Source organism: Nocardia aobensis NBRC 100429 (assembly GCF_000308375.1).
In the GTDB taxonomy this organism is placed as follows: Bacteria; Actinomycetota; Actinomycetes; order Mycobacteriales; family Mycobacteriaceae; genus Nocardia; species Nocardia aobensis.
In genome coordinates, this window is sequence record NZ_BAFQ01000290.1 from 1 (window position 1) to 54,209 (window position 54,209).

Sequence of the window (54,209 nt, forward strand, 5' to 3'; positions counted from 1 at the left end):
CACCGACCGCCGCGGCCGCCCCGAATGCCGCGACGCCGGAGGAGCCGGAGAACGCGAGCGAAGTCGCGCCATAACGCGCGACAAACCCGGCGAGTTACCCGAGCGGTGCCGGTCGGCGAGCGAATCGCCCACCGGCACCGCTTTTTCAGGGGCGTCCGGTCACATCGGGTGCGGAGGCGTCCGGAGCCGAGACCGCACCGGGCGGCGGCCCGCCGGCCGTCGGCGGTGCCGATACCGTGGGAGGCGCGACCTGCGCGACGGGGGCGGCAACCGAGCCGCTCGACGCCGCCGGGCGCGAAACCCGTTCGTCCACGCCGGTGGACACCGCGGCCGGGGCGGGGACGAAGCGCGGATGCTTCACGATCTGCTCGTGGGCATAGACCGCGTCGCGCAATTGCTGGCGCGAGGCCTCGCCGGCCAGCAGCAGAACCAGTTCGTTGCAGCGACGTTCGAACACGAGGGCGCGCAACGCCGCGGCCTCGTCGTCGACCCGCAATTCGCCGACGTCGACCCGTCCGACGTCGACCCGGTGCGGCAGCATGGCCGCGGTGAGCAGATCGTCGGCATCGCGCAGTTCTTCCCACCAGGAGGCTGGGATCGGGCGGCCGGACCCGAGCGCGGACAGGATCCGGTCCCGGATGCCGCGCGACTGCGCCGCGTCGGGGCCGCCGGGAGCACTGCCGGCGACCAACCGGTGGGCCTCGGCGGCCAGTTCCTCACAGTGCGCGCGGATCTGCGCATCCGGCACGGCCGCAACGTGTTCCAGGGCTTCGCCGGAGCCGGCGAGGGCCAGCCGGTCGGCGGTGTCGGGAGTGAACACGCGCAGATCGACATCGTAGGAGGGGCCGACCAGATCCTGCATGGCCACACTCGGGAACCGCTGCCGCAGTCCGTGGTCGATCGATCCGGACGAGACCAGCGCGGTCAGCTCCGCACCGGCCTTGCGGCCCCACGCCAGACCGAATTCCGCCAGCACCCGCGCCGGATCCGAGACGCCTTCCCACGGCGATGCCGGATCGCCGGAACCGTCTGCGAGCACGTCGTCCCAGATCCACGGCGAGGACACCTCGCGCGGCAGATACAGCCCGGCCGGGAACCAGCCGCGGCCCTCGTTGGAGGTGATGAACACGCCGGCGCCGGCGGGGCCTCGCAGCACCGCGACGGCCCAGTGCAGGCCCAGCACGGACGAATCCACCGCCGCCAGCACCGCACCCAGCAGGGTGCGGGCGATCAGCAGATCGTTGTCCACGGCGTCGCCGACGACATAGGCCGGTTCGGCCTCGGCGTCCTTGGCCTTGGCGACGGCGGCCGCGAACGGGGTCGGCACCGGAACCGGCGGCAGATCCCCGGCGGCGGTGGTGCCGTTCGGCCCCTGCCCGCGCTCGTCGGGGCCGAAACCGGACGGCGGGCCGGCCGGACCACCGGGAGGTACCACACCGGACGGCGGCGTCGTGCCCAGCGGGCCGGACGGCGGGCCGGCGGGACCACCGCCCGGTCCGGCCGGACCCCCGGCGGCGGACGGGCCGGTACCCGTGCCCGTGCCTGTGCCCGCACCCACCGGCGCCGTTCCGGGTGTGGCGCCGGTCGAATCCGGTGCGGCCGACGATGTTCCGGGTGCTGCGCCCGGCGCGACGCCCACCGGGGTGTCGGCACCGGTGTCACCGGGCGTGTGGGCGCCGGCATCGGCGGGCCCGGAGCCCGGCGCGCCGACCTGCGGTCCGGTGGGTGCCTGGGTGCCCGGACCGGGCAGGGAGGGCGATTGCTGGTAGGGCGTGCTGCCGGATCCGTTCGTGTCGTCGTACCGGCGGATGTTCGCCGCGCCGTCCTCGTCGCTGCGTTCGAAGGCAGCGGCGGCCGCACGCAATTTGGCCGCGGTATCCCGGTGTTCCTTGGCCAGTGCGATACCCGCGTTCTGTCGCGCCTGGTAGTAGTCCTGCAGGGCGCCGAGTACCGGGTCCGCGATATGGCCGTAGGTGTTGGGGAATTCCCGCAGCCAGTCGGTGGGAGGTTTGGCCCATTCCAAGGTGTCTTCGGCGACCCGGTCGTGCTGAAGGGCCAAATCGAGTAAGACCGCAGGGTCGACTTCCATGCTGCCCGACATGCCGAATCAGATCCTTCCCACCGGTGACGTCCTCATTGTCGAGCCTTCCCATTCGCGGGAAGGACGCGGCGGCGAGGCCCGGCACGCCATCGTGTGCACTACCGAGGCGGCGGCGCGGTGATCGTCGGGCGGCGCACCGGTTCGGGCGTGATCGTGCCGACCGGGACGGCCGCCAGATATTCCGCCACCTGCCCGTGTGCGTAGACGATGTCGCGCAGCCGCTGCCGGGACGGCTCCCCCGACATCAGCAGGACCATTTCGTTGCAGCGGCGTTGCGCGACCGACAGCCGCAGGGTGGCCGAATCGGTGGCGGATCGACCCGTGGAATGCTCGGAACGCAACTCCCCCAAAGGAACTCGCGAGACGTCCGCCAGCAGCGGCAGCATGGAGGCCGCCAGGAGTTGATCGGCGTCGAACAGTTGCTCCCACCACTGCGCCTGCACCGGACCGCCCTGCAGGATCGTCTGCATGATGCGCTGGCGGAGTTCGGCGGCGCCCAGGGAGGCGAACGGATCGGGACCCGACACCGCGAGCCGCTGATGCGCGTCGTAGGCGAAGTCCAGCCCCCGGCTGCCGATCCGGTCCGCGGGGATCGCGGCGACCCGTTCGAGGACCGGCGGCGCGGTCACCAACTCCAGGCGGTCGGCCAAACCCGGTGCGGGAGTGGAGAAATCCATGGTCACCCCGGGCTCGACCGACCCCTCGAGCGCGACCTCGCCCAACTGCCGGGCCAGCAACTCGTCGAAGGGCGCCGACGACACCAGCGCCGACAGCCGGGCCCCGGTGCGCCGCCCCCAGCTCAGCGCGAATTCGGCGAGTACCCGGGCCGGATCGGCCAGACCCTCCCAGGCCGGCCCCTCGGCCACCGACCACACCCACGGTGTCGACAGTTCGCGGGGCAGGAAGACACCGGGCGGCAACCAGCCCCGGCCGTCGTTGGACGTGACGAACGCGCTCACGCCACCGTCGTGGCGCATGATCGACACCGCCCACTCGATACCGACAGCGGGTGGGCCACCGGCGGCGAGCAGACTCGCGAGCAGGCTGCGTGCCAGGACCAGATCGCCGTCGACCCGTTTCCCCAGCATGAAGGTGGGTGCCGCCGCGGCCGCCATCGCGGCGCCGACCGCATCGCGAACCAGGTCGCCGCTGCCGGCGGTCGTCTCCTCCTTGCCGGAGCCCGGCTCGTGAGCACCGGGCGACTTGTGATCGCCGGTGGCCTTGTGGGCACCGGCGCCCGCCTCCCCGGTGTGGCGGCCCGGCGGATGGCCCTTCGCGGGCCCGGTGGCCGGCGGCGCCGTGACGCCGGGCGCGGATACACCGGGAACCGACCCGGTCGGCCCGCCGGGTGCTGGCGTAACCCGTGGCGCCGCAACCGAATTCCGGTAATCCGGCGCGGATGTCGCCCGCGGGTCCGCCGTCGGCCCCGCGGCGGCGGGCGCGTTCGCGCCCGGCGACCGGTCCGGCGCGAAGCCGGGTTGTTGTGGTGTGAACATCGACATCTGCGCCGCCACACCCGCCGCCACACCCCACGATGGCGGCCCGTCCGCTCCGGCCGTGTCATCGGTGCGGCGACCGGACCCGATCGCGACATCCGGCGCGCCCGATTCGCCGGTCCGCCGCTCATCACCGGAATCGCCGGTGCCGGCGCGACTGTCACCGGCCGGACTGTCGCCGCCGTCGCTGTCGTGGTGGGAAACAGTTTGTGCCGCACTGGTATCCGAATGCGCCGAGGGTGGCGCGTCCATCGCCGGATGCTCCGGCGCCACTACCTGGGCCGCCGGGGGCCCGCCGTCGGCCTGCGGCGCCGACATCGGCCCGATCGCGCGGCCGCCGCCCACCGGCGCGGCCTGCGGCGCCGGACCGGAGCCCGGCTGCACCTGTACGGCGGGCCCGGCAGGCGTCCCGTCATCCGGTGCGGGCGCGTGGCCGGCGCTCGGTTCCGCGTGATCGGGTGAGACGACGTCCCAGCCCGGAAGCCGCGACATCGGCAGTTGTCCGTTGGGCCGCAGGAGATCCCGCAGATCCTGCAGACTCGGCAGATGCGGGACGAACGGTCCGCCCGACGGCGGCAATCCCCGGGGCAGCGACCGAACGCCGTGCGTCCCGGGCCCACCCGGACCGTCGCTTCCCGCACGAGGCGAGCGGTATCTCGGCCCGCCACCCGGGCCGTCGGAGCCCTCCTGCCCGCCACGCCACGGCCCCGGCTGCCCCAGCGCCGCCGCGATCGCCGCCAATTCCGGCAGACCCTGCGGACCGACCTCGCGCAGCGCCGCCGCCGCGATATCGTCCACCTCGGCGCGAGCCTCGGCGAGGATCCTCCGGATATCGCGTTGGAGGCGTGCGTCCGCCTCGCTACCGTCCCCGCCGGCTTCCTCTTCCTTCTCCCGCGCCGCCGCCGCGGCTGCCCGCGCCGCGCGAATCTTGCGCAATGCGCCGTCGACGGCGTTGAGGATCCGGTCGCGGGTGCGGTCGACCAGACTCGACATCTGCCCGAAGGTATCGGCCGCGGCGACCAGCGCGTCGACGAACCCGCGCAGTGTGCCCTGCTGCGCCAGCAGCTCGTCCTTGATCGGCTGCAGGCTCGCGCTGGAGCGGACCCGATCGTCGAAGGCGCGCCGCATGCGATCGGCCTCCGCCGGATCCAGCGCCTCGGCTCCCTCGCGCGCCAGCGCCTCCAGTCGGCCCCAGGCGCGCGGAGAGATCTCCGGCCAGTTGTCCCTGACGATGGCCTTCCAGTACGGGCTTTCGCGCTCCGGGTTCATGCGGATCAGACCGATTCGGACCGTACGTGTCCGCCGCCGTCGATATCGGCGTTCTTCAGGCCCGTCGCGGTGCCGTGGGCGCGGGTATGGGTGGCGTGGGTCCGGCCGCGCAAGTCCGTGGCGGCGGTCTCGAACCAGCCGGTGACCTGATCGAAGACGCCCTTCAAGCGGAAGTCGAGCGGTGCTGCCGGGCGCTCGTCGACGGTCCAGCCGCCGGTGGTGGCGCCGACCTGGTCGGCGAACGATATTTTGGCCGCTGCGACCTGACCCGAGACGGCGATGACGTCATCGGGATCGTCGATATCCAACATGGCGGGGACCTGTCTCGAAAGTGACTGCGCTGGTCAGGAATTGGTGCCGAATTCGGCGATCTCCATGGCACGGTAGGAGGATTCGGTGGGCAGATCGAACGAGTCGATCGTGTACGGCCGGGTGCCGTTGTACTCCATCTCCGAACGCAGGCCCACCCGCGATTTCGTATGCGCGAGCCGGGCCAGTCGCAGGATCTCGGCGGCCAGCCAGGTATCGCCGTTCTCGCGCGCGTCGTCGGTGAGATGCAGTCCGACGACCTCACCGTCGCGATCGCACGCGACGCCGACGGTGTGATCGGGGTTGAACACCTCGTAGACGCGGTTCTGCCAATCCGGTGCGGGCGGAGCGAGTTCGTCCTCGTCGTAGTCGTCGTAATCGGACATGGTCGGACTCCTGTCGTTGATGCGAAGCTATGGACCTGTGACGATGCCCGGAGCGGACACCCGCCCGGGCGGCGCGGAAACGGCGGGGCCGGGCGGTTGCCCGGAGGCGACCGCATCGTCGGCCGTGCCCGACAGCCGGGCGGCGATGGCCGACCACGCCTCGTCGCCGACGGTCATGACCTGGTGCAGCTGCCAGAATCTCGTACCCAGATACATTTCCCCGGTGCCGTCCGGTCCGACATCCAAGTGGTCCGGGCCGTCGGTGGCCGGGTTCAGCGTGATCGTCGTCAGCGGCGGCTGCATATCGTCGACGTTGACGATCGTGGCGCTGCTGCCCGGTATGAAACTGGTGCGGCAGCGCGGGTCCGAGGCCGGTGTCAGCTCGGCGCTGTTGGTGGTGATGGTCACCTCCGGATTCAGCAGCAACTGCAGCACCCAGGAGCGCGCGGCCGGCTCGGGACGCGCGGCGGTGATCGAAATCGCCAGCGACGCCGCCAGATCCACCACCAGTACCGCCTGCGAGCTGGTGACGCCGACGACGACCAGCCGGCGCGCGGTGCCCACCGGATCGGGCAGATCGTCGGCGGCGAAGGTCATGGCGGCCGACCCCGCGCCGGCCCCGGTGACCGGATAGGCGTTGACCGTCCCCGTGGCCACGTCGATCGTGTAGGCGGCCAGCAGATCGGGTGTCCGCTCGGCCAGTCCGGCCAATCGCACCAGACCCTCACCGTGCAGCCAGCGCACGGTGTCGGCGACGGTCACACCTCCCGGATCGGTCACGAAACCTGCTCCGGCACAGCGGGTTCCGATGCGTCCGAGGCGTCTCCCCAGGGATCCTGCGACATCAGCAGCTCGTACTGGCGACCGGCGTCGGCACTGCTCTCCCGGATCGCGGCGATGATCTCCGCGACCAGCTCGTGCGACTCGAACCGGTCCACGGTGCCCGGTGCCAGATACAGATCGGTGAGCCGACCCATCGCGTCGACCTCGGGAATGACCGCGCCGCTCGGCGAGGGCCGGCGGGCGCGGATGGCATCGATCTTCTCGCGCAGGTCGGCGATCTTGTGCCGGAGGTCGCGCGCGGCGTCCAGGGCCGCCTGCACCTCGGGATGGATATCACTCATGCGGAACCTCCGGTTTGCGTCGGAGCCTGGTTGGCCGGTCCTGGTGTCGCCGGTGTCACGGTCGGCGCGATGGTGGGCTTCTCACCGATCACGGCGTCGGTATGCGGCGTGTCGTCGACGTACATCAGGCGATCGGGATGCCAGGCCACCACCCGATTGCGCTCGTTGTTCGCACCGCCGCCGCCCATGCCGGGAGACATCGGCATGTACGGCATCATCGGCGAACCGGTGCCGGCCGCGCGCGCCGCCGTCCCGGCCGAATTCTGCAGCGATTCGATGACCGGCGTCCGCGGCAGATTCGACGACGCACTGCTGACCGCTCCCGTGACCGATCCCACCGTGGGCATCGGCCCGACCGCGACGGGCGAGGACGTCGCCGAACCGATCGCGCTCGTGAGGTCGCCGATCGGAGTCACGTCCGCGCCGACGCCGCCGCCACCGCCGGAATACCCGTAATCGCCCCCGCCGGTGTCGTATCCGTAATCGCCGTAGCCGTAGTCGTCGAGGGAGCCGGTGCCGAGATCGTTCGATTGGTTCATGCCCATCATCGGCATGCCGGCGGCCATCATGCCACTCATCACCGTCGGCAGCATCGAGGCGAGCGTGCTCATCATCTGGCTGCTGTCGCCCGAACCGTTGGACTGCCCGGATGTCGATGCCGCCGTTCCGGTTTCGGAATCTCCGGCATTCTGGGCCTGCTCGACACCCACCGTCGAGTAGTAGGAGCCGATCGTCTCCGCCGACCGGGCGTTCTGCTCCTGGAATTTCGCCAGCGCGGCCTGGATTCCGAGTTGATTCTTCGAACGCATGGACCGCACCAGTTCCTTGCGAGCGGCAATGATCTCCTCCGGGGTGGGGTGTTTGGCTTTCGCGGTGTCGAAAGCCTTGGTGTACGTGTCGATTCCGTCGGCGAGTTTGCCGAGCGTGGAGCCGAGCGTATCCAGCCACGTGCGATGGCGGCCCAGCCGCGCGGCGGCGTCGGAGCCGACCGGTGTCCAGTGCTGCATGACGGAAGCGGCGCCGTCGACACCGGTCAGGGCCGCCGCATGCGTGGTGCCCAGATAGTTCCGGAGGTCGGAGACGAATTGGGTGGCCGGTCCGGTACCGGGTCCCGCCCGGAGCTGCTGGGCGAAGGTCAGCGGATCCACCGCACCCCCCGAGGTGGGCAGGCCGAAACTCGGCGGGCGGCGCAGCGCCGGCGGATCGATGTCGGACACCGGATTCGCCAGCACCTCCCCACCGGGGCCGCCGATGACGCGTGCGCCCTCGTCGTCGGCGTCGGTGTAGCGCTGCGCGGCCTCGCCGATCTTGTGCGCCGTCCGGTGCACCTCGTGCAGAATGCCCGCCATCCCGTTCATGAGGCTGGCAGCATGGGTGTTGAGCTGCGGAACCGCCTGTGCGGAAATGGGATCGCTACCCGCGGGCAGCACCCAGCCCGTGGGCATCGACGCACCGGTGCCTCGCGCCAGCTCGGCCAGTGCCGCCGCCGCGGCGGCGAGTTCGGTCGGATCGACCTGTAACGCCACACCTGCCTCCTCTCACCACAGCCTCAGGTCGGCGTCCCGACCGCGGCCGACAACACCCCACCCTGCTGATCTCCGGGCATCGGCATCCCCGGCGCCGCATCCGCTTGGTGGTCGGGGGCCGTGGCCTCGATACCGCGCGGATGCTGGAATTCGGTGAATGTGCCGAATTCCCCGGCCTTTCCGGACATCGTGTCCATCTTGTCGGAGTCCAGCTTCTGCAGTTCGCCGTCGATGATCGCTTCGATGGTGCCGTCGGTGCCGGACCCGAACACCACGAGCACGGCGGTGGTCTTCTCCCAGACACCGACGTCGCCGGTCATCAGCTGGTTGGGATCGATGTGATCGCCGATCTGCTTGTTGTCGCTCCACTTCGCGGTCGTCTTCTCGTACGCCTTCTGCGCGTCGGTACCGCCGTGATTGCCGAACGCCGCGTCGAGCGCCTGCGCCACGATGAGCGACACCTTCTGCGTGCGCCCGTCGGGGAACGGGTATTCGACGGTGCCGTCGGCCCCGGGGGTACGTCCCGGTGGCACCGCACCGGCCTGCTGGCTCTGCGAGGACGACGCTCCCTTCGGCGCCGCATCGGACTGCGCGGTCGCGGATGCGGGCGACGCGGCCGGCTGAGTCTGCTGCGGAGTCGCGGCCGCCGGTTGCGCCGAGACCACGGGCTGCTGCGGATACATCGGCTGCATTCCGCCGTTGCGACCGTTGAGCCCCTGATCCTGCATCTGGCGCATCATCTGCATCTGAGCGAGCATCGGCAGCATCTGACTCATCATGTCGCCCATACCACCCATGCCCGAGCCCATTCCCGAACCGAGAGAGCTCATTCCGGAATCCGGTGAGGTCATACTGGCCGGAGTGGCCGAGATCGGGCTCGTACCGCTCGACGAACCGGTGCCCAGCCCGCTGGGATCCGACGCCGAATTCGAGCCGGTGGACAATCCGTCGGTGAGCGAACCGCCGGTGCCGGTACCGGTTTGATCGGTGCCGGTGCCGTCGAGGCCGAAATCCGTAGGGGTGTAGGAACCGTCGCCGCCGGTGCTGCCCTGCTCACCGAGCAGGTTGGGATCGTAGGTGGTGCCCCCACCGCCACCACCGCCACCGCCGCCCTTGGCGGCCGCGAGCTGCTGTTGGAGCGACTTGTTCTGCTCCGTCAACGTTTTGACCTGCTCGGTCAGCTTTTTCAGCTTCTCCGCCTCGGTCTCGACGCCATCGCCGTTGGCGTCTTGTTTACTCTTCGCATCGTTCATGATCGTCTCACCTTCTTTCAAGCCGGTGGAGACGTAGGTCATGATGTATTCGTTTTCATTCTGATTGTCATCGGGCGGGCTGGCCGCGGCTGTATTGAATTTCTCGATCCATTGCGCGACCTTGTTCTGACTCGATTCTCGATCCTCGATGGTCTTCGTGACCTTCTCGAAGACCTTGTTGTGTGCATCGAGCATGGTTTCGAACGCAGTCCGGAGAGAGTAGGCCAGAAGTTGGTAATTACTCATCGCGTCGGATCGGAGATCGGACATATTGAGGCTGACCTGCGGGATGGCGTCGGCTTTCGGAAGCTGCTTGATATCGCCCGAACCGTACGCCTTCCATATCCCGACCACGACCGTGACGAGCTGCACATCCATGAGACTGATAGTCGCCGGCTGGAGCTTGAACCGGGCATCCTGAGGATACGGTTGCGGGCTCACACCGTAGTCGTCCGGAACCAACAGCGGCGGCATCTGTTTCGTAGAGGTTTCTGCCATCTATTGTCACACCTACACTGGGACCGCGCGCGGCGTAGCATCCGGGGCCGGCTGCTGCGTAATACCCGATGCGGCCGCCGGCTGTTGCGCCACGGTGCCGCCTTGGTAATTCAATGCGGCAGCGGCGCTGTCGCGGAAATTATTTCCGGATAGATCCGCACCCGCCGGACGGACCGGAATGGCCTTGATCTTCGGCGCCCCCGCATCGGCTTCCGGGTTGTAGATCGCGCTGCCGAGAGTTCCACCGGCGCCACGCAGCACCGCACGGCCCAGCGATCTCTGCAGACCCTTACCGCCACCGCGAGCGGCCACATTCTTGACGGTTTTCAACGGGATCTTGCCGATCAGCCCGACGCCCTTGCCCAGCAGACCCTTGGCGAGCAACTTCTCGCCGAACATGCTGCCGATCTTGCCCCCGGGAACCGCGGCGAGCGCACCGGTGATCGCCGCGGCCTTGAGTCCATCGGTCACACTGCCCGTTTCGATGCCCGTCCAGATCCCATCCGTCGCGGCGCCGGCGACCGCACCGACCACGGGTATCGCGGAGACCGCACCGACGACCACGTCCTTCAAGCTGAGCCCCAGAAAACTCATGAGATCACCTATCTGCGACGAGCACCCGGACTCGAACCGAACAGCCGCGACGTTGGGTTGTTGCGACACTCACGACGACTTCATTGTCGATGATTCCCAGGACTGGGAAGTGACCATCGCGGCCGCACCAGTCAGGATGATTCAGGAGGATCCTGACGGTCCGGGAGGAGGGCGCGCAGTGACGAATCTTCGCGGTGAACCGCCCTCGGCCGGGACTGTCGCGCAACGGGTTCCGATGCCCCGTGCGTCGAGGTGAGCCGAGATGACGAGCGCGGAGACATGGCAGGCCACCGTAGCCGACGACATGCCGGAGCCGGCCGAATCGGAATCCGGAACCGGCGACGGCCAATCCGCCAGACCGACGCCGTGGTCCAAGCCCGCGCGGCAGAGCTCGGGGCGTTCCGGTCCACCGATCTCCGGCAGTCCGGCGGCATCCGACACCGCGACGCCGGTCTCGGATTCGATTCGGCCCGAGCAGTCTTCCGGCCAGCGCACGGTACCGGCCGCATCGTCGGTTCCGGCGTCCTCCGCATCGACGTCACCGTGGGCGGCCGGCCGGGCGGCGCCCGCGGAATCGGCGGCTACGCCGGCGACCGTGACGAACTCCGCCGTTCCGGCGTCGGCGCCCACTGCCGGTTCGGGCCTCGTGACCCCCCGCTCCCCGGCTCGCGGGGCCGAGGACAGCGCGGCCGACGACGGCGGGATGGCCGATCCCAGTGCGCTCACCTCGGCGATGCTGCCCGCCATGAGCATGCTGCCCATGCTCGCCTCCGCCCTCGCCGGTCTCGGTAAGAACGGTTCGGGCGCACAGCAATCCGGCAACAGCGGCGGAACCGGCGGCAACGGAAGCGGTGGGCTGACGCCGGAGGCCCAGCAGGCCCTCGACGCACTCCGGAAACTCAAGGACACCTACGGCGACGAGGGCAAGGTGCCGACGAGTCCCGATTCCGGCGGCAGCGGAAAACAGCTCGACACCCGGACCGGTTCGGGCAGCAGTGCCGGCAGCGGGAGAACGGCCGCGCAGATCAAGGCGCATCAACTGTTCCAGCGCAATGCGGCCACGGCCTTCAACACCCTCGACAACGACCTCGTCGACTACATGCGCCGCCACGCGGGAAAGCACACCATCGACAAGAAGGCCGTCGCCCAGCTGCTGCGCGATGTGGATACCGCGCTCGCCCAGCTCGGATCGGCGGCCTACACCAAGACCGGGCAACTCCAGGTCCACCGGATTCTGACCAAGGCGCTCGAACAGGCCACTCGCATCGTCGGCGGCGGCAGCGCGAACTCCAAGGAGGCGGCATCCGAGATCAACCGCCTCACCAAGCAGTACATGTACAACCTGTCGGGCCAACGGTTTTCACGCTCGGGCGGATCGGGGACGAAGGTCGGCGGCACCGTCGGACAGTGGATCCAGCAGGCGCTGAGCGTGCTGGCCGCCGCCGGAGTCGATACGAGCCGCATAGATCCGCAGGCGATCGCGATCATCATCCAGTACGAATCGGGTGGTAATCCGTCGGCCACCAACAACTGGGACAGCAACGCCGCCAACGGAACTCCGTCGATCGGCCTGATGCAGACCATCGGCCCGACGTTCAATTCGTATGCGCTGCCCGGCCATCGCAACATCTACAACCCCGTCGACAATATCGTCGCCGGAGTCCGGTACGCGATCTCTCGTTACGGCTCAGTCAGCAATGTGCCGGGTGTGGTGGCCGTTCGCAACGGGCAAGCCTATCGGGGCTACTGATGGCCGGGACACGAGATTCGGCCGAACCGGCCGACGGCGCCGGACCCCAGACCGGAATCGCCACGTCCGAACCACGCTCGCGCGCGAGCCGATCTCCGGCATCGGCACCCGCAAGACCTCGCGGCGGTCTTCCCTCGACGCTGCCGGGCACCGGGGCCGCCACTGTCGCTCCACCGAGCTCACCGGCGCTCCCCGCCGCCGTTCCGTCCGCGAGCACCGCGGCGGCCGCGTCACTCGCCGGCGGTTCGGATATCGCGATGCTGGCCGGGGCGGCGGGCCCCCTGGCGATGGCCGCGATGAGCACGTTGAATTCGATGGCCGGCCATTTCGGTGAGGGTGTCCCGAGCGCGGAGACGGGCCGATCCGCAGCGCCGCCGACCCTCGCCGACACCGGTGCGCCGACCGGCCCCATCGCCTGGGACAGCGGCGCCGGAGCACAGTATTCCGCTGTGCGCCAGTCGAATTCGGCCGAGTCCGGCGTCTTGGGCGAGGTGAATACCGAACTGCGCCGCATTCTCGGAAGTACGGTCGAGGACACCATGGCGGGGCGGGCGGCGATGGCCGCGATCATCGCCGAGACCGATGCCGCGCTGACCGCGCTCGGCAAGGTCGGCACCGGCGCCGCCGCGCAGAGCCAGGTGGTCGCCGCGCTGGATGCCGCCCTGCAGCGCGCCGGTTCGGTCCTGCGCGGCGGGCAGGCGCAGTCGACGGTCAGCGCCGAGCAGATCAACGCGCTGGCCGCACGCTATATCCGGGACTCCGGTGGCGGCCGCCCGACCCGGGTATATCGGGCGGCCGGCGCGAGCGGCGGGCCTCCCGGGACGCGGCCGGCCGGGGCGGTCGGTCAATGGATCGACCAGGCGATGCAAATCCTGCGCCAGAACGGCTACGACACCAGCCGCATCGATCCGGCCGATATCGCCACCATCATCGCGCACGAATCCGCCGGAAATCCGCACGCGATCAACAACTGGGACAGCAATGCGGCGGCCGGAACGCCGTCCAAGGGCCTGATGCAGACCATCGACCCGACCTTCGACGCGTATGCCCTTCCGGGACACCGGGATATCTGGAATCCGGTCGACAACATCATCGCCGGTGTCCGGTACGCGATCCATCGCTACGGATCGGTCGATCGAGTACCGGGCATCGTGGGCATGCACCGAGGGACCGGTTACGTCGGCTACTGAATGCCGGGCCGCTCACTTCGCCCAGCGAGTGGCGTGATAACTGCTGGGCAGATTGACCACGCGCACCACGGCTCCGGTGTGCGGGGCCTCGACGCACTTGCCGTTGCCGATGTACATCATGACGTGACCGGGATTGCCGTTGTTGAACTCCGACTGCGGGAAGATCAGGTCGCCGGGCTGGATGGCGTTCGGGGCGACCTCCGGAAGCTGGCGGTACTGCGCCGAGGCGACTCGCGGAATCTGCACACCCGCTGCCCGGGCCGCGTACTGGGTCAAACCGGAGCAGTCGAACGAATTGGGCCCTTCCGCGCCCCAGACATAGGGATCGCCCTGCTGCTGCAGGGCCACCTGGACGGCCTTCTGCGCGGCCGACGATGCGGTCGTACCGGCCGGCTGGGTGTATTTCCGGCCGGCCAGGTTGTACATGTACTGCGTGGTGAGCCGGTTGATTTCGGCCGCGGCCTCCTTCGAGTTCGCGCTGCCGCCACTGACGATGCGAGTGGCCTTCTCGAGGGCCTTGGTGAGGATGTCGTGCACCTTCAGCTGCCCGGCCTTGGTATAGGCCGCCGAGCCCAGTTCGGCGAGTTCGGTGTCGACATCGCGCAGCAGTTGAGTGACGGCCTTCTTGTCGAGTTTGTGCTTGCCGGCCAGCCGGCGCATGTAGTTGACCAGGTCGTTGTCGAGGGTGTTGAAGGCCGTGGCCGCATTGCGCTGGAACAACTGGTGTGCCTTGATCTGCGCGGCGGTCTTCCCGCTGCCGGCGCTGCTGCCCGAACCGGTGCCGGTGTCGAGCTGTTTTCCGCTGCCGCCGGAGTTGGGACCGGTGGGGTCCTTCCCCTCGTCGCCGTAGGTCTTCTTGAGTTTCTGCAGTGCGTCGAGCGCCTGCTGCGCCTCGGGGGTCAACGTGCCGCCCGAGCCGGATTGCTGTGTACCGGAACCGTTTCCGCCGCCGCCCTTACCGAGGCCGGACAGCGCCGAGGCGAGCATGGGCAGCATGCTCATGCCCATCATCGCGGCCGGCAGGATCGACATCATGGCGTCCGGATCGAGTCCGCCGCCGTCGTGCCCGTCCGCGCCGCGTCCGGCCGCCGGTTGCGGTGGAACGGCGCCCGCACCGGTACCGGGCGTGGCCGCTTGTACCGGGCCACCGGTTCCCACCGTCGATGCGCCCACACCCGAGGGGATCGATCCGGACGACGCCGGCGGCGGGGCGGGCGGGGCCGGTGCGGCAGGTGCGGCGGCGGCCGGCGGAGCGGCAGCCGGCGGAGCGGCGGGCGTTCCCTCTCCCGGCGCCGCCTGCTTGCTCGGATCTGCTTGCGCCGCACCGGAACCGGGCGCCGGCGGTGCCGACGTACCCGATCCGCCCGGCTTCCGCTGCCCCGGCTTCGTCCACGGCGTCCCCGGACTCGGCGGATTCTCACCGTCGTGTTCGGGCTCGGCATTCGACTCCGGTTCCGGGACCGGGTCGAGGCCGGTATGCCACACTTCCGCACTGGTCATGATCCGCTCCCCAGGACCCGTTTCACTCGTACCCCGGCACCGCTGGGCATGCCGGTCTCCAGCACGCCGCCGGATATCGGGTCGGCGGTCACCACCGCGGCCGGGCCGACCGCGATACCCACCCTGGTCGGCATATGCGACCGGTAGTCCCAGAACACCAGATCCCCGGCCGACACGCGGTCCGTTTCGACCCGCTGCCCGCACAGCCCCTGTGCGGCAACGGTATCCGGCAAAACGACGACCGAGGAGACATCGGCGCCGGGGCTCTGCGCGGACCGCCCGCAACCGCCGGCCGACGGCGCGGATTCCGCACCCGCCCGCCCCGCGCTCGCGGCGGGATCACCGGGCGCCGCGCCCAGCAACCCGCATCGGCCGGTGGTCCACACCGCCGACGCCTGGTAGATCACGTTCTTCGCCAGCACGGCCGCCGTCATCGACTGCCCCACCTGCGCCAGCGCGACCTGACGAGCACAATCGACCGCGGCACCGGCATTGGTCGTTCGCAGCGCCGGCAATTGGTACGGCGCGGACTGCATCGCCGTCAGGCAATCGCGCTCCCACCCCGACACCTCGGAATCGTCGGGGGCGATGGTGAGTTCGGCGAAGGGGTTGGTGGTCGGAATATCCGACGGCTGAATCGTTTCGGTGGTTCCGATGCCCGTGCCGGTGTCGGGGGTGCTCTCCTCGTCCGGTCCCAGCGCACTGTCGCACTGGTACCGGAAATCCGCCGAGGCCGCCGAGCCGGAACTGTCGGTGGCGACCACCAGCACGGTGGCCAATCCGAACAGTGCCGCTACCGCGAGCAGCCCAATCCACACCCACGCCGGAATCAACGAAAGGAGTATGAACCGACCCAGCATTGCGTACCTTCCGACCTCGTCCTACGGCTGCAGATATCTCGCGACCTCGGCCATTCGGCTCTGCCAGTTGGGGTTGGCGTTGTTCTGGCCCTTCGGGGCCACCGAGTTCCAAGGAGTTCCCTGCGCACCGCTGGCCCAGTGGTCGGTATTCACCGCGTCGAAGACCAGCGTCCTGAGGTCCCTGATCCGATCGGCATCGGTCACATCCTCCATCAGATGTTCGGTCGATTTCTGGATGAGTTTGGCGTGCTCGTTGCCGATCCACTGGCTCATTCGAGCCGCACGTTCGCGAGACAGCCTGGTAGTTCCGTCGATTCCCACGCTCTGCAGGTGCTGAGCAGCTCTGTTGGTGGCGAGAGCCCCCGCACCGAGGTCGTCACCATCGATAACAGCCTGCAGTGCCACCATCTTTTCTTTCGTGGGGTTCAGCATGTAGTCGTTGACGAAATCCCGCTCGACGCCTGATGCCGCCCCGCCGTCCAAGGCGACACCGCCGCGCTTGATCCGCCGGAACGTGCGCGATGCCTGTTCCAAATTCGCGAAATCGGCCGCGGTTTCCACCGCATCGCCCTTCCCGTTGACGAGCAGACGCGCCGAGTTCTGGGTCCGGCGCAGCGCGGCGACCAGCAGGCTGAGGTCCTTGTCCGCCACACTCTCACTGCTGGCGTTGTCGGCGATTATCTTCCGGGACCGCCCGACGATGTGGCCCAGTCTGTCGTTCTTCAGCCCCGCACCGAGCATCGCGCCGTGCGAGTCGGCGATACCACCGTCCGCATCCAGTACACCCTGAATCGCGCCGGCCATCCCGCGAACGGATTCGATTCCCCGGGAACCCCCGTACGCGCGCGCGCCTTTGCGCGCCTCCCGGCTCAAGGCCTCCCACTTCGCCATGGACTGGACGTACCAGCCCCGCGAACCGCCGAATCGCTTCTCGTCCACCCACGCGCCGGCCTGCGCTTCGGCCATCAATTTCTTCATTCGCGACTGCGGGTGAAAGCCGCCCGGAAGGGCGCCGAGCAACCATTCGGTCAGAGGCGAGTTCGAGATGGTGCTCGCGCCGGCCATGACGGCCATCATCGTTCCGCTGCCCAACTTGTGGTGCGCGCCCATCTCGCCCATCCCCAGCGCATGGCCCCCGCCACCACCGCCGCCACCGCCGCCTCGGCCCGGGTTCTGGATGGCCAGCGCGAATCTGTTGGCCACCCATTCGTTTCCGCTGTCCAGGCTGGCGGTCAGCCGCTTGAACTGGAGGAAGCCCACGATCATCACGATGGCGCCGATGACGAACACCGACATCTCCTGCCCCTTGGCCTGCCGGAACAGATCTCCGAAGAACAGCAGATAGACCCCGAGCGCGATGATCTGCACGCACATGCGCACCGCGGACATCATGCCGTGCACGACCGCGCGCACGGTGAACGTCTGGGTCGGACCGTAAACCAGTCCGCCACCGGCGAATCCGAAGATCGTCATGATTCCCCAGTACACCGAGTCCAGGGCCGACCAGATGATCTTGAGCGACAGATAGGCGGCGAAGATGAGCAGGATCGTCGCGGTGATCAGCAGCAGCAGACCGGCGCCGATCTGCCCGAAGCTCGGGTTGTCGGCGGCGCGGGCGGCCGCCTGGTCCCCGCACGACTTCATCCCGTCCTTGATCTTGCCTTCGCTTCCCGACCGCACTCCGGCCGACCAGGCCGCCGCGCATCCGGGCCGATCGTCGACGACATGCCCGAAATTCCACACCTGCAACGGGCGGCGCGCGAAATTGTCGGCCATATCCTCCTGCAGGGTCGGCACCATGGCGGACGGATCGGGATTGCTGTTGCCGTTCAAACCCGCCGACACCGACAGTCCGACATTGCGACCCTCGGCCAGCAGCCCGTGGGAGGACAGCACCTCACCGAGCGGATCGGATAGATAGACCGGCCCGATCACCGCGACCACGAGCATCGTCAGTACCTGGACCACGGCCTTGGCGTGAAAACCGCGCTGGAGGAAGTAGGCGGCGATGAGGGCACCGATGGAGGCGAAGGTCGCCAGCATGATCGGCGTCGCCAGCTGCCCGGACAGGGCGTGCGCCACCCCGTTCAACGGCGCGCTGAACACATTCAACCAGCCGAAGTCGAGCACCCAGCCGACCATCCAGGTCGGCAGCGTGACCAGCACCATGAAGAAGGCGAACAGCAGGCCGAGCACGATCGCCAGCCCGGTGTTGCCGGGGTGCAGGATGCCGCCGTGGTTGGTCGCGTAGACGTAATCGGCGAGCGAAACACCATGGGAGTCACGGACTTTCGTCCAGCCCAGCGCGCTGTTGCCGCCCGGCCCCTCGGTCTCGGTCTCGACGGCCGCGGTGGCGACCGCCCCGACGACCATCGGGACGACCAGGAAGACCACCGCGACGATCGCCGACCAGGTGATCCACCGGCGCCGCCGGGTCGAGGTCAGCCGGCGCCAGCAGCGACGGGCGACCACGCGCGGTTGCCACTGTTCGGCGTCCCAGAACTCGAGTGCCCGGGAGGCGTCGAACAGGCGGGGACCGTTCTCGAATAGTCGCGGACCGCGACGGCGGTCGGAGGCGGTGCTAGAGGTACTCATCCGGACTTCCGCTCACACCGAGACCTGCCGGGCCACGGCCGACCGGCGCGCACCGGCTCCCGCGGTCTGCGGCGTACTGCCGATCGCCTCCGCGCGATCCGGCCGGGCGGGACCGAAGACCTTTCCGCGGCCGATGCGGTTGAGCGCATCGCGCATGAACATCTCACCGCGGCGTTCGTCCGGCACGGTGCGTCCCGGCCCGCTGGGCGGTGACGTCTCCTCCCGCAGCACCTGCAGCAGGAACGGAGTCTCGTCCAGGTCGACGCCCAGCCACTGCAAACTGTTGCGCGCCAGCGTTTCGTCGCGCTGCCGGAAGACGAAACGGTTCGGGATCAGATTGTGCGCCGCGCCCCGGAAGTCGGTGGCCGGATCGTGGGAGGCCAAACCGATGGCGGCCAGGTGCTTTCGGCCGTCACGGCTGAAATCGGACGTGACGGCCGATCCGACGTGGGTTTGGGTGAAGTGGTGGGCCTCATCGCCGACGAGGAGTCCGAACCGGCCGTTGTCGGACAGAAACGCCTCGCGCGCGGCGACTCCCACGAGTTCGTAGAGTGCGGTGCCGAGCCGCTTGGTCAGCGGCAGCCGGTTGTAGAGGTGCGGGGTGGTCAATTCCTCGGCGGTGGGCAGCGCCAGATTGTGGCTGCGCACCACGGTGGCGGCGGCATCGAGCCGCAGCACCGGCAGCGTCGGATCGAACAGCACCGGAACCCGATCGAGAATGGTGCCCAGGCGCGCGGCCAGATCCGCGAATTCGTCACCGGCGCCGCTGTCGCGCAACCGGCAGACCACATCGTGCAGGTCCAGCATGCTGCGAATGCCGTGTTCGGCGATGCCGCGAGGCGTGAGCAGACTGCTCATGGCCGCGCCGGCTCCACTGGTCGGCGACAGATCCAGCAGCGGCAGAATGGAATCCAGTGTCCGCTCGCCGGCGACCCGGGGCGCGAACAATCGCAGCGGGTCCAGGGAGACGGTCGGATTACTCAGATCGATGACGACGGCATTGTCGATGGAGGAGGCGAAGTATTCCCACTCCCCCACCTGACTGCGGTCGATAGCCAGGAACTGCCCGCCCATATCGTGGACGAGCACGGCCATCAGTTTCAGGAAATACGACTTGCCCGAACCCAATTCGCCAGTGACGGCGAACGAGGCGGACAGATCGTGCAGCGCCGCCTCCATGATCCCGAAATGGATCGGCTCGTAATTGCCCGAGAGCAGGTTCACCCCGATGACGGGCCCACTGTCGTCACCGATCTGACTGGTGGTGAACGGTACGAAACCCGCCCACATATCCGAGGGCAGGATGTGCGCGAAGTCGTCGTAGGCCCGGCGGTGCGGGCTGCCGGGAATCATCATCGACCACAGATCGACCTGGGCACCCAGCGGCGCGGTCATCTCGACCTGGAAACGCTTGTAGCGCCGCTTGAGCATGTTGACGGCGTCCATCGTGGTCTCGTGTGAGGAGCTGCCGACCGCGATCACCGTCGTGAACGACACCTCCGATTCACCGCTGTTGACCTCGAAGTGGTGGTTGTACTCGGCGAGCATCGCCGCCTTGGACATCAGGGTGTTCTGCGCGAACGAGATCTCCTGGTCGCGCTGATCCATCTGTTCGCCGAGGCGGCGCAGATTCAGTTCGTTGCTCTTGAGCACGGATTCGGCCGGTTTGGTCGACACCCGCATCGCCCAGTCGACCGTGACGTCGTCCATCCCTTCGAGCACACCGAGGAATTCGCTGCCACCGGGAAAAGGCATGCCGCCGTAGGGAAATGCGTGCGGGGTGAGCATGGCCTGATACGACGGGCGGAATTCGTAGTCGGGCTGCACCACCTTGATCACCGGTACGAACGACGGTCGGACGCGGCGGCTGCTGTCGGCCTGGGCCCCCTCGTCGAGGGCGGCGGAGCGGAATACCGCCGCGGTGGCGTCGTCGATCACTCCCGCGCGCGTGGGCGCGACCGGATCGCCCGCCGCGCCACGGGAGAGATAGTGCTCCCACAACCACTGGAATATCGCGGCCGGCACCGGAACCGGATCGAAGTCACCGCCGATGCGGGACAGGATCTCGTTGGCCTTCTCGTCGTATTGGTCGAGCGCTTCGCGCGAGATCGACGAGACGTCGACCGCGGTGGAACCACTGCGCCACATCCGCGAGAGCCCGGAGATCCCGGCGCCGGCATTACCCACCGGAATGCTCAGCAGGAATATCCGCGTCTGCGGCAGGATCGCCTGCACCCGCTCGTAGGAGGCGACCACCTCGAGGGCGTAGTCCTCGCATTCGTCGAGGTCCACGCCCTCGACCATTTTGCTCAGGACATCCAGCGTATTGAGCCGGGCCTGAATGCCCAGCAGCAGCGAACCGGCGGGCAGGCTGTTCACCAGCGCGTGGTGCGCCGATTTCACGTTGTGTTTGTCGCCCGACCGGCGCAGTCCGTAACCGAGGGGATTGATGAAATAGGTGGCGGTCACCAGTCCGGCGTGCGTGAACTGGAGATTTCCGCGCACCGCCGCGGTCGGTTGCAGATCGCGAACGAATGCCATCAGCCACGCTCCCCGGCGGGCACACTGTCGTTGTCGCTCACCTTCGCCAACGTCCTACTCCATCTGTCGAGCACATTCCCGGGCAGCACGCGGGTCCGCGGTGGTGGCGGCTCCACGGCGTCGGCCCGTCGATCGGGCAGGATCACCACGATGCTCTCCTCGACGTACATCGTGTGCCGCGCGGAGTCGGGGGTCACCGGAATTCCGGAGGCGGACACCGGCTTTCGAATCAGGATCAACCGTCCCACCCACATCACGCGGGACGTCAGCCGCACACCGGTATACGGAATCAGGCCGATGCCGAACACCACGGCGACGGTCAGGGCCACCCCGATCAAGAAGGTCACCGCCGGGTTGATCGGCAACGCCATCGCCAGAACCGAGGCGATCAGGATCACCACCACGCCGGAGATGATCTGCGGCAGGGTGTACGGCCCGAACGGAAGCTTCTGCCCGTTCTGGGCCTTGCCGATCATGATCGGGACACGTTTGATCGGCGTGTAGACCTTGATCAGCTCAGTGGCCATACACTCCGCCGACGGGCTGGTCCGGCACGATGCGGTTGGAGTCCACCCGGGCGTAGTTCACCACGGTCGGCAGGATCCAGAACAGGATCGCCGCCACGATGGCCGACGCCGCGACGCCGAGCACCTTTCCGGGGGACAGTTTCGATTTCACCCCCTCGGAGATGAGCAGCGTCATACCCGCGATCGCGATGATGATGATGCCTGCCCAGCGCACGAATTGCAGGATGTTGAAGAGGATGTAGCCGAGTTGACTTCCCATGACGCCGTCCTTTCCGGATCAGTTCTGTGTCGCCGGTGGGACCGAGACCGCGGTCGACGGTGCGGTGGTCGGAGTGCCGGAAGCGGACGCCTTGGCGGAGTCCTGCGTCTGTGCGCCGGAGACGACCGCCAGCGGGTTGCGCAGGGCCGGAAGGGCATCCATGGATTGCACCTGCCACTGTCCCGAGTTGCGGATCATCGTGAGCGGATAGGCCAGAGTCGGAGCGGCGCCGGCGCCGGCCTTCGGATTGATCGTGGCGAGCACTTTCGCCGAGCCCGCGCTCGCACCACAGCTCGCGTCCTCCGACGACACCGTGGTCGTCTCGACGGCCGTGTACGGAGCCGGTTGCAGGGCCGCGATCCCGGAGTTGGGCGTGACGTAGCGGGCCACGTCGCCGGAGCCGGTGAGGTAGGCGGCCAGGAATCCGGATGCCACCTGTGCCAGCGGAGTGTCGGTGCCGCAGGAGATCTCGTAGTTCAGTACCAGATCGTTGCCGCGGCCGGGCGCGCCGACCGCCGACGGGAGTGCCAGCGCGCGGCGGCGGCCGTCGGCGGCGACCGAGACCGGCACGCGGTAGTACTCGCGAAGTCCGCCCGCCGCACCGGTTTTCGCGACGCGGACCGATACGGTCACCGCCCAGACGTCCATACTGCTGTTGCCGATACTGCGCGAGGCGAAGACGACGATCGGATCGGAGACCTGCCGCGGCGTGGACGGGAGCGTCATCTGCTGTGCGTCGACGAATTCGGCGAGCTTCTCCTGCTGCCCGTTCGTCGCCGACAGGTAGGTCACCACGAATTCCTGCGCGAACGATTCCGCCAATTGCGCATTTCCGACGATCGTGGTGGTCGTGGCGTCGGAAGGCCCCGGCGGCGGTGTGGCGAACCAGCTCAGTACCGCGTGCCCGCCACCGAGGACCGCCAGCACGGCGAGGACGGCGAATACGGCGTTGTCGCGGCGGCGGCGAGCGGCCATCCGGCGAAGTAACTCCTCGCCCGAATCCGCCCGTCTGCCAGCCGATGTCCGCACTCTCGAAATGGTAGAGAGCTGCACCACGTTACCGGTTTCGGCTATTCCCCCGGATGGGAACTTCGCCGGCGATACCGGCGTGGGCGTCAATTCACCGGGCTGCGATTCATGCGAAAGGCGAGCCGGTGCTGAAGTTGATCGTCGTAACCGATCGGCACCCGATGGTTCCGCGCCGCGAACGCCTCGCGATGCGGTTCCATCATCGGGACGTCGTCGGCGACCCGAACCAATTGCGCGATGGCCAGCTGCCGCGTCGAATATCCCGGATACGGATACAGCAGCATCGAGGTCGGTGTGTAGCCGCCGCCGTAATTGAGCGCTCGCACCGTCACTCCGGCCGTGTCTCCGGCCGCCAGCCGTCCGCTGAGTTCGATCAGCCGGCCACGGTCGTCGGGATGGAAGACGTCCACCGGACGGAACAGGTAGTCCCAGCGCATCCATGGCGCCGGATCGGTGAGCCAGTGCGAGATGCTGGTGTGCTCGAGTTCGATGACCGCCAGATGGGTTCCGGCTCGTCGATGCGCCTCGCGCAGTCCGACGCGTTCGAGCGTCGACCACGTCGCGGGCTGATCATCGGAGGACACATCCTCGATCAACCACCACGCACCACGGGTGCGGTCGTCGTCGCGTGCGCGGATGGTGACCCGCCAGCGGCCGGGCCTGCCGGAGTTGTGCGGCACCGCGACGTCGAATTGCATCTTGGCGCCGGCCTTGGGCTCGTAGAGCAGATCGAGCACTTCCGAATGGCGATCGAAGGCCGTCATGCGGTGGAACACCTCGGCGATCGACATCCGGGGCACATATTCCTGCACGTCCACGCCGGGCAATCGGGTGATCCCGCTGGGCTGCTGCACGGTCTGGGAGTCCAGATCCCAGATCGCGCCGACCGCGGGACGCGGCTCGGCGACCGTGGCCGCGGCCGGTCCTATCCACAGCCGCAGGCCGTGCACGTCGCCGGCCGGACCGAAGACCGGCCGCAGCTTCAGTTCGTGTTGTCCGGCCCGGGTCGGGATCCGCAGATCCACCTCCTCGGCCCGGTCCCGTGCCGAATACAGCGCATCGGCAAGCCGCGCGGTGGTGAGGCTGTCGTATACCGCCGGCATCTTCGTCAGCACCCGCTGCACGACTCGCTGCCAGCTCGCGAACTCACGCGGCGTCTCCCCCACCGATGCCACCGTCATCACGTCCGGCATCAACGTCTCAATGGTTATCCATGGGATTACTGCGTCGCTTCGCATCGCGCTCGCCCGTACCAGCCGTTCCTCCGGGGGATCTGACTCCGACGAGTCAGCTCGTTACCTGTTTAATGTACCGTTAGATAGCGGTTCAATCAACAGGTTTCGGCATTTCCGCAGGTAGCAGGTGAGCCGACCGACGGCATAACAAACCGACCGGAGCACTTCATCCCACCATAGGACGGAAGACGCTCCGGTATCGGCTCTTCGGTACGAGTGCGGTTCGATCAGCCGCCGGCCATGATGCCGAGCACTCCGGCGCCGGCCAGTACACCGATGTCGTCGATCTCCGACGGGATCACCCGCAGCCCGGTGAGAAAGCCGATACGGGCGTGCGTCGCCACTGCCGCGTTCAACGGTTTCCACAGCGCCGGACCGGCTTTGGACACCGTGCCACCCAGCACCACCAGGTCGAAGTCGAGCAGGGGCGCCACCGAGGCGATGGCCCGGCCCAGCGCCGTGCCCGCCCGCTGCAAGCCCTCGGTCGCCACGGAATCCCCGTCCGCCGCCGCGGTGTTCAGCTCGGCCACGGTCGTGCCACCGAAGCCCTGGGCCCGCGCCCAGCGAAGCAGCGAACGCCCACCGGCCACGGCCTCGACACAGCCACGACCACCGCATTCACAGGGGTCGTCGAAGCCCGGAACGAGCACGTGGCCGAAATGTCCCGCGTTGCCGGTGCGCCCGACCACGGAGAACCCGCCGACCGATACGCCCGCGGTGATCCGGTCGGAGACCAGCACCGACAGCGCGTCCATGACGTCACTGGTGGCCCCGAAGTTGCGCTCGGCCAGCGACATACACACGCCGTCGAGGCCGATCTGCACATTCGCCGCCGGGAACAGTTTGCCCACCGCTTGCGTCAGCGCGAAACCGGTTCGCCACTCGGGTATCTCGACGGGCGCCACCACACCGGCGGACATGTCGATCGGGCCCGGCGAGGCGATTCCTACGGCGGTGACGTCCTGGCCCTCGGCCGCCTCGACGAGCAGGTCGCGGCACACTTCCCAGGTGCCGGCGGCCGGTATCGGAACGCGGCGGACGTCGTCTTCCTCGACATCGTCGGCCACCCGGCACGCCGCGAAGCCGTCCGCACCGATCTGCAGAGCCAGAACCGTCATTCAGTCACCCACCGCCACAATCGTTTCCATCCATCGGCGCGTTCGTCACGCGCCGATCCCGGTCGGCCGCAGCCGATGCCCGAGCACGATACGCCGCCGTGGGGTGGGCGGCGCGGGTTCGGCACAGACCGGCCGCGCGCCGGTGCGGATGATGCGCAGCGGGCGTTTGTGGTCGATCGGCGCGGTGCGGTGGCGGTCCAGGTTCTCCACGATCTTGCCCGCGCTGTCGTAGGCGACGCCGGCCCAGATCATCGCGCGGGGGCCGTCACCGCGCGTGATGAGAGTCTGTGCGAGCTGGGAACATTCGGCCAGCAGGGGGCAGCCGGAACAGATCCGCACTGCGGCGCGCCAGGATTCGGGGTTGCCCACGTCGAGATCCCAGTCGTCGGGGCCGTCCGCGCAGGGGGGCCGGTGCGCGGAGCGCACTGTCGCCGACGGCGCGGGTAGAGGTGAAAGTGCGGTCGGCACAGGGGATCCGAGGGGAAGCCGACGCGAGTGGATTGTGCTCATTTCCGTCTCCGGGGATGCCGAGGACACACGCGTGCAATCACCGTGTGGTTCGCAGACGTGGCCCATGGTCGGGCGGGCATCGGGGCTGCTCAACAGTCCCCGGCAACCAGCAGCGAACTGCTGTACTCGGCACGTTAACCCACGATTTGGCTGTCAGCAACCGCTTTCGCCGCTATTTAACGGCACATTGACCAAGTCGTTGCACGGATGTATCGTCACTTAACGGGACGTTTTTGTACGGTCCGTTTTTCTACGGGGTAAGTTGTGATTTCCTAAGAGGTATGGCTGTGCACTCGGAGTACACGATCGACGAGCTGGCGCGGGCAGCAGACACCACCGTGCGCAGTGTCCGCGTGTACCACGAACGGGGGTTGTTGCCGTCACCGGAAGTCCGGGGCCGCATCGGCTACTACGGATCCGATCACCTGGAGCGGCTGCACACGATCAGCCGGCTGCTCAGCCGGGGTATGAAGCTCAACGGGATCCGTGAACTGCTCGAGGCATGGGATCGCGGCGACGGGCTCGCCGACGTCCTCGGGGTAAGCGACGCTCCGGGCGAGCGCGAACCCGCTGCCACACAGGAGAAGCCGAACAACGACGATCCGCTCGCGGATCTGCCCGACTACGTCAAACAGGCACTGGCCGGCAGTTCCGACCCCCTGGAGGCCTATCGGGTCGCCAATCCGCGCTGTGGCGACCTCGCCGCGCGCCTCATCGACAGCGGGGTGCCCGACACCACCGCCTTCCAGCTCGTCGAGCGGCTGCGCGGGGAATGCAACCAGATCGCCGACCGCTACGCCACCGAATTGTTCTACTGCCTGGCCGGGCAGGCCTACGAGCGCTCACAGCGCGACAGCAAGGACCGCGCGCGGCTGGAAACCGAGGTGGCCATCGCCCGCCTGATCGTCACCCGCGCCGCCTCCGAGCTCATCGACCAGGCCTTCGCCCGGCACGCGGAACTGCCCGCACCCAACGAGGCCGCCCGATAAGTCCGGTTGTTCGCCGTGTCCGTCGCACCGGGCCGGTAGGCTCTGGGAATGCGCAGGCCTCTCGTCCCGCGGCGGGTTCGCGGAATCAATACGCTGGATCGGCGTCTGGTCGACCGGAGCGCGCGGTTGCGGCCGAGTGCCGCCGATACCGTTCTGCGCTCGCTGAGCCACGCCGCCAACGCCAATCGGCTGTGGATCGCGGCGGGCGTGGGCGCCATCGCCTTCGGGACCACTGCTCAGCGCCGCGCCGGAGCGCGCGGACTCGTCGCCGTCGGCATCGCGAGCGGGCTGGCCAACGGCGTCGGCAAACCACTGTTCCCGCGGCGCCGGCCCCCTGCCGAGGCGGTGCCGCAGATGCGGCGCCTGATCTCGCCGCCGATCTCCTCGTCGTTTCCCTCCGGCCACGCCGCCTCGGCGGCGGCCTTCGTCACCGGAGTGGCGCAGGAATCACCGGCGCTGGCGGTCGCGGTGGCGCCGGTGGCGGCGGCGGTCGCGTATTCGCGGGTGCACGTGGGCGTGCACTGGCCCACCGACGTGCTCGCCGGCGCGGCGCTCGGCGCCGCCGTCGCGGTGGGCACCAGGCGATGGTGGGCGGTGCGTCGCGACGAACCCGCGACGGTCGGCCCGGCCCAGCGGATCGAACCGCTGATCGGCGGCGAGGGCCTGCTGCTGGTCGCGAATCCGAATGCCGGTAGCGGCGACGGCGGCGGACTGCTGGCCGATCTGATCCGGAAGCTGCCGGAGGCGGTTCTGCTCGAACTCGGCGAGGATATCGACTTGGACGCCGAGATCGACACCCGGGTGCGATCCGGTTCGATTCGCGCGCTCGGCGTTCTGGGCGGGGACGGCACGGTCTCGGCGGTCGCGGAAGCGGCTGTGCGACACGGGCTCCCGCTGGCCGTCTTCCCGGGCGGCACCCTGAACCATTTCGCCCGCGACGTGGGTGTCGAGGATATCGCCGCCACCGTCATCGCCCTCTCCTCCGGTCAACTGGCGCTGGCCGACACCGCGCGGGTGCGCCTGGACGACGGCAGCGAACGCACGCTGGTGAACACCGCCAGCCTTGGCGGTTATCCGGATTTCGTCCGGCTGCGCGAACGCTGGGAACATCGCATCGGCAAATGGCCGGCCGCCGCGGTGGCGATGGTCTGCGTGCTCGTGCGCGCCCAGCCGCTGCGCGCCACCATCGACGGCGAGCCGGCCTCGGTGTGGATGTTGTTCGTGGGCAACGGAACCTACCGCCCCGGCGACCAAGTGCCCACGGCCCGAACCGATCTGCACGGTGCGGGACTCGATATCCGGTATCTGCGGGCGGATCGGCGGTTCTCGCGGGCGCGGCTGATCTGGGCCTCGCTCACCGGAACCCTCGGTGATTCGCCCACCTACGTCCATCGGCGTGCGGACAAGTTGCGGGTACGCGTGGACGGACCGCCGATTTCGCTGGCCACCGACGGCGAAGTCGACACGCGCGGTGCGTCTTTCGATTTCATCGGCGATCCGTCGACACTGCCGGTATTCCGGGTTGCCGACCGCGATTCGGGTCCCCGCCGCTAGCCCGCACCGGAGCCTGCGCCGAGAAGAAGTACACACCTCGTGGTATGAAATCCCTAGTTTTCACATGACGGAGGTGTCGGATCGTGACGCAGGCCAATCCCATGACGGTCGAATCGGCCGAGGCCGCTCTGGCGCGGCTGACCGCACACGATCGCGGCGTGCTCACCGATCTGGTGTGCCGGGTCGACAAAGCCGCCTCCGGCACCGCCGCCGCGGCCCGGTCGCGGAAGGCGCCGGTCCTGGACGAGGTGGTGCGCTTCCTGGTCGATCGGCATCTGCTGCTGACCCACTTCAATTGGGGCGCTTGGGAAGAAGGGCAGCAGGTGATCCAGCGCCGCGACCGCGCGGTGCTGGCGACCTGCACGGCCCAGCAGTGCCTGCAATACCTCACCCTGCTGGTCCGCGCGGACCGCTTCACCGAGGGCACGCTGGCCTCGGCCTTCGAGTCGGGGCTGATGCAGGCGCTCCTGCACCGCCTGCATCAGCACACCTACCCGCACGCGGGACGTTAACCCTCGGCCAGCGCGCGCACCCGGGCGAGGACGTCGGGATAGCGCTTCAGATGCGCGCCGCCGTTGAGATCGACGGCCGCACCGGTCATCCAGCTGGCCCGGTCGGAGGCCAGGAAGGCCGCCATCTCGGCGATCTCCTCGGGCCGGCCGCTGCGCCCGAGCGGGGTGTTCTCCAAATATTCCTCGGTCAACCCCGGCACATACGCGATACCGGCGACCAGCGGGGTGTCGACCAGGCCCGGACTGATCGCGTTCACCCGGATGCCACGCTCGGCCAACTCCAGCGCCGCGACCTTCACCAGCATCAGCACACCCGCCTTGGCCGAACAGTAACCGGCCATTCCGGTGCCGGGCTGACGGCCGTTGAGGGAGGCGATGCAGGTGATGGATCCGCCGTCGGCGAGGTGGCGGCCCGCGTATTTGATCGCCAGGAAGGATCCGGTGAGGCAGACGTCGACGGTCGTCTTCCACTGTGCCAGTTCGAGTTCGGTGATCGGGCCGGGCAGTGACAGACCCGCGCAGTTCACCACCGCGTGGAGGTCGCCACTCGCGTCGAAGCCGGCGGCCACCGAGGCCTCGTCGGTGACGTCGAGCGCCACCGCGCTCGCCGCACCGCCGATCTCGGCCGCCACCGTCCGTGCCGCCTCGAGATTCACATCGGCGACCACGACGCGAAAACCGTCGCGCGCCAGCGCATGTCCGGTGGCGCGGCCGATGCCCGAACCGCCGCCGATCACCATCGCGCCCCGTGTGCCCGCAGGGGTTTCGGGCAGGTTCGCCGCGTCGCCGGGTGTGCTCATCACCGCGCCTCCTGGGTGGTCGCGCGCTGCGCGGCGAGATGGCGGGTCAGGAAGTGCACCTGATGGTCGACGGCGGGTTCGAACCAGTCGTTGCCGGCGAAGATGTCGAAGTGGTCGCACGGATAGTGGCGCACCTCGGCTTGTGCGGCGAAGGCGGCCTTGGCCGCCGCATGAGCCGGCGCGGCCCGGTCGAAGTCGGCGATCTGCATCAGCACCGGCGCGGTGATGCGCGTGGCTCGCCGATCGGCGCGGTAGTTGCCCAGTTCCAGCCCGATCGCCGCGTCGACCTCGTTGCGCCAGGTCGGACCGGCCAGTGCGGTATAGCTCTCGTAATAGCCGTCGGCGGTCAGGGCGGCATGCTCGCCGGGCCTGCCGACCAGCGGCATCATCACCCGATTGCCACCGAAGCGGCCGGCCAGGGCGCTGCGCACACTCGACACCGTGGATTTCGCGATCGCCGCCGCGCCGACCTGCGCGAAAGCGACTCGGCCCGCGGCCAATCCGTTCACCAGCGGCACCAGCGCCACCACGGCGCAGATGTCGGAGCGATCCGCGGAGACGGTGAGGGCATGGCCACCGGACAGTGAGATGCCCCATGCCACCAGACGATTCGGATCCACCCCGGGCTGTCGTGCGGCCGCGGCCAGTGCGGCGCGGTAGTCCTCGGCCTGCGCGGCCATCGAGACCCGCTGCCGGGGCGCACCGGCGGAGGCGCCGAAACCCCGGTAGTCGAAGGCGAATACGGCGAGTCCGGCCGCGGCGAGGCGCTGCGCGAACGGCTCCAGTCCGGAATCCTTCGTCCCGCCGAATCCGTGTGCCATCACCACGACCGGGCGGCCCTCGGGACCGTCGAACGGCCCGTCCGCCGCCCCTTCGAAAAACCATGCGTCACAGGTGGTTCCGCCGGAGCTGAAGTCGACCTGCCGATACGTCGTCACTGCGCCACTCCCACCGGTCGATCCGCCTCCGTCACTCGCGCCCACGGCGGTGGCCCCGCCAGCCGCGCTCGTTCCGCGCCGGCCGGAATCTCGCGCGCCCGCATATCGTGTTCGTAGAGGAAGTAGTCCACCTGCTGGGTGTGGCGGGCACTGGGCACCATATGGCCGGTGTAGTGCTGTTGTTCGGCGACGATCACCCGCCGCATCTCCTCCGCGGACGGCAACCGGTAGCGGCCCACCGCATACGCTCCGATCAACCGCGCCTGACATTCGACGAACGGGAACAGAGTCGGAGTGGACTGGGCGAATCCGGCGAAGGCCAGATCCTCGATCCCGGGCAGGAACATCCGCTTGTACAGATCGATCTTGTTGTCCGGAGCACTGATGAACTCCGGGTCGAAGAACGGGAAGGTGATGTTGTAGCCGGTGGCGTAGATGATGATGTCGAAATCGTCGGCGGTGCCGTCCGCGAAATGCACGGTGGCGCCGTCGAATCGGTCGATATTCGGTTTCGGGATCACATCGCCCGAACCCAGCCGCAGCGGCAGTTCCACCGACTGGGTCGGATGCGCCTCGAAGAATTTGTGATTCGGCTTGGGCAGGCCGTAATTCTCCGGCCGCCCCGCCGTCAGCGGCTGACCCCACTGCGCGACCTTGCGCTGCCAGGAGAACGGGATGTACGGGCTGGTGCGGTAATACTTGTCGGCCGGCTTGCCGGCGATGTATTTCGGCACGATCCAGGCGCCGGAGCGGGTGGACAGCGTCAGCTTGTTGCCCAGCGCCTTCGACGACAGCTCCACCGCGATATCGGCGGCACTGTTACCCAGCCCGACGACCAGAATGCGCTGATCGGAGAAGTCCATCGGGGTGCGCGGGTCGATGTAGTGGTGGGCGTGCATGGTGCGGCCGGTGAATTCGCCCGGGAATTGCGGATAGCGCGGATCCCAGTGATGGCCGTTCGCCACGACCAGGAAATCGAAGTGGCGCACCTCGTTTCGCTGGGTGCGCAGCTCCCAGCCGCCACCCGGCAGGCGCCGCGCGTGTTCCACACCGTTGCCGAATTCGATGGAACGGTAGAGATCGAAGGCGGCGCAGTAATCGTCGAGATACTGCTTGATCTGGGTGTGGTGCGGGAAGTCCGGGAATTCCTCGGGCATCGGGAAGTCGCGGAACGACAGCTGATGTTTCGAGGTGTCGATGTGCAGGGAGCGATATGCGCTGCTGTGCCCGTTCGGATTGCCGAAGGCCCAGTTGCCGCCGACTCGATCCGAGGATTCGAAGCACACATACGGCACCCCGTAGTCGCCGAGCATCTTGCCGGCGGTCAGACCGCTGATTCCGGCGCCGATGACCGCGGTACGCGGTTGATACATCACCACTCCTTTCACGCCGTGGGGCGTGTAGACAGATTCTTGATACTGTCTACTAGTAGACACATTCTCAGATCTGTCCACACATTGCTAGGGTTTTCCCGAAACCGGTCGACAGCGGACCGGTGCGGGTGTGCGGCGAAAGGGGCGGCGGATGAGCGAGACGACAACCACGACGGTGGTCGATCGGCTCTTGGAAGCGACACAGAAGTTACTGGCCGCCAAGGGAATTCGGGCCACTACCATGATGGAGGTGGCCGAGGCGGCGGGCGTCTCGCGCGCCTGGCTGTACCGGCACTTCCCGGACAAACCCGCGCTGATCGGCGCCGCGATCGTGCGGCTCACCGACACCTGGTGGAACGACGCGCGCGCCGAACTCGACCGCATCGACACCTTCGCCGAACAACTCACCATCGGCGTGCGCATCGGCCGCGGCGCCTACGACGACCCGGGCGCGCTGCTCATGCGCCTGCGCTCCTCCGAACCCGAGGAGTTCGCGGCGTGCGCCGGCGCCGGCGTCACCGCCCTCGTCCCCGCGCTGGCCGCGTTCTGGCGCCCCTACATCGACCGCGCCGCCGAGCGCGGCGAAGTACACCCCGCCCACGACCTGGGCGAAGTCGCCGAGTGGGTGGCCCGGATCCTGATCAGTCTCGGCACCGTTCCCGGCGACACCATCGACCCCGACGATCCCGCCGCCGTGTCGCATCACCTGGACACCTACCTGCTGCCCGCTCTGCGCCACGCCCCTGCCGGCACGTCTCAGCGGAGCCGCCGTACGACCTGACCAGGGCCGCCGGCGCTGTCGCGCCCACTTCACGCCATTCGGTTCGTATCGTCGAATGGAAAATGGAAATCATTTCCGTTAGTGTCTGATCTCGCTCCATCGAGCGCTGCGCAGAACACAGAACGGAACAGAGATCAGATGAACAAGATCACCCGCATGACCGTCACCGCGATGACGGTGGTGGGCGCCCTGGGCGCCGGTTCGGCCATCGCATCGGCCGCGCCCACGGCGGCAGATCACGTCCTGAGCACCGAGATCATGCCGGGCGTGCAGTACACCAGCTCCACCGCGGATCAGTCCGTGGTGATCGAGACCGCGACGGCCACGCTCGTCGCGGCGGGCGGGCAATTCCAGGTGCGCGACGCCTCCGGCGCCACGGTCGCCGGCGTCACCGCCTTCCCGGCCGAGCCGAAGGCACTGACCGCCGTCCACGCCGCACCCGAGGTGCGGGCAGCGGCACGCGCGGCGACGCCGGAACTGCACCTCGAGAACATCGACGGCGATCCGCAGACCGAGCGTTTCGATGCCGCGATCCAGGCCGCTATCAACGAGTTCGGCCTGGCTACCAGCGTCGGAACGATGACCGGTGGTCTCATCGGCCTGGCGGTCGGCTGCGGAGTCGGCGCCGTCGCGGGCGCGGTGTTCGGCGCGCCCGTCCTCGACGCCGCCGGACTCACCCTCATCGCCGGCTGCTTGGCCGGAGCGGGCGTCCTGGGCGGTATGGGCGCCATCCTCGGCGCCGCGCTCCTCGGCGTCCCCGTCGGCATCGCCTCCGCAATCAAGTTCCAGCACACCATGAACCAGCCCTACGAACAGCACACCCACGACAGCGAGAGCAACTGAACGCGAGTCGGGCCCCGCGATCGATCGCGGGGCCCGAGTTCGTCCTCAGCTGGTGGGCTGGGTCAGGTCGTAGACCGTCATGCCGCCCACTGTTATTGCGGTGTAATGGGATTCGACCCAGCTGGTGATCTCGCTCGCGCTGCCGGAGCCGCCACCCGGACCACGGCCGCCACCGGGGCCGCCGCCCGCGAAGAAGTAGTGGATGTCACCGTTGTTCACGTACTGCTGGAATTGGGCCAGGGTTGGCGAGTTGTCGCTGCCGGTGAAGCCGCCGATCGCCATGATCGATGTGCCGGTGGACAATTCGAGGCTGCCCGCGGATTGGGAGCCGACCGTGGCGGCCGCCCAGCGGTTGGTCGCACTCTTCAGCAGTTCCTGCAGGGCGGTGTTGTCGGAGTCGCCTCCGCCGGGATTGCCGTTGCGCGCACCGGTCGATGAGCCCGTGGAATCGGCACTGCCGGGTGGTTGCGCGTTCGCGGAGTTTCCGCCGGGAGGCATGCCGCCGAACCCGCCCATGCTGTGGCCGCTGCTGGGCCCGGAGGTCGGAATCGACCCGCTGTGCGGGGTCGCCGCGGTTTCCAGGGCATAGGCGGCAGTGCCGGCGAAGCCGAACAGCAGTCCGGCCGCGGCGACCGCCACGGTCATCGTGCCGAGGGCGTGCGCGCCGGCGATGAGGATCGCCGCGACCACGATCGAGCCGACCAGCACGATCCAGCGCAGCGCCGGATACCAGTCGGGTGTGCGATCCAGCAGGACGAAGTTCCACACGCCGGTGGCCGCCAACATCAGACCCAATGCCGCACGCGCCGAACGGAATTCACGTCCGCGCCACAGCTCCACCACCGCGATGCCGACCAGCGCGGCGATCGCCGGCGCCAGGGCCACGGTGTAGTAGGGGTGAATGGTGCCCTGCATGAAGCTGAAGACGACGCCGGTGACCAGCAGCCAGCCGCCCCAGAGGAGCAGGCTCGCGCGGATGCGTCCGGTGCGCGGTGTGCGCCGGGTGAACCACAGGCCGGCCGCCAGCCCGATCAGCGCCGCCGGGAGCAGCCACGAGATCTCGGTGCCCATCGAGTCGCCGAACAGGCGGGTGATGCCGGTGCTGCCACCGAATCCGGTATTGCCGCCCCCACCGGGGCCACCGCCGCCACCGCCGTTGCCTTCGCCGCCCATCACCCGACCGAGGCCGTTGTAGCCCAGGGCGAGTTCGAGCAGGCTGTTGTCGGTGGAGCCACCGATGTAGGGGCGCGAATCGGCCGGCCACAGGCTCACCAGTGCGACGAACCAGCCGCCCGAAATGATCAGTGCAACAACGGCTCCCAGGAGTTTCAGGATCCGGGCACGCAACGCGATCGGCGCGGCGACGAGGAACACCAGGCCCAGCGCGGGCAGCACCAGGAAGGCCTGCATCATCTTGGTGAGGAAGCCGAAACCGACCGCCACCCCGGCCGCCGCGAGCCAGCGGCCACTGCCCTTCTCGGTGGCGCGGACGGTGCAATAGGCCGCCGCGACCAGCAGCAGGACCAGCAGGGCGTCCGGGTTGTCGAACCGGAACATCAGCGCCGCGACGGGAGTCAGCGCGAGCGCCGCACCCGCGATCAGACCGGCCGCCGGACCGCTCCAGCGCCGCACCGCCCCGTACACCAGCCCGACCGACGCCACACCCATCAGCGCCTGCGGCAGCAGCAGCGAGAAGGAACTGAATCCGAGCAGCCGCCCGGACAATCCCATCACCCACAGCGCGGCGGGTGGTTTGTCGACGGTGATGGCGTTACCGGAGTCGAGCGATCCGAACAGCAGGGCCTTCCAGCTCTGCGTGCCCGCCTGCACAGCGGCGGCATAGAAGTCGTTCGCCCATCCCGACGCACTCAGACCCCACAGGTACAGGAACGCGGTCGCGACGAGCAGCACCAGCAATCCGGGCCGCGCCCATCGCGGCTGGTCGGAGGGGCCCGACAGGAGAGCTCCCCATTTCGCGGTCTGCGGTGGCGATCCGGTCGGCTCGGCCTGCCGACGCGGCGCCTCTGTGATCGTCATACGGTTCTCCTCCGCCTCGCTCACCGGGCTGTCTGCCGCGGCCGTCGCATCGAGGATCGCGCCCGGAGGTGGGCCGGCTCTTTGCCGAAGCTATGCGCGAACTGTGAGACGACATCCTTGACCTCAACCAGGGTTGGGGTAAGAGAGTTGTCGCATGACCACTTCGATCGACACGGTGACGCAATGGGTCGAGCAGCACGCTCGTCCGCTCTCCGCATCGGACCCCGAGCAGCCGATCACCGATCCGGCCGCACTGCGTCAGCTGATCGGCGCCGCACGCGTCGTCGCCCTGGGAGCCGCGACCCGCGACACCCACGAGCTGTCCGTGACCGCCCACCGGCTGCTGCGATTCCTCGTGGCACACGCCGGATTTCGCAGCCTCGTCCTGGAAGGCGACGATGCGACCAGCGCCGCGCTCGACGAGTATGTGCGCACCGGGGCCGGCGACCCGCGCGCGCTGCTGACCGAGGCACGATCGTTCTGGCGGACCGAGGAGATACTCGAGGTCGTCGCCTGGATACGCCGATACAACGAGGAGCACCCGGACGATCCTGTTCGTATCGCCCATCCGGAACCCGAGGGCCGGGTCACAGCGGAATCCGGCGACCTCGGCGAGATCGAAAGAATGCTGGCGGACAATGTGATTCGCTGGCACACCGACACCGGACACAAGATCGTGTACTGGGGCGGAACGACGCATACGGTCGCCGCGGCGGCACGACGTGTTCTCCTCGGCGACCAGCGGGTCACCCATCGCAGCGCGGGCGGCCATCTCCGGCAGCATTTCGGCTCCGGCTATCTGTCCGTCGGCCTGACATTCGACCACGGCACGACCACCGACACCTTCCCCTCCCCACCGGCCGACTTCGCCGAAGCCGTACTCGGCCGCGTCGATCTGGACGCCTATCTGCTGGATCTACGCACCCCGGGCCCGGACTCGGTGCGAACCTGGCTCACCGAGCCCGCGAAGACCCGCTTGATCGGGCCCGTGTACGACCCGGACAACGATGACGCGTTCCACCTCTCGGGCGGATCCCTCGGCGAATGGTTCGACCTCGTCGTCCACCACCGAACGGTGACGTCCATCCGGCCACTCGGGTCCCGTCGTGGATGAACGGTCGTGGCGATGTCCGCCCGACCGGCACCTTCCGAGCGCACCAGCGGCCGTTCATTCGATGGTGGACGAGAGGTGATGTGACGGAACGGTTTCCGCCACGGGTGGCATGATTGCGCCACAGCGGTGTGTTGCATGGTCTTGGCGTTGGGCGTGTTGATCGTTCGCCGGTACTTTGCCGAATATGACTGCGAAGCAGGGTAATCCGCACGACTCGCTGTTTCGCAAGATCATGTCCAACCCTGCTGCGGCTGCCGGAGAGTTTCGGGCCGTCATGCCGGAGTGGCTCGTCGCGCTGATCGACTGGGAGGGTATGGAACTGGCGCCCAGCAGATACGTGCTGCCGAACCTTCGAAACCGCGACAGCGACATCCTGTTCAAAGCGACGGTCGGCGGTCGCGACGGGTACATCCACCTCTTACTCGAACACCAGAGCACTCCCGACAAACATATGCCGTTGCGCGTCCTCGAGTACATGATCGGCACTTGGACTCAGCACCTGAACGACCAGCCCGGTTCCGCTTACTACCCCCTGGTGATACCGGTCGTGGTCAACTCCGGCCCGAACACCTGGCGCTGGAACTACACCACCGAACTGTGGGACCGCATCGGCGCGGACCCCGCAATCCGCGCACAACTCGGCGATCTGGTGCCACGGTTCCGGATCATCGTCGACGACCTCGCCGGACTCGAGTTCAGCGATCTCTACGCCCGTGAGCTGGCACCAGCGGTATTGATGATGCTGATCCTGCACCGGCTGGCATTCAAGAACGAGCACCTGGACCGGGATCTTCAGCCACACATCGAGGTACTGCGCGCTGTGGAGGATTCACCGAACGCAACGAATGACCTGTTCAGCCTGTTCACGTACATTAGTAAGGTGTCCGAGACCAACGCGCGGGACCTGGGGCGCCTGGTCGACCAACTCGGCCCGCTGGCAAAGGAGGTCGCGATGACCACAGCCGAACAGCTCCGCGCGGAAGGCCAGACCAAGGGGCAAGCCAAGCTCATCCTGCGCCAGCTGACCGTCAAGTTCGGCCCTCTGGCCGCTGAGGTCGCAGACCGAGTACAAGCCGGCAGCGCAGCCGAACTGGAAACGTGGGCCGAACGAGTGGTGACCGCAACCACCCTCGACGAATTCTTCGCCTGACCGGATGCTGGTCCGACCGACGCGCTCCGCGGCGAAGTAGTCGCAACCTGCGGCTCACGTGGACGTCCGACCGTCGATGACCGCATCCCACACGAAATGCGGCCCTCCACGCGGCGATCACGCGGTCAGGTCGTAGACCGTGACTCCGTCGATCGTGCGGGCGGTGAAGGTGTCGGCTACCCAGGCGGCGATCTCGGAGGCGGCCTGGCTGCCGCCGCTGGAGGTGCCGCGCATGCCGCCCAGGCCGGCGCCGCCCAGGAAGTAGTGGATCTTGTGCTGGGCCACGTACTGCTGGAACTGCGCGAGGGTCGGGGACGGGTCGGTGCCGTTGAAACCGCCGACGGCCATGACCGGATCGCCGGTCGCCAGTTGGTAGGCGGCGGCGCTGTTGGAGCCGACCGCGGCCGCTACCCAGGTGTAGGCGTCGGCGTTGTCGCTCAGTGCCGCAGACAGATTCGAGCCGACGGTGATACCGCCGAGGAGCCCGCCCATCGGTCCGCCGGCATGCGCGGTCGCACCGCTCGTCGTGGATTGCCCACCGGGCGCACCACCCGGCGGCATCCCACCGAAGCGCCCGCTGGACGGTCCGGCGGACGGAATCGCGCCGGTGTGCGGAGTCGATGCGGTCGCCACCGCGTAGGCGGTCGGTCCCGCCAGTCCGGCGGCCAGCGCGACGGCCACCACCGCCGCACCGAGTGCCCGCGGCAACCGGGAGACGACCAGCAGCAGCGCCGCCGCGCCCACACCGACCACCGCGATGACGGGACGCAGCCACGGATTCCACTCACCGGTGCGCGCCAGCAGGATGCAGGCCAGGACGGTCGTCACCACCAGCGTGCCCGACAGTACGGCGGTCGCGCGAAGGTCGTTGCGCCGCAACCACAGTTGCCAGGCCCCGATCGCCACACTGCCGGCGACGGCCGGGGCCAGCGCCACCGTGTAATAGGGGTGCAGGATGCCGCTCGCGAAGCTGAAGATCCCGCCGGTGAGCACCAGCCAGCCCAGCCACAGCAGCAGCGCGGCGCGCGTCGGGTCGGTGCGTGGTGCGCGACGGGTGAGCCACAGTCCGGCCGCACCGAGGATCAGCGCCGCGGGGATCAGCCAGGAGATCTGGCCGCCCATTTCGGAGCCGAACAGCCGTGCCCAGCCGACGTCGTGGTTCATATTGCCCAGCCCGCCGACCTCGTCGCCGGTGAGCCGGCCGAAACCGTTGTAGCCCAATGCCAATTCGAGCACGCTGTTGTGCTGGGAACCGCCGATGAAGGGTCGTGAGGAGGCCGGCCACAGCGCGACGACGGCCAGATACCAGCCCGCGGACACCACCATCGCGAGCACGGCCAGTACGGAGCGGACGACCCTGGATTTCCACGGCACCTGCGCCGCAAGCAGATACACCGCCGCGAACACCGGCAGCACGATGAACGCCTGCATCATCTTCGCCAGGAATCCGAATCCGACGGCCACCCCGGCCAAGGGCAACCACCATGCGGCACTGTTCTTTTCGATGGACCGCAGCACGCAGTAGGCAGCGGCGGTCAGCAACAGCACGAGCAGGGCGTCCGGGTTGTCGAAGCGGAACATCAGCGCCGCGGCCGGCGTCAGCGCCAGCACCGCGCCGGCCAGGATGCCGGGCCAGTGCCCTGCGACCCGCCGCACCCCCGCGTACAGCACGGCGACGGCGGCCACGCCCTCCAGGGCCTGCGGCACCAGCAGACTCCACGAGTTGAAGCCGAAGAGGCGCGCCGAGATGTCCATGACCCACAGCGCACCGGGGGTCTTGTCCACGGTGATCGCGTTGGCGGCATCGCTGGATCCGAACAGCATCGCCTTCCAGCTCTGCGATCCGGCCTGTACGGCCGCGGCATAGAACTCGTTGGCCCAGCCACTGGCGCCCAGATTCCACACGTACAGCAGCGCGGTGGCCGCCAGCAACGCCACCAGCGACAGTTGCCGCCACCGCGGGCGCGCGGTCCGCGTCGGTGGCGGTTCGGTCACCGCGACCGGGGGCGTGTCCAGCACAGTCGTCGTCATACGTCGATCGTCATCGACCGAGGTGGTTGCCGCCTGGGGCTTCGCTGTGTGCTCGCTGTGAGGTCCTGATCCGGTAGTCGGACGGTGAAGACGGTATGGCCCGGGGCACTGTCGAGGCTGATCGTGCCGCCGTGCGATTTCACCACGGCCGCGACGATCGCCAAACCCAGACCGCTGCTTCCGGCCCGCCGCGAGCGTGAGGAATCTCCGCGCGCGAACCGCTCGAACACCTCCGGTTGCAGCGCCGCGGGGATGCCGGGGCCGTTGTCGGCGACCCGCCAGATCGCGCCTCCTCCGACCTCGCGCTGCAGCGAGACCGTGACCGTGGTGCCGGGTCCGGTATGCACCCGCGCGTTGGCGAGCAGATTGGCCAGCACCTGATGCAGGCGCGCCGCATCACCGGTGACGACGACCGGTTCGTCCGGCAGATCCAGATCCCATTGGTGGTCCGGGCCCGCGATATGGGCGTCGCTCACCGCGTCGACGGTCAGGCGCGTCACATCCACCGGCTCGTGTTCGAGGCCACGCCCGGAATCCAGCCGGGCCAGCAGCAACATATCCTCGACCAGCGCCGTCATCCGCCGCGATTCCGAATCCACCCGGCTCATCGCATTGGCGACGTCGCCGGGCACCTCGGCCCGTTTCCGTTGTGCCAGTTCGGCATAGCCGCGGATCGCGGCCAGTGGGGTGCGCAGTTCGTGACTGGCGTCGGCGAGGAACTGCCGCACCCGCGTCTCACTGGCGTGGCGGGCAGACAGCGCGCTGTCGATGTGATCGAGCATGCGGTTGACCGCGGAACCGAGCTGTCCGACCTCGGTGCGCGGATCGGCATCGTCGGCCGGAACCCGCACCGGCAATTCCACCTCGCCCCGATCGAGTTGCAGATCGGCCACCCGGGAGGCGGTGGCGGCCACTCGGTCCAGCGGCGCGAGCGCGCGGCGGATCACCCAGATGCCCACGGTGATCGCGATGACGAACACCACCGCGGTAACCACCACCAGGATCAGCAGGACCCGCATCAATGTGGCGTGCACCGCGGTCAACGGCATACCGGTCACCACCGTGGCCCCCGACCAGGTCGAATTCGCGACCACCCGATACGCGCCCTGCCTGTCGAGGTCGACGGTGACGGGAGTGCCGTCCGACGACACCTCGGCCAGCTGCCGCTGGGCGGTCGCCGACAGGCGCGTCTGGGTTCCGTCGGCATCGATTTTGGCGGCGGTGATCTCGGTGCCGTCGATACTGGCGCCGACGGTATCGGCCTGGATGCCGCGGCGGTCCAGGAAATCCGGTCCCGGACCGCCGTGGTTCGGCGGCGGCCGGTTGTCGTGGTCCTGAGCGCCGGGGGGCGGACCCAGACTGGGACCACCACCGGCCTCGCCGAGGGAACGCTTCTGCACATCGACCAACTCGGTGTCGAGCTGATGCACGAGAAACTGCTGCAGCGCGAATTCCGTTGCGGCGCCGATACCTACGACGACGACCACCAGCAACAGCAATTGCCCGACGAGCAGTCGCGCGCGCAGCGACCAGCGGCGTGCCGACCACCACCGGCGGGTCCGCGGCACGGCCTCAGCCGGCGGGTTTGAGGACATATCCGGCGCCGCGCAGCGTGTGGATCATCGGTTCGCGTCCGCTGTCGATCTTCTTGCGCAGATAGGAGACATAGAGCTCGACGATATTGGAGCGTCCGCCGAAGTCGTAGCTCCAGACCCGGTCCAGGATCTGCGCCTTGCTCAGCACGCGGCGGGGGTTGCGCATGAAGTAGCGCAGCAGTTCGAATTCCGTGGACGTCAGGGTGATCGGTTCGCCCGCTCGGGTCACCTCGTGGCTGTCCTCGTCGAGCATCAGATCACCCACCACGATCTGAGCGTCGTTGCCGACAGTGGTGATGCCGGTGCGGCGCAGCAGCGCGCGCAGGCGCAGGACGACCTCTTCGATGCTGAACGGTTTGGTGACGTAGTCGTCGCCGCCGGCGGTGAGCCCGGCGATGCGGTCCTCGACCGAATCCTTCGCGGTCAGCAACAGCACCGGCAGATACGGCAGATCACGGCGCAGCTTCGTGAGCACCTCGAGGCCCGTCATATCGGGCAGCATCACGTCGAGAACCACCACATCGGGCCGGTTCTCGCGGGCGGCGGTGACCGCGGTGCGCCCGTCGGCGGCGGTCACGACCTGCCAGCCCTCGTAGCGCAGCGCCATCGACACCATTTCCGCGAGCACCGGTTCGTCGTCGACGACGAGGACGGTCACGGGGCTGCCGTCCGCGCGGCGCATCACGACGCGCTCGGCCGGGGTGTTCGTGGTGGTCATGACCCCAGTCTGGGAACGGCTGCTATGCGTCCGCTGTGCCGTGTCTGGGGGTCGGCTGTGAGTGCGGCGGTCGGGCCCCGCGCACCACAGCGAGTACCGAACGAGTCCACAGCGCAGACCCAGCTTCGCACCGCAGGGTTGACCGAGCAACGCGATCGCGGCATCGACGGCCCGCGATCGCCTTCGACGACAAGGAGCATGCGATGACCGAGCCCACCCCACAGCCTCCGGCCGAGCCGGAACACACCTGGGGCGCACCGCAGACCCAGCCGGCCGCCACCTGGTCGACGAAGAAGTCGCTGGCCGCGGTCGGCATCGCCGCGGTGATCGCGGCGGCCGGAGGCGGCGTCGTCTACGCGGCCACCCATTCCGGCGGCAGTGAGCACGGCGGTCCGGGCGGCCCCGGGACCAGCTGGGGTGGTGGGCGCAATGCCTCGGGTCCCGGCGGTATGGGCATGACGGGCGCGAGCCTGCACGGCCAGTTCGTGATCTCCGACGGCAACGGCGGCTACACCACCGAGATCACCCAGACGGGCACGGTGACCGCGGTCTCGGACACCTCGATCACCGCCAAGAGCGCCGACAACTTCAGCCAGACCTACACGATTTCCGGCAGCACCCAGCATTCGGACGTGAAAGTCGGTGACACCGTGCGCATTCAGGGCACGCAGGCGAATGGGACCGCGACCGCGACGGCGATCACGAGCGGCACCGAATCCGGTCGGACGGATGGCCGCACGGGACGGTCGAGCCGCTTCGGCGGAATGGCGCAGGGCGGCGATCCGGGGCAGAACGGTCCCGGTCCGGATGGTGCGGCGCCCGGACCGGGCGGCGGCCCCGGTATGGCCCCGCCGATGGACGGCGCTCCGAATCAGCCCAACGGCTGATCGCACACTCCGGCCGCCTGGCACACCTCTGGCAAACTGGGCGAATGGACAGCGATGCGGTGATCGTGCCCATGGGTCTGGGGCATTTGCGGCAGGTATTGGATCTGGGGCACGAGGTGTTCGACACCGACGTCAAGCCTTACACGTCGTGGTCTTTGACGTCGGTGGCCGAGCACCTCGATTCGGCGGACAACGCCTGCTGGGTGGCCTTGGATTCGGATCGGGTGGTGGGATTCGTCCTCGGATCCATGGAATTCGAACTCCGGGACGACTGGGGATACCTCGAATGGGTCGCGGTGGCGCCGGATATGCAGGGGCGCGGACTGGCGCGGCGACTGGTGGATATCTGTTCGGAGGCGTTGTTCGCTCGGGGAGCCCGGCGCATCGTGACCGACGTGGAGCAGAGCAACACCGCCTCGGCCACGTTGATGGCCCGCAGCGGATTCAGTCCGGCCGCCTCGGTCACCTTGTTCGTACGACCCAATCCCGCTGAGCCGGAACCGGATTCGGAGGCGCCGCTGCCACCGATCGCACCGGGCGCCAAACGAGCCCTGATCCGGCGCGGCCGCCTCGCGGGCGACAACCGCAGCCCGCACTGAGCCACGCGAACTCACCGCGGCCCGACGTTATCCAGTCCGTCCCTGCCGCATCGCCGGCGCCATGCCGAGAGCCCCGGCGCCGGATGCACGGCCATCGTCCGGCCCGCGGCCGACGCACACCGCCCGCACCAGGAAGTTGTTCAGGACCGGAATCAGCAGTTCCACCGGCGTCATGAGCACGTAGAACCAATTGGGTTCCCCGCTCACCGCCCATGCCAGGATCCGGGCGAGTCCGCCGGCGAAGAAGACGGCGCCGAGCGCGTTGATCGCCGGCCCGCGGCGCTCCACATCGCGCGCACACCACGCCACGGCCAGGCCGTAGGCGCCGAACACGACCGCGTAGAAGCGCATATCGGAATCGACGGTGGCGTTCACCGGTCCGCCGCCGATGATGCTGGCGGTGCCGAATAACAAGTGCGCCAGCGCGATCCCCGCACAGGCGAGCCCGAACACCAGTAGCCAGATCTGCAGCACTCGTCGCATGCCGACCCCTATTAGACTTTTGTTGAATAAGTTCCACGGTAGGCCGCTGCCCGGATTCGCGTCAACACCGCACGCCTACGATGAGCAGATGCCGAGCCGACGCCGCCTCACTCCCGAGCAGCGCCGCGACGAATTGATGGACGTGGGCGCGCGATTGTTCGGCGAACGCTCCTACGACGAGGTCGCGATGGAGGACATCGCCACCCACGCCGGCGCCTCGCGCGCCCTGATGTACCACTACTTCCCCACCAAGGGGGAATTCTTCGCGGCCATCTGGAAACGAGCGCACGATCGACTGCTCGCCGAACTGCGCATCGATCCCGACGAGCCGGTTCGCACCGCCGTCTACCGGAGCCTGGTGGCGCATCTGGATTTCTACCGCGCCCACGTGCCGCTGGTTCTCATCGCCAACCGCACCGCTTCGGCGGCCGATCCGGCGGTACGCGGACCGGTGGTCGAGGACCTGAACGCCCTGTGCGAGCGTGTCCTCGACGCATGTGGCGCCACAGGGCACACGCGCGAGGTGGCCGCCGCGGCGCTGACCGGATGGATCGCCTTCATCCGCGAGGTAGCCGTCGAATGGCTTGCCCATCAGCGCATTTCGCGCGACGAAGTGCTGCGGATGTGCATGGCGACCTTGGACGCCACTGCGGGTGCACAGCTCGATCTGACCGCGCCGCCGCGACGCTGACGCGTTGGGGACCGGGCGAACCGTGGTCGCCTCAACGCTGGGAGAGCCGATCGAATATCGCCCTGGCCGCGCCGAATCCGACTACCGCGAGGCCCGCACACCAGACGAGGGCCAATGCGGCGCTTCCGCCGATCCCGCTCGAATTCAGCAGGCCGCGCACGGTGTCGACCACGGGTGTGGCGGGTTGGTAGTCGGCGAAGCCGCGCAGCCAGCCGGGCATGGTGGAGGTCTGCACGAACGCGCTGCTGATGTAGGGGATGAACATGATCGCGTAGGTCATCCCGCCGGCCGCTTCGGGATTCTTCGCCACCAGCCCGAGCGCGACCGCGATCCAGCAGATCGCCACCACGAACAGCACGATCATGGCCAGTGCGCCCAGCCAGCCCAGCGCGTCCGCGTGCGGGCGATAGCCGAGCAGTACGGCCACGGCCACCGCGATCGCGATGGCGGCGAGATTGCGCGCCACCCCCTCGCCGACATGCCCGGCAAGGATCGCCTGCCGGAACATCGGCAGCGTCCGGAACCGGTCGATACTGCCCCTGGTCATATCCGCCGAGACCGCGGTCGCGGTGATGGACGCACCGAAACCGGTGCACAACAACATGATTCCGGGCACCACGTAGTCGAGGTAGGAACCGCCGACGTCGATCGCGCCGCCGAAGACATAGGTGAACAGCAGCATCACCAGGATCGGCATGAGCAGCGAGATGATCAGCGTGTCCGGACTGCGCAGGGTGTGCCGGGCGCACCGGCGGAACATCACCGTCGAATCCGCGGCGATCATCCTCATCGGGCCGCCGCCTCGACGATATCGGCGGCATGGGCGGCGGCGCCCTCGGTCCGCAGGGTCGGGGCGAATTGCTCTGCGCGAATGCGGCGTTCGGGTTCCAGCAGCGCGGTCACGCCGCGAACGAGTCGTTCGGTGGTGAGATCGGTGAAACGCAGATGGGCGCCGAGTCCGAGCCGGTCCACCTGTCCGCCCCACATCGGCTGTTCGAACGACACCGAGCACACCAGTGTCGGCAGACCGGCGCGCAGACTCTCGAACAACGTGCCGATCCCACCGTGATGCACCGCGGCCGCGCAGTAGGGGAATACCAGGTCGTGGGCGAACGGGCCGACCACCTTCACCGTCGAATCACCCTGTGTGCGAGCGGTTTCCATACCGCTCCAGCCCGCACTCACCAATGCCCGTACGCCGAGCCGGCGCGACACCTCGCGCACCATGGCCAGTACGGCGGCGGGATCGCTGATCGGCATACTGCCGAATCCGAAGAACACCGGCGCCTCCCCCGCGTGCACCCAGGACAGGATGTCGGTGTGGTCGTCGCCGAGTTCGCCGACCGCATGCCGGGTCTGCTGATCCAGCGTCAGGAAACCGGTGAACGGGCGCCGGCCGTCCCATTGCGCCGGTAGTCCGGGCACCAGCGCCGGATCGTAGATCTGCACTTCGGGGACCCGCCGCCGCGCCAGCACCGCCGCGATACTCGCCCGCGACTTCGGCAGTCCGAGCATGGCACGTAGATCGTTCAGATAGCGCATGAACATGATGCGCCGCAGATTCTCCGCCACCGCCCACGTCGCGCGATTCACCGGCGCGGGCGGCGCCCAGCTCGCCGGCAGCGCACCCGGGAACGGATAGGCCCCGTTCGCCCGCGCCGGGAAGTAGTGCAGGCTCACCAGCGGCACATCCATCGCCTCGGCGACCGAGCAGGCCCGGTCCTCGGTGACGGTGCTCGCCACGATCAGGTCGGCGCCCGCGCACACCTCGACCACCTCGCGGTTCATCCGGTCGGCATAGTCGGCCATCTGCCGGGCGACCAGCTGCATCAGCCGCAGTGTATTACCCGCGGCGAGGGCCCGCTGCCCCTCCTCGGAGCTGTAGAGCTGCTGTACGTCAGGCCCGCAGGCACGCGCCGCGAGCCCCGCCGAGGTGGCGAAATCGACCAGATTCGGCGGCGCGCCCAGCACCACGTCGTGGCCGCGGCGCCGCAATTCCAGCCCCAGGGCCAGCACCGGTTGCACATCGCCGCGGGTGCCGGTCAGCGGAATGGCGATTCTCATGTCGAGTTATCTCCCCTTTTGCCGAGAGCGCAACACTTTCGGCCGAGAAACCCGATGGGGACACTATGGGATATCGAACAACCGGGCGCGTGGGTAACGTGCCGGGCGTGCACATCGCCATGTTCATGGACTATCACCCGGCGACGCTTGGCGGGGTGCAGACCGCGGTGGCGGCATTGCGCCACGGCCTCGAACGCGCCGGCCATCGGGTGACGCTGTTCGTGGCGCCACTGTCGGGCGCGGCGATGCCGCCGGACGCGGCATCCGACGACGGGGTGGTCGAACTGGCTCCCCTGGCCGGCGCGGTGGTGAACGGCTTCCCGATGGTGTTGCCGACCGCGCGCAACGCCGCGCTGATCGATGCCGCCTTCGCCGCCCGCGGACCCGTCGATCTCGTCCACACCCACACCACCTACGGGGTGGCGATCGCGGGGATGAAAGCCGCACGGCGGCATCGCATTCCGCTGGTACACACCGCGCAGAGCCGTGACGACGCCTTCATCGAGCACACCGCCCCGGCGCCCTACCCCTCGGCGCTCGCGCTGCGAATCATGCACGGCCGCTTCGTCTCCCATCCCGCGCGGATGCCGCGGGGCACGCAGAGCCGGGCGGCCCGGCACGCATGGCACACCATCGTGGGCCAGGGGCAGGCCGCCGACCGGGTCATCGCACCGACCCGCCATTTCGCGGATCTGCTGCTCGACCACGGCCTCACCCGGCCGATCCGGGTGGTCTCCAACGGCGTCGACGACGCACTGTTCGACGACCAGCGGCCCCCGGCCGCACGCGCCGTCGAAGGCCCGCTGCGGTTGATCTGGTGTGGGCGGCTCTCCGCGGAGAAGCGACTGCTCGAATCGATCGAGGCGGTGCGGCGCGTCCCGGACTGCACCCTCGACGTGTACGGGGAGGGCGAACTGTCCGCCCGCGCGGCCGCGGTGGTCGCCGAATACGGGCTCTCGGATCGAATCACGCTGCACGGCAGGGTTTCTCAGCAGCAGTGCCTCGACGCCATGGCCGCCGCGGACGTCCTGCTTTTTCCGTCGTGGGGTTTCGACACCCAGGGCATGGTGCTGCTCGAAGCGATCGCCACCGGCCTGCCCGTGCTCTATTGCGATCCGGACCTGGCCGAATCCGTTCCGGCGGGCGCCGGTCTGCGCGCCGGCGACGCCTCCTCCGCGTCCCTGGCGGAGGCGATCGGCGTGCTGGTGAACGACCGCGGCAGGCTGCTCGCGATGCGTGCCGAGATGACCCGGCATCGCGATTCGGTGCGACAGTCCGGCCGCATCGACGCGATCGTCGAGGTCTATCGCCAGGCCCGGGCCGACATCGAGCCCGCCGCACAGCGACCGGTGCCGCAACGGCTGTCCGACGTGCCGACCGCGCCCGGCGCCCTGCCGCTGATCGGTCACAGTCTGCGCGCCCTGCGCGACGCACCGGGTTTCGTGACCTCGCTCGCCGAGCTCGGCCCGATCGTGCGCATTCGATTCGGCCGCAAGACCGGCTATGTGCTGACCACGCCGGAGCTGGTGCGCGAGGTCGGCCTCGGCGACGCGGAATTGAATCGCGACGATCTGCGGGAAGCGATCGCCGATGTGGCCGGCGGTTCGGTGAACGTGCTGCGCGGCGCCGAACACAAACTGCGCCGGCGCATGATCGCGCCCGCACTGCGGCAGAGCCGGCTCGCCGAATACACGGTCACCGCGGCCGAATTGGCCGACACCTGGTCGGCCGCACTGCCCGCCGGAGGCCGGGTCGACCTGATGGACGAGGCGCACGGCCTGATCCTCGACACCGTGTCCTCGACCCTGTTCACCGCCGAATTCAGCGAGGCGGTCCGGCACCGGATTCGCGACAACGTGCCGTGGCTGCTGAGCCAGGTCATTCTGCGCACGACCCTGCCACCTCAGATCCGCCGCCTGCGGGTGATCGCGAATCGGCGCTGGGAGCGCAAGGCGCGCCACCTGCGGGCCGCGATCGGCGCCGCGATCACCGAGTATCGCCGCCGCGACGAGGATTTCAACGATGTGGTGTCGGCGTTGATCCGCCATACCGATCCCGAGACCGGCGCGCGACTGTCGGACGACCACATCATCGACGAGGCCATCCTGATGCTGGCCGGCGGAGTGGGGTCGATGGCCTCGCTCACCGGGTGGCTGTGGCACGAGGTGATGCGGCGTCCCGATATCGCCGAACGGGTGCGAGCCGAACTCGACGATGTGGTCGGCGCCGGACCGGTGCGCGCGGAACACATCGGCAAGCTCATATACCTGAAACAGGTTGTCTCGGAAACTCTTCGGTTCTGGGGACCGTGGATCAGCGCCGGGAACGCGTCCGGGCCGGTGACCGTCGGCGGACTCACCATTCCCGACGGCACCGCCATCATGTTCAGCCCCTATCTGGTCCAGCACGACCCGCGCCACTTCCCGAATCCCGAGGCCTTCGATCCCGACCGCTGGTCGCCCACCCGCACCGGCGAGATCGACAAGCAGGCGAACCTGTCCTTCGGTGTGGGTCGCCGGCGCTGCCTGGGCGACCACTTCGCGCTGCTGGAGATCACGCTCGCCTCGGCGGCGCTGCTGGCGCGGTGGCGGCCCGAGCCGGATCCGGCGTACGTCGTGCGGGCCTCGAACCGGGACTTCGTCCTCTCACCGTCGGCGATTCCGGTGACGCTGTACCGGCGCTAGCGGCGGCGCAGCAGCACCCCGCGGATGAACGCCGCCTGCCCGGAATGCTGGATATCGTCGTCGACCACGCTGATCAGCCGCACGCCGAGGGTCACCGGCGGATCCCAGCGGGTGTCGACGATCCGGGGCAGGTCGGCGTCGGCGAGCGTGCGGACGTAGTCGACGGTGCGGTCGTGCACAGCGTCGTGATAGCCCAGCAGCAATTCGGCCGAGACACCGCCGAGGGCCGCCACCTCGTCCGGATCGTCGCCGTACCCGGTGGCCGACTCGTCGAAGGGCAGATCGAAGCGGCGCGACCAACCGGCCGTCGTCCACACCTGTTCGGTGCCGGCCACATCGGCGATGTGGTCGTCCTGCACGCGGGTCAGATGCCAGATCAGCCAGGCGATGGAGTTGGCGCCCGGGTCCAGCCGCGCGGCCAGTTCCTCCTGGGTGAGCCCGGCGACCGCGCCGTGCACGTTCTCCTTGATCCGCCCGAAGGCGTCTGCCAGCAGATCGGTGCTCGTCATGGTGGTATGCAAACACACCGCACCGACAGTTGGGTGGAACCGGTGTGATTATGCCCGCTCACAAGGTGTTTCACGGTGGTTCACCGGCCCGTCCCGCACCGGCGTGCCGAGAGTGGAAGACCGACAGAGAGTTCGGTACGTTCCTGCTACCCTGGTCGACAGTCCGGTTACGGATGTCCGGCCGGGCGGCTAACCAAGCCTCTTGTCCTACAACAGATGTGGGGTGACGCTGTAGGACCATACCGACAGCGGAATTCTTCGTCGCGCTCGACAGTTCATTCTCTGGAGTCACATCTTTTGACCACACCACGTTCTGCACTGTCCGCACTACCCGGCGCGGGCGGTCCCGCCACCTGCCCGGTCCAGCACATGGGCTCCCCGGTCGACACCGACGGTCCCCGGATTCTGCTGGACACACCGGAATTCGCCGCCGATCCGCACGGCACGTATCGGGAGATGCGCCGTCGCTACGGTTCACTGGTCCCGATCGAGCTGTCCCCCGGCGTCCCGGCCACGCTGGTGATCGGCTACCACACCGCGTTGCGAATCCTCAACGATCCCGAACACTTCCCGGCCGACCCCCGGGCGTGGCAGGACTCGATTCCCGAGGACTGCCCGGTGCGGCCGATGATGCAGTGGTATCCGAACGCGCTGCGCAATGCCGGCAATGTCCACCTGCGCTACCGGCAGGCGTATACGGCGGCCGTCGACGGTATCGATCTGCACGCGCTGCACAGCACGGTGGAGAAGATCGCGATCCCGCTGATCAACAGCTTCTGTGAGGCCGGATCGGCGGATCTGGTGTCGCAGTACGCCTTCCCGCTGGTCTTCGAATCGCTGAACCGCATGGTGGGCTGTTCGGCCGAGCTCGGTCAGCGCGTGGCCACCGGTATGGCGGCGCTGTTCGACACCGTGAACGCGGCCTGGGGTATGGAACATCTGAGCCAGGCGCTGATGGAGCTGATCCACCTGCGCCGCGCCGAGCCCGGCGACGACGTCACCTCGCGGCTGGCGCACCACCCGGCCAATCTCAGCGACGAAGAGATGCTCTACAACCTGATCAGCTTCTACGGTGCGGGCATCGAACCCCAGCAGAACCTGATCGCCAACACCCTGCTGCTGATGATCACCGACGAACGGTTCGGCGGCGGCATGCTCGGCGGCAGCCTCTCCACCCGCGACGCGCTGGACGAGGTTCTGTTCAAGGATCCGCCGATGGCGAACTTCTCGATCAGCTATCCGCGCCAGCCGATCCTGATCGACAACGCCTGGCTGCCCGCGCATCAGCCGGTCGTCATCAGCCTGTCCGCGTGCAACAACGATCCGGTCATCGCCGGCGGCGACCGCACCGGCAACCGCTCGCATCTGGCCTGGAGCGCCGGACCGCACGCCTGCCCGGCCCGTTCGGTGGCCTATCTGGTGGTGCAGGACGCGATCGACCAGTTGCTCGACGCACTGCCCGAGATGCGCCTGGCCATCGAGCCGAGCGAAATCACCTGGCGTCCCGGCCCGTTCCACCGTGCGATGGCAGCGCTGCCGGTCACCTTCCCCGCATCTCCTCCGTTGAATCTGGTGTAAGGAGCTTCCGATGAAGCAGGAACCACTGGTGCTCGATCTGACCGGCGCCGATATCCAGGCCGAGAACGAGCGCATCCGGGAACGTGGTCCCGTGGCGCTGGTGGAGTTGCCGGGCGGGGTGCCGGCCTGGTCGGTGACCGATGCGGTCGTGCTGAAGAATCTGCTGTCGGATCCGCGCGTGTCGAAGGATCCGCGTCAGCACTGGTCGGCCTATATCAACGGGGACATCAACGAGTCCTGGCCGCTGCAACCGTGGGTGGCGGCGCAGAACATGTTCACCGCCTACGGCACAGAGCACCGGCGGCTGCGCAAACTGGTCGCCCCGGCGTTCACGCATCGCCGCACCACCGCGATGCGTCCGCGGATCGAGGCGATCGTGGCGGATCTGCTCGAACGGTTGAGCGCGACCGCGCCGGGCGAGGTCGTCGACCTGCGCCCGAATTACGCCTACCCGGTGCCGATCCGGGTGATCAGCGAACTGCTGGGGGTGCCCGACCATCTGGATTCGGCCATCCACGCCTGTGTCGACGGCTTCTTCGACACCTCGTTCACACCGGAGCAGGCGCAGGCGAACTTCATCGAAATGGGCCGCCTGATCGGCGAATTGGTGTCGTTCCGGCGGGAGAATCCGGGCGACGACATCACCAGCGTGCTGATCGCGACCCGTAACGAGGACGGCGCCCAGCTCTCGGAGACCGAACTCGTCGACACCCTGATGCTGGTGATCAACGCCGGCCACGAGACCACGCTCAACCTCATCGACCAGGCCATCGTGGCACTGCTCAGCCATCCGGAGCAGCGCGCCGATGTGGTCGAGGGCCGGGTGCCGTGGGCGGAGCTGGTCGAGGAGACGCTGCGCTATCAGGCGCCGGTGGCGCATCTGCCGCTGCGGTACGCCGTCGAGGACATCGAGGTCGGCGAGATCCGGATCCCGAAGGGTGAGGCGATTCTCGCTTCCTACGGTGCGGCCTGCCGCGATCCGAAGGTGCACGGCGAGACCGCCGCCGAGTTCGACGTACATCGGGCGAACAAGGAACATCTGGCCTTCGGCCACGGCGCGCACCACTGCCTGGGCGCTCCGCTGGCGCGGATGGAGGCCTCGATCGCGCTACCGGCGCTGTTCGAACGCTTCCCGGACCTGCGGCCGGCGGTCGACCCGTCCGAGCTGAAGCCGCTGGGCAGTTTCATCTCCAACGGGCACATCTCGGTTCCGGTCTACCTGCGATAGTGTCGGCGGTTCCGCGCCGGCACATCGGTGCCCGCGCGGAACCACGAGATCTCGTCCGGGTGGTGCCACACGGGAGGTGAACCGATGGCGTATTCGTCCGTGCTGAACCTGTCGCATCCCCTCTCCGCGGAAGTCGTGTCGGTGTTTCCCGGCGATCCCACGCCGCGGATCGACACCATCGCCACGCTCGACGAACACGGCTTCCACCTGCAGGCGGTCACCGTCGGCGAACACACCGGAACCCATTGGGGCGCACCGGCCCACTTCACCGCCGGTGCGGCGACGGCCGATCGGCTCGCCCCCGAGGATTTCGTCCTGCCCGGCGTCCGCATCGATATCAGCGCGCGAGCGGAACACGATCGCGATTACGCGGTCACGGTCGATGATCTGCTCGAATGGCAGGGCCGGCACGGCCCCTTCCCTGCCGAATCCGCCGTCCTCCTGTACACCGGATGGGAAAGATATTGGGGCACCGACGATTTCGCGTCGGTCGATCCGCAGGGCCGCATGCATCACCCCGGATTCTCCGTGGCGGCGGTGCACTGGCTGCTCGACCACGGCGTACTCGGCCGGCGCGGGGCCCTCGGCACCGACTCCTTCAGTCCCGATATCGGCATCGATGCCACCTTCCGGGTTTCGAAGCTGCTGTACCGCGAGCACCGCCTCAGCCTGGAAATCCTGGCCCACCTGGCTGATCTGCCGGACCGCGGCTTCACCGTCGTCGTCGGCGGATTCGTCACCGAACACGGTTCGGGGTCACCGGCGTCGATCTTCGCCCTGATCGAATCCTGAATCGGCGGTGACGGCGTCACAGGGGTTCGAGAACTCGCTCCACCAGGGCGGTATCGCAGTATTCGGTCACCTCGAGCAGCCGCCCGGCCTCGACCCGGAACACGAAGCAGTAGTACTGGTCGTACGGCTCGCCGCGGACCGTCGTGGCGGCGCTGTGGGCCTGCACGATCACCCGGTCACCGTCAGCGTGCACGGCGTCCGCGCTGATTCGATACTCGGTGAACTGCGCCATCAGCGGGCGTAGCAGACCCTGCACGGCAGCCGTTTTCGGTTCCCAGGTGCACGACCACGACCAGTGTCCGGGGAAGGTCCAGCGAAATTCCGGAGCCATCGCATCGCTCAGCGCCCGGGTCTCGCCGGCGGCCATCCGGTCGAAGATGTCGCGCACCAGCGCTCTGTTCTCGTTCACACTCACACAGCCGACGCTAAACACGGCCTACCCATGCGACAAGCGATGATCTCGCATTTCTGATATCAGTATTTCGCATGGGTGAGTTCACGATCCTCGGGTTGCGTGTCGTGCGCGAGGCCGCCCGCTGCGGCTCGTTCTCGGCCACCGCGGACCGGCTGGGCTATACCCAATCCGCGG

48 protein-coding genes are annotated in these 54,209 nt (G+C 68.4%); 16 read left to right on the forward strand and 32 right to left on the reverse strand.

Going from position 1 to position 54,209, the window contains the following annotated elements:
• Positions 1-145: 145 nt before the first annotated feature.
• The 10 genes from RJ03_RS35395 to RJ03_RS37570 all read right to left on the reverse strand — a co-directional run bounded on the left by RJ03_RS35395 (position 146) and on the right by RJ03_RS37570 (position 11,318).
• The gene (locus tag RJ03_RS35395; RefSeq protein WP_083871465.1) at positions 146-2,101 is read right to left on the reverse strand and encodes a type VII secretion target; all 1,956 of its coding nucleotides are present in this window, start codon (positions 2,099-2,101) and stop codon (positions 146-148) included.
• A gap of 98 nt (positions 2,102-2,199) precedes the next feature.
• A complete protein-coding gene (locus RJ03_RS31260) occupies positions 2,200-4,866 on the reverse strand; it encodes a hypothetical protein (protein WP_036509601.1) in 2,667 nt (888 codons plus the stop codon).
• A gap of 5 nt (positions 4,867-4,871) precedes the next feature.
• Complete coding sequence (locus RJ03_RS31265; protein ID WP_036509604.1) at positions 4,872-5,177, reverse strand: hypothetical protein; 306 nt, start codon at positions 5,175-5,177, stop codon at positions 4,872-4,874.
• 33 nt (positions 5,178-5,210) lie between these two features.
• A complete protein-coding gene (locus RJ03_RS31270) occupies positions 5,211-5,561 on the reverse strand; it encodes a hypothetical protein (protein ID WP_036509607.1) in 351 nt (116 codons plus the stop codon).
• A 27-nt stretch (positions 5,562-5,588) separates the two neighbouring features.
• Positions 5,589-6,341: a hypothetical protein gene (locus tag RJ03_RS31275; RefSeq protein ID WP_063820483.1), complete on the reverse strand. Its 753-nt coding sequence runs from the start codon at positions 6,339-6,341 to the stop codon at positions 5,589-5,591.
• The gene (locus RJ03_RS31280; protein WP_036509609.1) at positions 6,338-6,685 is read right to left on the reverse strand and encodes a YbaB/EbfC family nucleoid-associated protein; all 348 of its coding nucleotides are present in this window, start codon (positions 6,683-6,685) and stop codon (positions 6,338-6,340) included. The genes RJ03_RS31275 and RJ03_RS31280 overlap by 4 nt, the downstream gene beginning before the upstream one ends.
• Entirely contained in the window at positions 6,682-8,211 is a 1,530-nt protein-coding gene (locus RJ03_RS31285; protein WP_036509611.1) for a PE domain-containing protein, read from the reverse strand. Before RJ03_RS31285 ends, RJ03_RS31280 begins: the two co-directional genes overlap by 4 nt.
• A 23-nt stretch (positions 8,212-8,234) precedes the next feature.
• Positions 8,235-9,842 (reverse strand): hypothetical protein, encoded by a 1,608-nt coding sequence (locus RJ03_RS31290; protein WP_157163553.1) that lies wholly within the window; start codon positions 9,840-9,842, stop codon positions 8,235-8,237.
• A 132-nt stretch (positions 9,843-9,974) separates the two neighbouring features.
• Positions 9,975-10,556, reverse strand: a complete 582-nt coding sequence (locus tag RJ03_RS31295) for a hypothetical protein (protein WP_036509615.1) — start codon at positions 10,554-10,556, stop codon at positions 9,975-9,977.
• 141 nt (positions 10,557-10,697) lie between these two features.
• The gene (locus tag RJ03_RS37570) at positions 10,698-11,318 is read right to left on the reverse strand and encodes a hypothetical protein (RefSeq protein WP_167332034.1); all 621 of its coding nucleotides are present in this window, start codon (positions 11,316-11,318) and stop codon (positions 10,698-10,700) included.
• On the opposite strand from RJ03_RS37570, the gene RJ03_RS35400 reads away from it, so the two are divergent.
• Together RJ03_RS35400 and RJ03_RS31310 are read left to right on the forward strand one after the other, a co-directional pair.
• On the forward strand, positions 11,302-12,306 hold the full coding sequence (locus RJ03_RS35400) for a DUF4226 domain-containing protein (RefSeq protein WP_167332035.1): 1,005 nt from the start codon (positions 11,302-11,304) through the stop codon (positions 12,304-12,306). The genes RJ03_RS37570 and RJ03_RS35400 overlap by 17 nt on opposite strands.
• A gap of 257 nt (positions 12,307-12,563) precedes the next feature.
• Positions 12,564-13,496 carry a lytic transglycosylase domain-containing protein gene (locus RJ03_RS31310; protein WP_036509674.1) on the forward strand — a complete coding sequence of 311 codons (933 nt, stop codon included), beginning with the start codon at positions 12,564-12,566 and terminating at the stop codon, positions 13,494-13,496.
• A gap of 12 nt (positions 13,497-13,508) precedes the next feature.
• Here the strand turns inward: RJ03_RS31310 and RJ03_RS35405 are convergent, their stop codons facing one another.
• From RJ03_RS35405 to RJ03_RS35410, 10 genes are all read right to left on the reverse strand, one after another.
• Entirely contained in the window at positions 13,509-14,996 is a 1,488-nt protein-coding gene (locus RJ03_RS35405; RefSeq protein ID WP_051025494.1) for a C40 family peptidase, read from the reverse strand.
• Entirely contained in the window at positions 14,993-15,829 is an 837-nt protein-coding gene (locus tag RJ03_RS37575; RefSeq protein ID WP_157163556.1) for an NlpC/P60 family protein, read from the reverse strand. Before RJ03_RS37575 ends, RJ03_RS35405 begins: the two co-directional genes overlap by 4 nt.
• 48 nt (positions 15,830-15,877) lie before the next feature.
• Entirely contained in the window at positions 15,878-18,451 is a 2,574-nt protein-coding gene (locus tag RJ03_RS31325; protein ID WP_051025495.1) for a hypothetical protein, read from the reverse strand.
• Between the two features lie 12 nt (positions 18,452-18,463).
• Positions 18,464-20,992: an ATP-binding protein gene (locus tag RJ03_RS31330; RefSeq protein ID WP_036509623.1), complete on the reverse strand. Its 2,529-nt coding sequence runs from the start codon at positions 20,990-20,992 to the stop codon at positions 18,464-18,466.
• Positions 20,992-21,519 (reverse strand): hypothetical protein, encoded by a 528-nt coding sequence (locus RJ03_RS31335; RefSeq protein ID WP_063820484.1) that lies wholly within the window; start codon positions 21,517-21,519, stop codon positions 20,992-20,994. The genes RJ03_RS31330 and RJ03_RS31335 overlap by 1 nt, the downstream gene beginning before the upstream one ends.
• Positions 21,509-21,778, reverse strand: a complete 270-nt coding sequence (locus tag RJ03_RS31340) for a hypothetical protein (RefSeq protein ID WP_036509625.1) — start codon at positions 21,776-21,778, stop codon at positions 21,509-21,511. Before RJ03_RS31340 ends, RJ03_RS31335 begins: the two co-directional genes overlap by 11 nt.
• 18 nt (positions 21,779-21,796) lie before the next feature.
• Entirely contained in the window at positions 21,797-22,807 is a 1,011-nt protein-coding gene (locus tag RJ03_RS31345; RefSeq protein WP_245552449.1) for a conjugal transfer protein, read from the reverse strand.
• Positions 22,808-22,893: 86 nt separating this feature from the next.
• Entirely contained in the window at positions 22,894-24,045 is a 1,152-nt protein-coding gene (locus tag RJ03_RS31350) for a GAF domain-containing protein (RefSeq protein ID WP_269750214.1), read from the reverse strand.
• Positions 24,046-24,269: 224 nt separating this feature from the next.
• Positions 24,270-25,160 (reverse strand): ROK family protein, encoded by an 891-nt coding sequence (locus tag RJ03_RS31355; protein WP_036509629.1) that lies wholly within the window; start codon positions 25,158-25,160, stop codon positions 24,270-24,272.
• A gap of 45 nt (positions 25,161-25,205) precedes the next feature.
• Positions 25,206-25,628, reverse strand: coding sequence for a hypothetical protein (locus RJ03_RS35410; RefSeq protein ID WP_157163557.1), 423 nt, complete (start codon positions 25,626-25,628; stop codon positions 25,206-25,208).
• Positions 25,629-25,951: 323 nt separating this feature from the next.
• Here RJ03_RS35410 and RJ03_RS31365 point away from each other — a divergent pair, with 323 nt between their 5' ends.
• From RJ03_RS31365 to RJ03_RS31375, 3 genes are all read left to right on the forward strand, one after another.
• Positions 25,952-26,659: a MerR family transcriptional regulator gene (locus tag RJ03_RS31365; protein ID WP_036509631.1), complete on the forward strand. Its 708-nt coding sequence runs from the start codon at positions 25,952-25,954 to the stop codon at positions 26,657-26,659.
• A 48-nt stretch (positions 26,660-26,707) separates the two neighbouring features.
• Entirely contained in the window at positions 26,708-28,213 is a 1,506-nt protein-coding gene (locus RJ03_RS31370) for a bifunctional phosphatase PAP2/diacylglycerol kinase family protein (RefSeq protein ID WP_036509633.1), read from the forward strand.
• 83 nt (positions 28,214-28,296) lie between these two features.
• Positions 28,297-28,725, forward strand: a complete 429-nt coding sequence (locus RJ03_RS31375) for a DUF6508 domain-containing protein (RefSeq protein ID WP_157122281.1) — start codon at positions 28,297-28,299, stop codon at positions 28,723-28,725.
• On the opposite strand, the gene RJ03_RS31380 is transcribed toward RJ03_RS31375, so the two are convergent.
• Genes RJ03_RS31380 through RJ03_RS31390 form a run of 3 tightly spaced genes read right to left on the reverse strand, consistent with a single transcriptional unit; the run spans position 28,722 to position 31,836 of the window.
• On the reverse strand, positions 28,722-29,465 hold the full coding sequence (locus tag RJ03_RS31380) for an SDR family NAD(P)-dependent oxidoreductase (protein ID WP_036509684.1): 744 nt from the start codon (positions 29,463-29,465) through the stop codon (positions 28,722-28,724). The two genes, RJ03_RS31375 and RJ03_RS31380, sit on opposite strands and share 4 nt — an antisense overlap.
• A 59-nt stretch (positions 29,466-29,524) precedes the next feature.
• Positions 29,525-30,463, reverse strand: a complete 939-nt coding sequence (locus tag RJ03_RS31385) for an alpha/beta hydrolase (protein WP_036509637.1) — start codon at positions 30,461-30,463, stop codon at positions 29,525-29,527.
• Positions 30,460-31,836, reverse strand: a complete 1,377-nt coding sequence (locus tag RJ03_RS31390) for a flavin-containing monooxygenase (protein ID WP_036509686.1) — start codon at positions 31,834-31,836, stop codon at positions 30,460-30,462. Before RJ03_RS31390 ends, RJ03_RS31385 begins: the two co-directional genes overlap by 4 nt.
• Positions 31,837-31,987: 151 nt before the next feature.
• Between RJ03_RS31390 and RJ03_RS31395 the strand changes: the two genes are divergently transcribed.
• Together RJ03_RS31395 and RJ03_RS31400 are read left to right on the forward strand one after the other, a co-directional pair.
• Positions 31,988-32,617, forward strand: a complete 630-nt coding sequence (locus tag RJ03_RS31395; protein ID WP_036509639.1) for a TetR/AcrR family transcriptional regulator — start codon at positions 31,988-31,990, stop codon at positions 32,615-32,617.
• Between the two features lie 138 nt (positions 32,618-32,755).
• The gene (locus RJ03_RS31400) at positions 32,756-33,460 is read left to right on the forward strand and encodes a DUF8020 domain-containing protein (RefSeq protein WP_036509641.1); all 705 of its coding nucleotides are present in this window, start codon (positions 32,756-32,758) and stop codon (positions 33,458-33,460) included.
• A 45-nt stretch (positions 33,461-33,505) separates the two neighbouring features.
• Here the strand turns inward: RJ03_RS31400 and RJ03_RS31405 are convergent, their stop codons facing one another.
• Positions 33,506-35,497, reverse strand: coding sequence for an ArnT family glycosyltransferase (locus RJ03_RS31405; RefSeq protein WP_036509688.1), 1,992 nt, complete (start codon positions 35,495-35,497; stop codon positions 33,506-33,508).
• A gap of 154 nt (positions 35,498-35,651) precedes the next feature.
• Here RJ03_RS31405 and RJ03_RS31410 point away from each other — a divergent pair, with 154 nt between their 5' ends.
• Together RJ03_RS31410 and RJ03_RS31415 are read left to right on the forward strand one after the other, a co-directional pair.
• Positions 35,652-36,611, forward strand: a complete 960-nt coding sequence (locus RJ03_RS31410) for an erythromycin esterase family protein (protein ID WP_051025497.1) — start codon at positions 35,652-35,654, stop codon at positions 36,609-36,611.
• Positions 36,612-36,795: 184 nt separating this feature from the next.
• Positions 36,796-37,761 (forward strand): Rpn family recombination-promoting nuclease/putative transposase, encoded by a 966-nt coding sequence (locus tag RJ03_RS31415; RefSeq protein WP_083871467.1) that lies wholly within the window; start codon positions 36,796-36,798, stop codon positions 37,759-37,761.
• 117 nt (positions 37,762-37,878) lie between these two features.
• Here the strand turns inward: RJ03_RS31415 and RJ03_RS31420 are convergent, their stop codons facing one another.
• Genes RJ03_RS31420 through RJ03_RS31430 form a run of 3 tightly spaced genes read right to left on the reverse strand, consistent with a single transcriptional unit; the run spans position 37,879 to position 42,069 of the window.
• Positions 37,879-39,792: an ArnT family glycosyltransferase gene (locus RJ03_RS31420; protein ID WP_036509645.1), complete on the reverse strand. Its 1,914-nt coding sequence runs from the start codon at positions 39,790-39,792 to the stop codon at positions 37,879-37,881.
• Positions 39,789-41,387, reverse strand: coding sequence for a sensor histidine kinase (locus RJ03_RS31425; RefSeq protein WP_036509646.1), 1,599 nt, complete (start codon positions 41,385-41,387; stop codon positions 39,789-39,791). The genes RJ03_RS31420 and RJ03_RS31425 overlap by 4 nt, the downstream gene beginning before the upstream one ends.
• Positions 41,365-42,069, reverse strand: coding sequence for a response regulator transcription factor (locus tag RJ03_RS31430; RefSeq protein ID WP_086007354.1), 705 nt, complete (start codon positions 42,067-42,069; stop codon positions 41,365-41,367). Before RJ03_RS31430 ends, RJ03_RS31425 begins: the two co-directional genes overlap by 23 nt.
• 239 nt (positions 42,070-42,308) lie before the next feature.
• On the opposite strand from RJ03_RS31430, the gene RJ03_RS31435 reads away from it, so the two are divergent.
• Both RJ03_RS31435 and RJ03_RS31440 read left to right on the forward strand, forming a co-directional pair.
• A complete protein-coding gene (locus RJ03_RS31435; protein ID WP_036509650.1) occupies positions 42,309-42,992 on the forward strand; it encodes a hypothetical protein in 684 nt (227 codons plus the stop codon).
• Between the two features lie 44 nt (positions 42,993-43,036).
• Positions 43,037-43,591 carry a GNAT family N-acetyltransferase gene (locus RJ03_RS31440; RefSeq protein ID WP_036509652.1) on the forward strand — a complete coding sequence of 185 codons (555 nt, stop codon included), beginning with the start codon at positions 43,037-43,039 and terminating at the stop codon, positions 43,589-43,591.
• A 27-nt stretch (positions 43,592-43,618) separates the two neighbouring features.
• Here the strand turns inward: RJ03_RS31440 and RJ03_RS31445 are convergent, their stop codons facing one another.
• The gene (locus tag RJ03_RS31445) at positions 43,619-44,074 is read right to left on the reverse strand and encodes a DUF4345 domain-containing protein (RefSeq protein ID WP_083871468.1); all 456 of its coding nucleotides are present in this window, start codon (positions 44,072-44,074) and stop codon (positions 43,619-43,621) included.
• 88 nt (positions 44,075-44,162) lie between these two features.
• Between RJ03_RS31445 and RJ03_RS31450 the strand changes: the two genes are divergently transcribed.
• Positions 44,163-44,765, forward strand: coding sequence for a TetR/AcrR family transcriptional regulator (locus RJ03_RS31450; protein ID WP_036509654.1), 603 nt, complete (start codon positions 44,163-44,165; stop codon positions 44,763-44,765).
• Positions 44,766-44,796: 31 nt separating this feature from the next.
• On the opposite strand, the gene RJ03_RS31455 is transcribed toward RJ03_RS31450, so the two are convergent.
• Positions 44,797-45,555 (reverse strand): ABC transporter permease, encoded by a 759-nt coding sequence (locus RJ03_RS31455; RefSeq protein ID WP_036509656.1) that lies wholly within the window; start codon positions 45,553-45,555, stop codon positions 44,797-44,799.
• A complete protein-coding gene (locus RJ03_RS31460; RefSeq protein WP_036509657.1) occupies positions 45,552-46,829 on the reverse strand; it encodes a glycosyltransferase in 1,278 nt (425 codons plus the stop codon). The genes RJ03_RS31455 and RJ03_RS31460 overlap by 4 nt, the downstream gene beginning before the upstream one ends.
• 65 nt (positions 46,830-46,894) lie before the next feature.
• Between RJ03_RS31460 and RJ03_RS35670 the strand changes: the two genes are divergently transcribed.
• A complete protein-coding gene (locus tag RJ03_RS35670; protein WP_245552450.1) occupies positions 46,895-49,513 on the forward strand; it encodes a cytochrome P450 in 2,619 nt (872 codons plus the stop codon).
• On the opposite strand, the gene RJ03_RS31470 is transcribed toward RJ03_RS35670, so the two are convergent.
• The gene (locus RJ03_RS31470) at positions 49,510-50,022 is read right to left on the reverse strand and encodes a mycothiol transferase (protein ID WP_036509658.1); all 513 of its coding nucleotides are present in this window, start codon (positions 50,020-50,022) and stop codon (positions 49,510-49,512) included. The genes RJ03_RS35670 and RJ03_RS31470 overlap by 4 nt on opposite strands.
• A 369-nt stretch (positions 50,023-50,391) precedes the next feature.
• Here RJ03_RS31470 and RJ03_RS31475 point away from each other — a divergent pair, with 369 nt between their 5' ends.
• The 3 genes from RJ03_RS31475 (at position 50,392) to RJ03_RS31485 (ending at position 53,620) form a co-directional block, all read left to right on the forward strand.
• Positions 50,392-51,600 carry a cytochrome P450 family protein gene (locus RJ03_RS31475; RefSeq protein WP_051025498.1) on the forward strand — a complete coding sequence of 403 codons (1,209 nt, stop codon included), beginning with the start codon at positions 50,392-50,394 and terminating at the stop codon, positions 51,598-51,600.
• Positions 51,601-51,610: 10 nt separating this feature from the next.
• Entirely contained in the window at positions 51,611-52,828 is a 1,218-nt protein-coding gene (locus RJ03_RS31480; protein ID WP_036509662.1) for a cytochrome P450 family protein, read from the forward strand.
• 84 nt (positions 52,829-52,912) lie between these two features.
• Positions 52,913-53,620 carry a cyclase family protein gene (locus tag RJ03_RS31485; protein WP_036509664.1) on the forward strand — a complete coding sequence of 236 codons (708 nt, stop codon included), beginning with the start codon at positions 52,913-52,915 and terminating at the stop codon, positions 53,618-53,620.
• A 16-nt stretch (positions 53,621-53,636) separates the two neighbouring features.
• Here RJ03_RS31485 and RJ03_RS31490 read toward each other — a convergent pair whose 3' ends face one another.
• Positions 53,637-54,035 carry a nuclear transport factor 2 family protein gene (locus RJ03_RS31490; protein WP_036509666.1) on the reverse strand — a complete coding sequence of 133 codons (399 nt, stop codon included), beginning with the start codon at positions 54,033-54,035 and terminating at the stop codon, positions 53,637-53,639.
• Positions 54,036-54,209 lie beyond the last annotated feature (174 nt).

Coding starts and splice junctions, on each gene's coding strand:
- RJ03_RS35395 (WP_083871465.1), bottom strand. CDS start 2,101: ATGTCGGGCAGCATGGAAGTCGACCCTGCGGTCTTACTCGATTTGGCC.
- RJ03_RS31260 (WP_036509601.1), bottom strand. CDS start 4,866: ATGAACCCGGAGCGCGAAAGCCCGTACTGGAAGGCCATCGTCAGGGAC.
- RJ03_RS31265 (WP_036509604.1), bottom strand. CDS start 5,177: ATGTTGGATATCGACGATCCCGATGACGTCATCGCCGTCTCGGGTCAG.
- RJ03_RS31270 (WP_036509607.1), bottom strand. CDS start 5,561: ATGTCCGATTACGACGACTACGACGAGGACGAACTCGCTCCGCCCGCA.
- RJ03_RS31280 (WP_036509609.1), bottom strand. CDS start 6,685: ATGAGTGATATCCATCCCGAGGTGCAGGCGGCCCTGGACGCCGCGCGC.
- RJ03_RS31290 (WP_157163553.1), bottom strand. CDS start 9,842: ATGGATGTGCAGCTCGTCACGGTCGTGGTCGGGATATGGAAGGCGTAC.
- RJ03_RS31295 (WP_036509615.1), bottom strand. CDS start 10,556: ATGAGTTTTCTGGGGCTCAGCTTGAAGGACGTGGTCGTCGGTGCGGTC.
- RJ03_RS35400 (WP_167332035.1), top strand. CDS start 11,302: ATGAGCATGCTGCCCATGCTCGCCTCCGCCCTCGCCGGTCTCGGTAAG.
- RJ03_RS37570 (WP_167332034.1), bottom strand. CDS start 11,318: ATGGGCAGCATGCTCATGGCGGGCAGCATCGCCGAGGTGAGCGCACTG.
- RJ03_RS31310 (WP_036509674.1), top strand. CDS start 12,564: ATGCTGGCCGGGGCGGCGGGCCCCCTGGCGATGGCCGCGATGAGCACG.
- RJ03_RS35405 (WP_051025494.1), bottom strand. CDS start 14,996: ATGACCAGTGCGGAAGTGTGGCATACCGGCCTCGACCCGGTCCCGGAA.
- RJ03_RS31325 (WP_051025495.1), bottom strand. CDS start 18,451: ATGAGTACCTCTAGCACCGCCTCCGACCGCCGTCGCGGTCCGCGACTA.
- RJ03_RS31330 (WP_036509623.1), bottom strand. CDS start 20,992: ATGGCATTCGTTCGCGATCTGCAACCGACCGCGGCGGTGCGCGGAAAT.
- RJ03_RS31335 (WP_063820484.1), bottom strand. CDS start 21,519: ATGGCCACTGAGCTGATCAAGGTCTACACGCCGATCAAACGTGTCCCG.
- RJ03_RS31340 (WP_036509625.1), bottom strand. CDS start 21,778: ATGGGAAGTCAACTCGGCTACATCCTCTTCAACATCCTGCAATTCGTG.
- RJ03_RS31350 (WP_269750214.1), bottom strand. CDS start 24,045: ATGCGAAGCGACGCAGTAATCCCATGGATAACCATTGAGACGTTGATG.
- RJ03_RS31355 (WP_036509629.1), bottom strand. CDS start 25,160: ATGACGGTTCTGGCTCTGCAGATCGGTGCGGACGGCTTCGCGGCGTGC.
- RJ03_RS31365 (WP_036509631.1), top strand. CDS start 25,952: ATGGCTGTGCACTCGGAGTACACGATCGACGAGCTGGCGCGGGCAGCA.
- RJ03_RS31370 (WP_036509633.1), top strand. CDS start 26,708: ATGCGCAGGCCTCTCGTCCCGCGGCGGGTTCGCGGAATCAATACGCTG.
- RJ03_RS31380 (WP_036509684.1), bottom strand. CDS start 29,465: ATGGTGATCGGCGGCGGTTCGGGCATCGGCCGCGCCACCGGACATGCG.
- RJ03_RS31390 (WP_036509686.1), bottom strand. CDS start 31,836: ATGTATCAACCGCGTACCGCGGTCATCGGCGCCGGAATCAGCGGTCTG.
- RJ03_RS31395 (WP_036509639.1), top strand. CDS start 31,988: ATGAGCGAGACGACAACCACGACGGTGGTCGATCGGCTCTTGGAAGCG.
- RJ03_RS31400 (WP_036509641.1), top strand. CDS start 32,756: ATGAACAAGATCACCCGCATGACCGTCACCGCGATGACGGTGGTGGGC.
- RJ03_RS31405 (WP_036509688.1), bottom strand. CDS start 35,497: ATGACGATCACAGAGGCGCCGCGTCGGCAGGCCGAGCCGACCGGATCG.
- RJ03_RS31410 (WP_051025497.1), top strand. CDS start 35,652: ATGACCACTTCGATCGACACGGTGACGCAATGGGTCGAGCAGCACGCT.
- RJ03_RS31415 (WP_083871467.1), top strand. CDS start 36,796: ATGACTGCGAAGCAGGGTAATCCGCACGACTCGCTGTTTCGCAAGATC.
- RJ03_RS31420 (WP_036509645.1), bottom strand. CDS start 39,792: ATGACGACGACTGTGCTGGACACGCCCCCGGTCGCGGTGACCGAACCG.
- RJ03_RS31425 (WP_036509646.1), bottom strand. CDS start 41,387: ATGTCCTCAAACCCGCCGGCTGAGGCCGTGCCGCGGACCCGCCGGTGG.
- RJ03_RS31430 (WP_086007354.1), bottom strand. CDS start 42,069: ATGCGCCGCGCGGACGGCAGCCCCGTGACCGTCCTCGTCGTCGACGAC.
- RJ03_RS31435 (WP_036509650.1), top strand. CDS start 42,309: ATGACCGAGCCCACCCCACAGCCTCCGGCCGAGCCGGAACACACCTGG.
- RJ03_RS31440 (WP_036509652.1), top strand. CDS start 43,037: ATGGACAGCGATGCGGTGATCGTGCCCATGGGTCTGGGGCATTTGCGG.
- RJ03_RS31445 (WP_083871468.1), bottom strand. CDS start 44,074: ATGCGACGAGTGCTGCAGATCTGGCTACTGGTGTTCGGGCTCGCCTGT.
- RJ03_RS31450 (WP_036509654.1), top strand. CDS start 44,163: ATGCCGAGCCGACGCCGCCTCACTCCCGAGCAGCGCCGCGACGAATTG.
- RJ03_RS31455 (WP_036509656.1), bottom strand. CDS start 45,555: ATGAGGATGATCGCCGCGGATTCGACGGTGATGTTCCGCCGGTGCGCC.
- RJ03_RS31460 (WP_036509657.1), bottom strand. CDS start 46,829: ATGAGAATCGCCATTCCGCTGACCGGCACCCGCGGCGATGTGCAACCG.
- RJ03_RS35670 (WP_245552450.1), top strand. CDS start 46,895: ATGGGATATCGAACAACCGGGCGCGTGGGTAACGTGCCGGGCGTGCAC.
- RJ03_RS31470 (WP_036509658.1), bottom strand. CDS start 50,022: ATGACGAGCACCGATCTGCTGGCAGACGCCTTCGGGCGGATCAAGGAG.
- RJ03_RS31475 (WP_051025498.1), top strand. CDS start 50,392: ATGGGCTCCCCGGTCGACACCGACGGTCCCCGGATTCTGCTGGACACA.
- RJ03_RS31480 (WP_036509662.1), top strand. CDS start 51,611: ATGAAGCAGGAACCACTGGTGCTCGATCTGACCGGCGCCGATATCCAG.
- RJ03_RS31485 (WP_036509664.1), top strand. CDS start 52,913: ATGGCGTATTCGTCCGTGCTGAACCTGTCGCATCCCCTCTCCGCGGAA.